General features: G+C 67.3%; 56 protein-coding genes, 1 tRNA gene and 1 pseudogene (1 of these 58 only partly in view). 32 read left to right on the top strand and 26 right to left on the bottom strand.

The window, feature by feature from the left end:
- Positions 1-857 carry the 3' portion of an aminotransferase class III-fold pyridoxal phosphate-dependent enzyme gene (locus tag ABWP84_RS01315; protein WP_353210181.1) on the top strand. 358 nt of this gene lie to the left of the window's left edge, so the window shows 857 of its 1,215 coding nt (coding positions 359-1,215); its start codon lies beyond the left edge, outside the window; its stop codon occupies positions 855-857.
- A 98-nt stretch (positions 858-955) separates the two neighbouring features.
- Here ABWP84_RS01315 and ABWP84_RS01310 read toward each other — a convergent pair whose 3' ends face one another.
- Entirely contained in the window at positions 956-1,714 is a 759-nt protein-coding gene (locus ABWP84_RS01310; RefSeq protein WP_353210180.1) for a hypothetical protein, read from the bottom strand.
- A gap of 82 nt (positions 1,715-1,796) precedes the next feature.
- On the opposite strand from ABWP84_RS01310, the gene pip reads away from it, so the two are divergent.
- From pip to ABWP84_RS01285, 5 genes are all read left to right on the top strand, one after another.
- Entirely contained in the window at positions 1,797-2,744 is a 948-nt protein-coding gene (gene pip, locus ABWP84_RS01305) for a prolyl aminopeptidase (protein ID WP_353210179.1), read from the top strand.
- A gap of 29 nt (positions 2,745-2,773) precedes the next feature.
- Entirely contained in the window at positions 2,774-3,238 is a 465-nt protein-coding gene (locus ABWP84_RS01300) for a prolyl-tRNA synthetase associated domain-containing protein (protein WP_353210178.1), read from the top strand.
- A complete protein-coding gene (locus ABWP84_RS01295; RefSeq protein ID WP_353210177.1) occupies positions 3,235-3,741 on the top strand; it encodes a YaiI/YqxD family protein in 507 nt (168 codons plus the stop codon). The genes ABWP84_RS01300 and ABWP84_RS01295 overlap by 4 nt, the downstream gene beginning before the upstream one ends.
- Before the next feature lie 29 nt (positions 3,742-3,770).
- Positions 3,771-4,391 carry a hypothetical protein gene (locus ABWP84_RS01290; protein WP_353210176.1) on the top strand — a complete coding sequence of 207 codons (621 nt, stop codon included), beginning with the start codon at positions 3,771-3,773 and terminating at the stop codon, positions 4,389-4,391.
- A gap of 76 nt (positions 4,392-4,467) precedes the next feature.
- Positions 4,468-5,031: a hypothetical protein gene (locus tag ABWP84_RS01285; protein ID WP_353210175.1), complete on the top strand. Its 564-nt coding sequence runs from the start codon at positions 4,468-4,470 to the stop codon at positions 5,029-5,031.
- A gap of 110 nt (positions 5,032-5,141) precedes the next feature.
- On the opposite strand, the gene ABWP84_RS01280 is transcribed toward ABWP84_RS01285, so the two are convergent.
- On the bottom strand, positions 5,142-5,930 hold the full coding sequence (locus ABWP84_RS01280) for a GNAT family protein (protein WP_353210174.1): 789 nt from the start codon (positions 5,928-5,930) through the stop codon (positions 5,142-5,144).
- Positions 5,931-5,940: 10 nt separating this feature from the next.
- Here ABWP84_RS01280 and ABWP84_RS01275 point away from each other — a divergent pair, with 10 nt between their 5' ends.
- Positions 5,941-6,741, top strand: coding sequence for a ferredoxin--NADP reductase (locus ABWP84_RS01275; RefSeq protein WP_353210173.1), 801 nt, complete (start codon positions 5,941-5,943; stop codon positions 6,739-6,741).
- On the opposite strand, the gene ptsP is transcribed toward ABWP84_RS01275, so the two are convergent.
- The 5 genes from ptsP to ABWP84_RS01250 are packed head-to-tail and all read right to left on the bottom strand — an operon-like array spanning position 6,731 to position 10,720.
- On the bottom strand, positions 6,731-8,545 hold the full coding sequence (ptsP, locus tag ABWP84_RS01270; RefSeq protein ID WP_353210172.1) for a phosphoenolpyruvate--protein phosphotransferase: 1,815 nt from the start codon (positions 8,543-8,545) through the stop codon (positions 6,731-6,733). The genes ABWP84_RS01275 and ptsP overlap by 11 nt on opposite strands.
- Positions 8,535-8,876: an HPr family phosphocarrier protein gene (locus tag ABWP84_RS01265; protein ID WP_353210171.1), complete on the bottom strand. Its 342-nt coding sequence runs from the start codon at positions 8,874-8,876 to the stop codon at positions 8,535-8,537. Before ABWP84_RS01265 ends, ptsP begins: the two co-directional genes overlap by 11 nt.
- Entirely contained in the window at positions 8,876-9,289 is a 414-nt protein-coding gene (locus ABWP84_RS01260) for a PTS sugar transporter subunit IIA (RefSeq protein ID WP_353210170.1), read from the bottom strand. The genes ABWP84_RS01265 and ABWP84_RS01260 overlap by 1 nt, the downstream gene beginning before the upstream one ends.
- A 22-nt stretch (positions 9,290-9,311) precedes the next feature.
- Positions 9,312-10,277, bottom strand: a complete 966-nt coding sequence (gene rapZ, locus ABWP84_RS01255) for an RNase adapter RapZ (protein WP_353210169.1) — start codon at positions 10,275-10,277, stop codon at positions 9,312-9,314.
- The gene (locus ABWP84_RS01250; protein WP_353210168.1) at positions 10,274-10,720 is read right to left on the bottom strand and encodes an HPr kinase/phosphatase C-terminal domain-containing protein; all 447 of its coding nucleotides are present in this window, start codon (positions 10,718-10,720) and stop codon (positions 10,274-10,276) included. Before ABWP84_RS01250 ends, rapZ begins: the two co-directional genes overlap by 4 nt.
- 118 nt (positions 10,721-10,838) lie before the next feature.
- Here ABWP84_RS01250 and ABWP84_RS01245 point away from each other — a divergent pair, with 118 nt between their 5' ends.
- Complete coding sequence (locus tag ABWP84_RS01245) at positions 10,839-11,750, top strand: serine/threonine dehydratase (RefSeq protein WP_353210167.1); 912 nt, start codon at positions 10,839-10,841, stop codon at positions 11,748-11,750.
- Between the two features lie 71 nt (positions 11,751-11,821).
- A complete protein-coding gene (locus ABWP84_RS01240) occupies positions 11,822-12,898 on the top strand; it encodes an MFS transporter (protein WP_353210166.1) in 1,077 nt (358 codons plus the stop codon).
- Here ABWP84_RS01240 and ABWP84_RS01235 read toward each other — a convergent pair.
- Positions 12,867-13,487: a TIGR04282 family arsenosugar biosynthesis glycosyltransferase gene (locus ABWP84_RS01235; RefSeq protein WP_353210165.1), complete on the bottom strand. Its 621-nt coding sequence runs from the start codon at positions 13,485-13,487 to the stop codon at positions 12,867-12,869. The genes ABWP84_RS01240 and ABWP84_RS01235 overlap by 32 nt on opposite strands.
- Before the next feature lie 45 nt (positions 13,488-13,532).
- On the opposite strand from ABWP84_RS01235, the gene ABWP84_RS01230 reads away from it, so the two are divergent.
- Both ABWP84_RS01230 and ABWP84_RS01225 read left to right on the top strand, forming a co-directional pair.
- Positions 13,533-14,945 (top strand): FAD-dependent oxidoreductase, encoded by a 1,413-nt coding sequence (locus ABWP84_RS01230; RefSeq protein ID WP_353210164.1) that lies wholly within the window; start codon positions 13,533-13,535, stop codon positions 14,943-14,945.
- A complete protein-coding gene (locus ABWP84_RS01225; protein ID WP_353210163.1) occupies positions 14,942-15,631 on the top strand; it encodes a VTT domain-containing protein in 690 nt (229 codons plus the stop codon). The genes ABWP84_RS01230 and ABWP84_RS01225 overlap by 4 nt, the downstream gene beginning before the upstream one ends.
- Here the strand turns inward: ABWP84_RS01225 and ABWP84_RS01220 are convergent.
- Complete coding sequence (locus tag ABWP84_RS01220) at positions 15,615-16,361, bottom strand: enoyl-CoA hydratase (RefSeq protein ID WP_353210162.1); 747 nt, start codon at positions 16,359-16,361, stop codon at positions 15,615-15,617. The genes ABWP84_RS01225 and ABWP84_RS01220 overlap by 17 nt on opposite strands.
- 60 nt (positions 16,362-16,421) lie before the next feature.
- Positions 16,422-17,762 (bottom strand): formimidoylglutamate deiminase, encoded by a 1,341-nt coding sequence (locus ABWP84_RS01215; RefSeq protein ID WP_353210260.1) that lies wholly within the window; start codon positions 17,760-17,762, stop codon positions 16,422-16,424.
- Between the two features lie 131 nt (positions 17,763-17,893).
- On the opposite strand from ABWP84_RS01215, the gene ABWP84_RS01210 reads away from it, so the two are divergent.
- Both ABWP84_RS01210 and ABWP84_RS01205 read left to right on the top strand, forming a co-directional pair.
- Entirely contained in the window at positions 17,894-18,637 is a 744-nt protein-coding gene (locus ABWP84_RS01210) for a hypothetical protein (protein ID WP_353210161.1), read from the top strand.
- 127 nt (positions 18,638-18,764) lie between these two features.
- The gene (locus ABWP84_RS01205) at positions 18,765-19,718 is read left to right on the top strand and encodes a Gfo/Idh/MocA family oxidoreductase (protein ID WP_353210160.1); all 954 of its coding nucleotides are present in this window, start codon (positions 18,765-18,767) and stop codon (positions 19,716-19,718) included.
- 48 nt (positions 19,719-19,766) lie between these two features.
- Here the strand turns inward: ABWP84_RS01205 and ABWP84_RS01200 are convergent, their stop codons facing one another.
- Genes ABWP84_RS01200 through ABWP84_RS01185 form a run of 4 tightly spaced genes read right to left on the bottom strand, consistent with a single transcriptional unit; the run spans position 19,767 to position 22,595 of the window.
- Positions 19,767-20,501: an amino acid ABC transporter ATP-binding protein gene (locus ABWP84_RS01200; protein ID WP_353210159.1), complete on the bottom strand. Its 735-nt coding sequence runs from the start codon at positions 20,499-20,501 to the stop codon at positions 19,767-19,769.
- Positions 20,498-21,151: an amino acid ABC transporter permease gene (locus tag ABWP84_RS01195; protein ID WP_353210158.1), complete on the bottom strand. Its 654-nt coding sequence runs from the start codon at positions 21,149-21,151 to the stop codon at positions 20,498-20,500. The genes ABWP84_RS01200 and ABWP84_RS01195 overlap by 4 nt, the downstream gene beginning before the upstream one ends.
- The gene (locus ABWP84_RS01190) at positions 21,148-21,732 is read right to left on the bottom strand and encodes an amino acid ABC transporter permease (RefSeq protein WP_353210157.1); all 585 of its coding nucleotides are present in this window, start codon (positions 21,730-21,732) and stop codon (positions 21,148-21,150) included. The genes ABWP84_RS01195 and ABWP84_RS01190 overlap by 4 nt, the downstream gene beginning before the upstream one ends.
- 32 nt (positions 21,733-21,764) lie before the next feature.
- Positions 21,765-22,595 carry a transporter substrate-binding domain-containing protein gene (locus ABWP84_RS01185; RefSeq protein ID WP_353210156.1) on the bottom strand — a complete coding sequence of 277 codons (831 nt, stop codon included), beginning with the start codon at positions 22,593-22,595 and terminating at the stop codon, positions 21,765-21,767.
- An 81-nt stretch (positions 22,596-22,676) separates the two neighbouring features.
- Between ABWP84_RS01185 and ABWP84_RS01180 the strand changes: the two genes are divergently transcribed.
- From ABWP84_RS01180 to ABWP84_RS01155, 6 genes are all read left to right on the top strand, one after another.
- Positions 22,677-23,621, top strand: a complete 945-nt coding sequence (locus tag ABWP84_RS01180) for a 2-oxoglutarate and iron-dependent oxygenase domain-containing protein (protein WP_353210155.1) — start codon at positions 22,677-22,679, stop codon at positions 23,619-23,621.
- A complete protein-coding gene (gene hutU, locus ABWP84_RS01175; RefSeq protein WP_353210154.1) occupies positions 23,621-25,276 on the top strand; it encodes a urocanate hydratase in 1,656 nt (551 codons plus the stop codon). Before ABWP84_RS01180 ends, hutU begins: the two co-directional genes overlap by 1 nt.
- A gap of 117 nt (positions 25,277-25,393) precedes the next feature.
- The gene (gene hutH, locus ABWP84_RS01170) at positions 25,394-26,899 is read left to right on the top strand and encodes a histidine ammonia-lyase (protein ID WP_353210153.1); all 1,506 of its coding nucleotides are present in this window, start codon (positions 25,394-25,396) and stop codon (positions 26,897-26,899) included.
- Entirely contained in the window at positions 26,900-28,096 is a 1,197-nt protein-coding gene (gene hutI, locus ABWP84_RS01165; RefSeq protein ID WP_353210152.1) for an imidazolonepropionase, read from the top strand. It begins immediately after the preceding gene.
- Positions 28,093-28,500 carry a PaaI family thioesterase gene (locus ABWP84_RS01160; protein WP_353210151.1) on the top strand — a complete coding sequence of 136 codons (408 nt, stop codon included), beginning with the start codon at positions 28,093-28,095 and terminating at the stop codon, positions 28,498-28,500. The genes hutI and ABWP84_RS01160 overlap by 4 nt, the downstream gene beginning before the upstream one ends.
- A 71-nt stretch (positions 28,501-28,571) precedes the next feature.
- Entirely contained in the window at positions 28,572-29,492 is a 921-nt protein-coding gene (locus ABWP84_RS01155; protein WP_353210150.1) for a class I fructose-bisphosphate aldolase, read from the top strand.
- Between the two features lie 22 nt (positions 29,493-29,514).
- On the opposite strand, the gene ABWP84_RS01150 is transcribed toward ABWP84_RS01155, so the two are convergent.
- From ABWP84_RS01150 to msrA, 5 genes are read right to left on the bottom strand one after another with little or no spacing between them, the layout of a single operon-like run.
- Complete coding sequence (locus ABWP84_RS01150; RefSeq protein WP_353210149.1) at positions 29,515-30,492, bottom strand: sterol desaturase family protein; 978 nt, start codon at positions 30,490-30,492, stop codon at positions 29,515-29,517.
- Positions 30,492-31,226 carry a polysaccharide deacetylase family protein gene (locus ABWP84_RS01145; RefSeq protein ID WP_353210148.1) on the bottom strand — a complete coding sequence of 245 codons (735 nt, stop codon included), beginning with the start codon at positions 31,224-31,226 and terminating at the stop codon, positions 30,492-30,494. Before ABWP84_RS01145 ends, ABWP84_RS01150 begins: the two co-directional genes overlap by 1 nt.
- Positions 31,226-32,413: a beta-propeller fold lactonase family protein gene (locus tag ABWP84_RS01140; RefSeq protein ID WP_353210147.1), complete on the bottom strand. Its 1,188-nt coding sequence runs from the start codon at positions 32,411-32,413 to the stop codon at positions 31,226-31,228. The genes ABWP84_RS01145 and ABWP84_RS01140 overlap by 1 nt, the downstream gene beginning before the upstream one ends.
- A 55-nt stretch (positions 32,414-32,468) precedes the next feature.
- Positions 32,469-32,888 carry a peptide-methionine (R)-S-oxide reductase MsrB gene (gene msrB / locus ABWP84_RS01135; RefSeq protein WP_353210146.1) on the bottom strand — a complete coding sequence of 140 codons (420 nt, stop codon included), beginning with the start codon at positions 32,886-32,888 and terminating at the stop codon, positions 32,469-32,471.
- Positions 32,888-33,436: a peptide-methionine (S)-S-oxide reductase MsrA gene (gene msrA / locus ABWP84_RS01130; RefSeq protein WP_353210145.1), complete on the bottom strand. Its 549-nt coding sequence runs from the start codon at positions 33,434-33,436 to the stop codon at positions 32,888-32,890. The genes msrB and msrA overlap by 1 nt, the downstream gene beginning before the upstream one ends.
- A gap of 129 nt (positions 33,437-33,565) precedes the next feature.
- On the opposite strand from msrA, the gene glpD reads away from it, so the two are divergent.
- The 4 genes from glpD to ABWP84_RS01110 all read left to right on the top strand — a co-directional run bounded on the left by glpD (position 33,566) and on the right by ABWP84_RS01110 (position 37,946).
- Entirely contained in the window at positions 33,566-35,032 is a 1,467-nt protein-coding gene (gene glpD, locus ABWP84_RS01125) for a glycerol-3-phosphate dehydrogenase (RefSeq protein WP_353210144.1), read from the top strand.
- Between the two features lie 106 nt (positions 35,033-35,138).
- Entirely contained in the window at positions 35,139-35,558 is a 420-nt protein-coding gene (locus tag ABWP84_RS01120) for a hypothetical protein (RefSeq protein ID WP_353210143.1), read from the top strand.
- Positions 35,559-35,632: 74 nt separating this feature from the next.
- On the top strand, positions 35,633-36,418 hold the full coding sequence (locus ABWP84_RS01115; RefSeq protein WP_353210142.1) for an enoyl-CoA hydratase/isomerase family protein: 786 nt from the start codon (positions 35,633-35,635) through the stop codon (positions 36,416-36,418).
- Positions 36,419-36,491: 73 nt separating this feature from the next.
- Positions 36,492-37,946, top strand: coding sequence for a M81 family metallopeptidase (locus ABWP84_RS01110; protein ID WP_353210141.1), 1,455 nt, complete (start codon positions 36,492-36,494; stop codon positions 37,944-37,946).
- A gap of 1 nt (position 37,947) precedes the next feature.
- Here the strand turns inward: ABWP84_RS01110 and mutL are convergent, their stop codons facing one another.
- The gene (gene mutL / locus ABWP84_RS01105) at positions 37,948-39,687 is read right to left on the bottom strand and encodes a DNA mismatch repair endonuclease MutL (protein ID WP_353210140.1); all 1,740 of its coding nucleotides are present in this window, start codon (positions 39,685-39,687) and stop codon (positions 37,948-37,950) included.
- 38 nt (positions 39,688-39,725) lie between these two features.
- Entirely contained in the window at positions 39,726-40,304 is a 579-nt protein-coding gene (gene phaR, locus ABWP84_RS01100; RefSeq protein ID WP_353210139.1) for a polyhydroxyalkanoate synthesis repressor PhaR, read from the bottom strand.
- Between the two features lie 117 nt (positions 40,305-40,421).
- Here phaR and ABWP84_RS01095 point away from each other — a divergent pair, with 117 nt between their 5' ends.
- From ABWP84_RS01095 to ABWP84_RS01085, 3 genes are read left to right on the top strand one after another with little or no spacing between them, the layout of a single operon-like run.
- Entirely contained in the window at positions 40,422-40,856 is a 435-nt protein-coding gene (locus tag ABWP84_RS01095) for a hypothetical protein (protein ID WP_353210138.1), read from the top strand.
- Positions 40,857-40,905: 49 nt separating this feature from the next.
- The gene (locus ABWP84_RS01090; RefSeq protein WP_353210259.1) at positions 40,906-41,868 is read left to right on the top strand and encodes an alpha/beta fold hydrolase; all 963 of its coding nucleotides are present in this window, start codon (positions 40,906-40,908) and stop codon (positions 41,866-41,868) included.
- Between the two features lie 38 nt (positions 41,869-41,906).
- Positions 41,907-43,082, top strand: coding sequence for an acetyl-CoA C-acetyltransferase (locus ABWP84_RS01085; RefSeq protein ID WP_353210137.1), 1,176 nt, complete (start codon positions 41,907-41,909; stop codon positions 43,080-43,082).
- Positions 43,083-43,140: 58 nt separating this feature from the next.
- Here the strand turns inward: ABWP84_RS01085 and ABWP84_RS01080 are convergent, their stop codons facing one another.
- Positions 43,141-43,902, bottom strand: coding sequence for an SDR family NAD(P)-dependent oxidoreductase (locus tag ABWP84_RS01080; protein WP_353210136.1), 762 nt, complete (start codon positions 43,900-43,902; stop codon positions 43,141-43,143).
- Positions 43,903-43,988: 86 nt separating this feature from the next.
- Here ABWP84_RS01080 and ABWP84_RS01075 point away from each other — a divergent pair, with 86 nt between their 5' ends.
- Positions 43,989-45,482: an AMP-binding protein gene (locus ABWP84_RS01075; RefSeq protein ID WP_353210135.1), complete on the top strand. Its 1,494-nt coding sequence runs from the start codon at positions 43,989-43,991 to the stop codon at positions 45,480-45,482.
- 89 nt (positions 45,483-45,571) lie between these two features.
- Positions 45,572-45,647 (top strand) — tRNA-Phe (locus ABWP84_RS01070).
- A gap of 199 nt (positions 45,648-45,846) precedes the next feature.
- Here ABWP84_RS01070 and ABWP84_RS01065 read toward each other — a convergent pair.
- A pseudogene (locus ABWP84_RS01065) lies at positions 45,847-46,317 on the bottom strand (tyrosine-type recombinase/integrase); the annotation flags it as partial.
- Between the two features lie 585 nt (positions 46,318-46,902).
- On the opposite strand from ABWP84_RS01065, the gene ABWP84_RS01060 reads away from it, so the two are divergent.
- Positions 46,903-48,984: a molybdopterin oxidoreductase family protein gene (locus ABWP84_RS01060; protein ID WP_353210134.1), complete on the top strand. Its 2,082-nt coding sequence runs from the start codon at positions 46,903-46,905 to the stop codon at positions 48,982-48,984.
- A gap of 112 nt (positions 48,985-49,096) precedes the next feature.
- Here ABWP84_RS01060 and ABWP84_RS01055 read toward each other — a convergent pair whose 3' ends face one another.
- Together ABWP84_RS01055 and ABWP84_RS01050 are read right to left on the bottom strand one after the other, a co-directional pair.
- Positions 49,097-49,870 carry an inositol monophosphatase family protein gene (locus ABWP84_RS01055; RefSeq protein WP_353210258.1) on the bottom strand — a complete coding sequence of 258 codons (774 nt, stop codon included), beginning with the start codon at positions 49,868-49,870 and terminating at the stop codon, positions 49,097-49,099.
- Positions 49,870-50,412, bottom strand: coding sequence for a cytochrome c family protein (locus ABWP84_RS01050; RefSeq protein WP_353210133.1), 543 nt, complete (start codon positions 50,410-50,412; stop codon positions 49,870-49,872). The genes ABWP84_RS01055 and ABWP84_RS01050 overlap by 1 nt, the downstream gene beginning before the upstream one ends.
- Before the next feature lie 134 nt (positions 50,413-50,546).
- Here ABWP84_RS01050 and ABWP84_RS01045 point away from each other — a divergent pair, with 134 nt between their 5' ends.
- The 3 genes from ABWP84_RS01045 to ABWP84_RS01035 are packed head-to-tail and all read left to right on the top strand — an operon-like array spanning position 50,547 to position 52,986.
- Entirely contained in the window at positions 50,547-51,278 is a 732-nt protein-coding gene (locus tag ABWP84_RS01045; RefSeq protein ID WP_353210132.1) for a 3-deoxy-manno-octulosonate cytidylyltransferase, read from the top strand.
- 5 nt (positions 51,279-51,283) lie between these two features.
- Positions 51,284-52,126 carry a prephenate dehydratase gene (locus ABWP84_RS01040; RefSeq protein WP_353210131.1) on the top strand — a complete coding sequence of 281 codons (843 nt, stop codon included), beginning with the start codon at positions 51,284-51,286 and terminating at the stop codon, positions 52,124-52,126.
- 50 nt (positions 52,127-52,176) lie between these two features.
- A complete protein-coding gene (locus tag ABWP84_RS01035) occupies positions 52,177-52,986 on the top strand; it encodes an SH3 domain-containing protein (RefSeq protein ID WP_353210130.1) in 810 nt (269 codons plus the stop codon).
- 10 nt (positions 52,987-52,996) lie between these two features.
- On the opposite strand, the gene ABWP84_RS01030 is transcribed toward ABWP84_RS01035, so the two are convergent.
- On the bottom strand, positions 52,997-54,573 hold a 1,577-nt coding region (locus ABWP84_RS01030; protein ID WP_353210129.1), incomplete at its 5' end, for a molybdopterin-binding/glycosyltransferase family 2 protein.

Genomic DNA, 54,573 nt, shown 5'->3' with positions numbered 1-54,573 from the left:
ATGCCACCACCGCCTGCGTCACCATCGCCCGCGCCGCCACCGGGCGGAACACGGTGCTGATCGCCCAGGGCTCCTATCATGGTGCCCTGCCCTGGTGCACGCCGGTGCCCGCCGGCACCACGGCGGAGGACCGCGCAAATCAGGGCCGCTTTGTCTATAATAATCTGGCCAGCCTGCAGGCCGCCGCCGATGCCGCAGGCGGCGATCTGGCGGCGGTGATCATCACCGGCTTCCGGCACGACAATGTGCTGGATCAGGAAATGCCCTCACTGGCCTTTGCCCAGGGGGCGCGGGCGCTATGCGACAGGTCGGGTGCGGCGCTGATCATTGATGACGTGCGCGCGGGCTTCAGGCTGCATCGCGGTTGTTCGTGGGAGCGGCTGGGGGTGCAGCCGGACCTCTCAGCCTGGAGCAAGGCCATTGCCAATGGCCATCCGCTGGCCGCGGTGCTGGGGCGCGATTCCCTGCGCAACGCTGCGGCGAAAATCTTCATCACGGGCAGTTTCTGGTGCGGTGCCGTGCCCATGGCCGCCGCGGTGGCGACGCTGGGCGAGATGGATCGCATCGGCCTGCCGGAATACCTCGAAGGCCTCGGCACCTATCTGCGCCAGGGTATGGCCAATCTCGCCCAGCACCATGGCGTGGGGCTGCGGCAATCTGGGCCGGTGGCGATGCCGCTGTGGCTGTTTGATGATGATGCAGGCTTCGAAAAGGGCGGCGCATTTTGCCGGGCGGCGCTGGAGCATGGGGCCTATCTGCACCCCAAGCACAATATGTTTCTCAATGCCGCGCATACACGGGCGGATATGGATGCGGTTCTGGCAGCGGCGGAGGCGGGGTTTGCGGCGCTCGGCTAGCGCCATGTCACCCGAAGCGAAGCCGATGAGGCGGCCCCAGCCCCTGTTTTAACGCATATTCCGATTCACCTTGCGAAGCGGCAAGGCTTGAAACTGCTTCATCGCCGCCCGAATAACCGCCTGAACCAACCAAACAGGCTGCTCCGCCCCGCCAGCTTTTGATGCGCCACATGCGGGCGGCGGGCGGGCGGCGGCAGGGCGCTGGCCACGGTGTGGCGCCTGGCATCGGAACTCTCCACCAGCCGCGATTCCAGCGCCAGCACCTGGCGCACCGCCTCGGGCGGCTGGTCGCGCAGCATGGCGGCGATGGCATCAGCCGCACCATCCCAGGCCTCGGCCCGGCGCAGCGCATCGACCACGCGCACCTGCTGCTCGGCATCCAGCCCGGGGCCGGAGCGCCACAGCGCCACCGCCTCCAGCCGCCAATTGCGGGCAAGGTCCTGCCGGTTCAGGTCATCGGCGGTCCAGGCCGCCTGCAGCATGGCCTCGGCGGCCTCATGCATGGCGCCGGTCTCCTCCAGCACATGCGCCCAGGCGAGAAAGCGGCGCGACAAGGGCGGGTGCGCCACCTCGCTCACCAGACTGCGGAAGGGGGCGGCGCCAACGACTCGGGCCGCCGAGGGCCGGGCCTGGCTGATATCAGGCGCGGCATAACCACAGCGCGGGCATTGCTGCAGCCAATGGCCCATGGTGGAACGCAGCGGCTCGCCTGGGCGCAGGTCCAGATCGGGCGCCTGTTCGGGCGCGCCGGCGCGAAACATCACCTGCCGGCTTTCGCTGCCGCATACGGCGCATGTCACCTCTCCGGGGGGGGAGCGATGCGTCGTGCTGCGGGGCTGGGGGGCGGGAATGACCATGATCGTGACAAAGTTAGTCCCTGATGCGCGAAAGCCAAAGGGGGATGTTGAATTACAACGGCCGGCAGCGGATAAACACTTTATGCCCCGTGGCGACCTCTTTCCCGATATTGCCCCCTTCGAGACCGGTTTTTTGCCGCTCTCGGATGGCCACGTCATGTATTGGGAGCAGGTGGGCAACCCCATGGGTGAGCCCGTGCTCTTTCTGCATGGCGGCCCCGGTGCTGGCGCGGGCGCGGTCCATCGGCGGTTTTTTGACCCCGCGCATTGGCGCCTCATCATTTTTGATCAGCGTGGCGCTGGCCGTTCCCGCCCGCTGGGTGAATTGACGGCGAATACGACACCGCATCTGGTGGCCGATATTGAGGTGCTGCGCCATTTTCTGGGCATTCCGAAATGGCTGCTCTTCGGCGGCTCCTGGGGGTCCACATTGGCGCTGGCCTATGCCCAGGCGCATCCCAACCGGGTGGTGGGCTGCGTGCTGCGCGGCGTCTTTCTCGGCCGTGATGCCGAGGTGGATTGGTTTCTCTATGGCCTCAAGCGGGTCTTCCCTGATGCCTGGGCGCATTTCGCCGAACACATTCCCACGCCCGAGCGCGGCGACCTGCTGGCGGCCTATCTCAAGCGCCTGACCGACCCCGAGCCTTCAGTGCATCTACCAGCCGCCCGGGCCTGGAGCGCCTTTGAGGGGTCATGCTCCACCTTGCTACCCAGCCCGGACACGGTGGCGAGCTTCGCGCAGGACCGCACGGCGCTCGGCCTCGCCCGGATCGAGGCGCATTACTTCGCCCATAAGCTCTTCCTGCGCGAGGGTGGGCTGCTCGCCGGCATGGCGGCGGTGGCGCATATCCCGGCCGAGATCATCCAGGGCCGCTATGACATGGTCTGCCCGGCCGAGACCGCCTTTGACCTCTCCGCCGCCTGGCCGCGGGCGCGGCTGACGGTGGTGCCCGATGCGGGGCATTCGGCGCTGGAGCCGGGCATTCGCACCGCGCTGGTGGCGGCGGTGGAGCGGTTCCGCCGGCGTTGACCAAAGCGGCTTCAAACAAGGCGCTGGCGATGCTGGCACAGGCGGGCATCGCGGCGCGCGTGGTGGAGCATCATGCCGTCTTCACCGTGGCCGAATCGGCAGTGCTGCGGGGCGATCTGCCCGGGCTGCATTGCAAGAATCTGTTTTTGCGCGCGGCAAAGGGCGAGGGGTTTTTCCTCGCCACGCTGAAGGAGGACCGGGTGGTCTCGGTCAATGCCCTGGCGCGGGCGGCGGGTTGGCCCAAGGTGACCATGGCCTCGGCCGAGGAACTGGTCGCGGTGCTGGGCGTGACCCCAGGTTCGGTCACGCCGCTGGGCCTGGTGAATGCGGCGCCGGGGCAGGTGCAATTCGCCCTCGATGCCGCCATCGCCGAGGGGCCGGAGCCGCTATGGTGCCACCCGCTGCGCAATACCGCCTCCGTCGCGGTGGCGCCGCGGGCGCTGCGGGGCTTTTTGGAGTCACTCGGCCATACGGTCACGGTGGTGGGGCTGTGACGCGGATTTTGGTTGATGCCGATGCCTGCCCGGTGCGCGAGGAGATCATCCGGGTGGCTGCCCGGCTGGGCTGTGAGGTGGTGCTGGTCTCCAATGGCTCCCGCCCCATTCGGCCGCCGGAGGAGCGCTTTGTTCGCCAGGTCATCGTCGCCGAGGGGGCCGATGCCGCCGATGACTGGATCGTGGAGCAAGCGAGCCCCACCGATGTGATCACCACCGCCGATATCCCCCTCGCCGCCCGCGCCTTGGAAAAGGGCGCCCGGGCCCTCTCCTTCAAGGGCCATGACTGGACGGCGCAAAACATTGGCAGCGCGCTGGCCGGGCGTGAGATCGCCCGCCATATGCGCGAAACCGAACTCGCCCGCGGCGGCCCCACCCATGGCCCCAGCGCCATGGCACTGGCAGATCGATCACGTTTTCTGGATGCGCTGGACCGTGCGATCCAAGCCGCCCGCCGGGGGCCGGAAAAACCGATATTCCGCATTCCACCGGGCGGGTTCTGAAACCCGTTCCAGGCTGCTAGAAAGGCCTCATGAAACGTCGCCATTTTCTGCTGCTGCCGCCGCTGGGTGTTCTGGCCGGCTGCGCCGCAAGCCCACCCCCGGCACCTGAAGGGCCGGAGATCAGCTATTCCTACCTGCCCAAGCTGCGGCTGAATGTGGCCAGCATCGATATCGACGAGACCCGCCCCAATGCCGGGCCCACCGATGTGGGGCGCAGCCTGCGGCCCAGTGCGGCGGAGGCGGTGCAGATCATGGGCCGGGACCGTCTTGCCGCCTTTGGCACCCAGCACAGCGCGCGTTTCATCACCCTGCGCGCCGCCATTCTGCGCGAGCGCCTGCCGAGCCAGAGCGGGATTTTCGCCTCCGACCCGGGCGAGCGGCTGAACTGCACCCTGACCTGCCGGCTCGAAATCCGTGGTGCAAATGACCTGCGCCTGGGCTTCGCCGAGGCAACGGTAAGCCGCACCGCGCCCAGCGAAAGCAACCTCGCCGCCCGCGAGCGCACCGCCACGAGCCTGCTGCGCCGCGCCACCTTCGACCTCAACACCGAATTTGAATTCCAGCTGCGCCGCGCCCTGCGTGACTGGCTGGTGGAGGGCGAGCGCGCCGCCCCTCCCCCGCCGGGCGGGGTGACGCGGGAGAGCCTCTGAGCCACGGGGCATTGACCCCGATCAAGGCAGGCCAGCCCCCCGGCACCTAGCGTGGGAGCGGAATGGAGGGCCGGCGATGAATATCTTGGAACAAAGGCGGATAGCGCTCGAGGAGGAATTCTTCCTGCGTTACAACGAGGCATTGCGGCAGCGTCTGATCGCCGCCGATGCCACCGCCATGGCGCATGCAGCCCTGGCTGAAGCCTCCGGTATCAATGATGCAGGCAAGCTTGCGCTGCTGGATACGCTCGGGCTGAGCGCCGGGACGCTGGCGGCGCTGACGCTGGCCCCTCTTGTGATGGTGGCCTGGGCCGATGGTGTGGTCAGCGACGCCGAGCGGGAGGCGGTGCTGCGCCAAGGCGCAAAGGCCGGACTAGGCCCGGGCGGTGCTGGCATGGCCATGTTGGAATCCTGGCTGCAGGCGGCGCCGCTACCGGCGCTGGAGGCCGCCTGGCTGGCCTATGCAGGCGCATTGGCGGCGCATATGGCGCCCGAGGCCAGGACAGCGCTGGGCCATCACCTGCTGGAGGAGGCTCGGGCGGTGGCGCGGATCTCGGGCGGCTTTCTGGGCCTGGGCGCGCGTATTTCACATGGCGAGCAGGCGGTGCTGGACCGGCTGGAGAGCGCGTTTAGGGGTTAGAGCATCATCCGTTCAAACGGACTCGTTTGAGCGGATAAAGATGCTCGACAAACAAAAGCTTAGAGCCTGTGCAGTGAGCCGAGGCGAGCGGAACAGGCTGCTCAGTCATTTCAGCCGCCAAGACGGGTCTTTGCCGTCCCGTCGGGGGTAAAATTGGAATCCGCCAGCCAGGCCTCGATTCGCGCCTGCAGTGCGGGCCATTCCGCCGCCAGGATGCTGAACCAGGCGGTGGAGCGGCTGCGTCCCTTGACCACCAGCAGGTCACGCAGCGTGCCCTCATAGGTGAAGCCCAGCCGGCCAGCGGCGCGGATGCTCGGCGCGTTCAGCGCATTGCATTTCCAGGTCAGGCGGCGGTAGCCCAAATCTTCCATGGCGTGGCGCATGAGAAGGAACATCGCCTCCGTCGCCGCGCGGCTGCGCTGCATGCGCGGGCTGAACCAGATATTGCCAATCTCGATATGGGCGTGGGCGGGGTGGATTTCCATCAGGGTCAGCCAGCCATCGGCGGTGCCGCTGCGATGGGGGCGGATGGCCCAGGCCAGCGGGTCATGGGTCGCGGCAAAATTGCCCACAAAGGCGCGCATGGCGGCGGCATCGGCGAAGGGGCCATAGCCGAGATAGGGCCAGGAACTGCCATCACGATCCGATTGCGCGGCAGCGAAGAGCTCCGCGGCGTGGCGGACATGCAGCGGCTCCAGGTCCACGCTGCGGCCCTTATGGGGCACGCGGGCGGGGATGGGGCGCGGCGTGGTGTCCGCCAGCGGGCCCACAGGGGGATTGGTATTGGGGTCTGACGGGGGCGGGTAATGCAGCATGGCATGATGGTGCGGCGCGCCCCGCCGGCGCACAACCCTGCCCTGACGGATGACAAACTTGCGCACCGCAGCGCGCCGCAGCATACCCGGTGGCATGAGCGACACAGCCTCCGCCAAAGCCCTCGCTGCCTTCTATCAGGAAGACGTGACCTGGGTGCATCATTGGAACAACACCCTGTTCAGCTTTCGCTGCACGCGCGACCCAGCGCTGCGCTTCGTGGCCGGGCAATTCGCCATGATCGGCCTGATGGTCGAGGGCAAGCCGCTCACGCGGGCCTATTCCATGGTCTCGCCCCCCTGGGATGAGGGTTTGGAATTCCTCTCCATCAAGGTGCAGAACGGCCCGCTGACCTCGCGGCTGCAGCATATTCAGGTGGGTGAGAAGGTGTTGATCGGCCGCAAGCCGGTGGGCACGCTGGTGGTGGAAAACCTGCTGCCCGGCCGCAACCTGTGGATGCTGGCCACCGGCACCGGCCTCGCCCCTTTCATGAGCCTGATCCGCGACCCCGATACCTACGAAAAATTCGACCGTGTGGTGGTGGCACATACCGTACGCCAGGTCAGTGAATTGGCCTATCGGCAATATATCACCGAGGATTTGCCCGCCCATGAATTGCTGGGCGAATGGGCGAGCGAAAAGCTGATCTATGCCCCTTCGGTGACGCGCGAGCCCTTCCCCGTGCAAGGCCGCATCACCACCCGCATCGAGACCGGCGCAGCCTATGCTCAAACCGGTCTGGCCGCGCTCGACCCGGCACTGGACCGGGTGATGATGTGCGGCTCAGAGGCCTTCAACGCCGATACCGAGGCGCTGGTGCAAAAACTGGGTTTTGTCGAAGGCACCAACAACCAGCCCGGCAGCTATGTGCTGGAGAAGGCATTCGTCACGAAATAGGCTTGGCCTTATCGTTACCGAAGGCGGCCACCAACTCGCGAATCCGCGCCGGGTCGGATTGCTCCATCACCCGGCGGGCGAAACGGGCGCAATCGTCGATATCGAGCACCCGGATCGCCTGCTTCACCCGGGGTATCGCGCTGGCATTCATCGACAGGCTGCGCAGGCCCAAACCCAGCAGCAGCGGCACCAAACGCGGATTGCCCGCCATCTCGCCGCAGACGCTGACCTGCATGCGCATCCGCAGCGCCGCTTCGGTGGCAAATTGCACCAGGCGCAGCACGGCGGGGTGCAGCGGGTCATAGAGATGGGCCACATCGGTCTCCGCCCGATCCACCGCCAGGGTGTACATGGCGAGGTCATTGGTGCCGATGGCGAAGAAATCCGCCTCGAGCGCAATGGCGTCCGCGGTCAGGGCGGCGCCGGGGGTTTCGATCATCGCACCCAGCGGCGGTAGTTTTTCCGGCAGCGCCTCGCCGCGCCGGCGCAGCCTTCGGGCCACGCGCTCATAGATTTCCCGCGCCTGGGCGACTTCCTCGGGAATGGTGATCATCGGCAGCATCACCCGCACCGGCCCGCGGGCTGAAACCCGCAGGATTGCGGCGAATTGCTCCTCCAGCAGTTCTGGCCGCTTAAGCAGCAAGCGGATGCCGCGCAGGCCCAGCGCCGGGTTGGGGCCGGTATGCGCGGGCACGCCCTGCCCCAGCGCCTCCATATCCTTCTCGCCGCCCCAATCCAACACGCGGATGGTGACGGCATCGCCGGCCATGGCCTCGACAATGCTGCGATAGGCGTCGAATTGCGCATCCTCATCGGGCAATTCGGGCCGGTTCATGAAAAGGAATTCCGAGCGCAGCAGGCCAATGCCCTGGGCGCCGGCCTGGGCGATCAGCGGCAATTCGGCAGGAATTTCCAGATTGGCCTGCAATTCCACCACTTCGCCATCGGTGGTCTCGGCCGGCAGGCGGCGCAGCTTGCCCAGCTTGGTGCGCTCCCGCGCATAGCCGGCCAGGCCCTCGCGGGCGGCCACCAGCGCGGCTTCGCCAGGGTGCAGCACCACCTTCCCGGTGCCGCCATCCAGCACCGCCTGGTCACCCCGGCTGGCCGCCTCAGTCAAGCCATGGCAGCCGAGCACGGCGGGAATGCCCAGCGCGCGCAGCATGATGGCGGTATGGCCATCCGCCCCGCCCTCCTCCGTCGCCACACCGGCGATCCGCGCCGGGTCGAGCAGGGCGGCATCGGCGGGGGTGATTTCCTCGGCGATCAGGATCGCCCCCTGCGGCACGTCCTTCAGCGAGCGAAAGGGCGTGGCGGTGAGGGTGCGGATCAGCCGGCGTCCGATCTCGCGCACCTCGCCAGCGCGGCGCAGCAGGCCGGCCTTGTCGTCATCCTTTGTCGCCAGGATGAGGGCGGCGATCTCCTCCGCCTCGTCCAGCACCGCCGTTTCAGCGCCCAAGCCGGCATCGCCGATGCGTTTGCGCGCGCCCCGCAGCAGGCGGGAATTGCCCAGCATGAGGATATAGGCATCGAGCAACGGCGCGAGTTCCTCCTGCGCCTCCTCAGGCAGAATATTCAGCCTGGTCTTGAGCTTGGTGACCTGTTTGCGCGCGGTGGCGGCGGCCTGGTTCAGCTTTTCGCGCTCAGCCTCGACCTCGGCCGGCGTGATGACGCGCCGAGGCACATCGGTTGCCACCTCGCTGGTGTCATGGATCGGCCCGATGGCGATGCCCGGCGAGACGGCGATGCCGCGAAAAACCGCTTCCTTGGTGGGTTTCTTGCTGCGCGGCTTAGGCTCAGTCTTCATTGAAGCCGGCCTCGACTAGGCCGGCCACGGCTTCGAGCGCCTCTTTCGCGTCCCAGCCCTCGGCGGTGATCTCGATGGAACTGCCCTGGCCCGCGCCCAGCATCATCAGCCCCATAATGGAACAGGCCGGCACCACCTGGCCATCACGCAGCACATGCATGCAGGCGGAGTAGCGCTCAGCCACCGCCACGAGCTTGGCGGCGGCACGAGCATGCAGGCCGCGGGAATTGCTGATCAGCAATTGGCGGCGCAACACATGGGCGCCATTGCCCGGCTCCGGGCAGCCACAATCCGGGTCCTGGGTCGGGGCGATCGCCGGCGGCTGGTCCATCAACGCGTTCCCTTCTGAGCTTGGCCCGGCGGGTCATTGCCCGCGGTGATATATTTCCGCCCCGCCTGGGCAGCGTGGTCCACCGCCTCCATCAGCGGCTCGCTGCCACGTATCTTCGCAAGCTTCACCAGCATAGGCAGATTGACACCGGCAATCACCTTCACCTTTCCGTTGGATAAGGAGAGGGCGAGGTTGGAGGGCGTGCCGCCCAGAATATCGGTCAGCAGCACCACGCCATCACCCTGGTCGACCGCACCGATACTCTCACGAATATCGCTCCGCCGGCCTTCCATATCGTCCTCCGGGCCAATGCACACGGTGGCGACGGCACGCTGCGGGCCCACCACATGCTCCATGGCCAGGCGCAGCTCCTCAGCCAAGCGGCCATGGGTGACAAGGACAAGGCCGATCATCGGGGGATTCTGGCGTTATGGGTCATTCAACAGTCGTCATATGGGTGTCACGGGGGGCGATATCAGGAAGCAAGTCGGGGTGGCCGTTTTCAGCGTGCGGCGTGTTAGACCCGCGCGCGATCTCGGGCAATTCCCGGTGCGCCAACTCCACCCGCCAGCCATGCATCGAGGAGGTCTCGGCCAGATGGGCTGCGAGCTTCTCCGCCACGAAAACCGAGCGATGCCGCCCACCGGTGCAGCCCACCGCGATGGTGAGATATTTCTTTCCCTCGGCCACGTAGCGCGGCAGCAACGGGTCCAGCAGCGCCGTCAAATTCTGCCAGAAGGCGGGGAAGGCAGCATCCTCAGCGACATATTCAGCCACCCCGGCGTCGCGACCGGTGAGTGGCTTGAGTGCCGGCACATAATGCGGGTTGCGCAGGAAGCGCATGTCGAACACCAGATCAGCCTCGCGCGGCAGGCCCTTGGGAAAGCCAAAGCTCTGCACCGTGATGGACAGGCCCGGCGCGCCCTCGGGGCGAAAACCCGCCTCCATTCGGCGGCGCAATTCGGGCAGCGGCACATCGGTGGTATCGACCAAAAGATCCGCTGCCTCGCGCAGCGGCGCCATCAGCAGCGTCTCGCGCGCAATGCCATCCTGCACCCTGGTGCCGAAGGGCCCGCCAGGGGCGAGGGGGTGGCGGCGGCGGGTCTCGGTGTAGCGGCGCAGCAGCACCGCATCCTCGGCGGTGGCAAAGAGCAGCGTGGGCGCGAGATCGGGCCGCAGGCGCAGCCTTTCCAGAATTTTCAGCAGCGCCGGCGGGTCGAACCCGCGCGAGCGTGTATCCACCCCCACGGCAATCGGCAGGTCGCCATCGCCCAGCAGCGCCTCCAGCACCGCGAGCGGGGGGTTGTCCACCGTCTCGAAGGAGAGGTCTTCCAGCATATTGAGGATGGAGGCGCGCCCCGCGCCCGACAGTCCGGTGATGATCACCACCGGGCGGGTCATGGCGCGAAGGCACCCGCGCGCTGGCGCAACCCACCCTGCGCCGCGCGCAGCGCCCAGGAGAGTTTTTCCGGCGCAGCGACATCGGCGGCATCAAGCGGAAATTCAGGCACATCGCGGCCCAGCGCCTGCCAGCGCGAGGGCTGCGGCAGCCGGGCAATGCTCGAGGCCGGGCGCAGCCGCGCAGCCAAGGCCAGACGGGCGGGTGCCGCGGCCAGGCCTTCAAAGATACCCAGGCCGCGGATTTCCAGCATACCGGATAATTCCGCCGGCGCTGCCGCCATCAGGCCATCCTCCGTGGCGGCGAGGTCCACCTGATCATCGGCAACAAGGCCCCAGCCGCGCTCCATCATGCGAAGCGCCAGGGAGGATTTGCCCGATCCGGGCACACCCAGGAGAAGAACGCCCGCGCCCCCGAAGGAGATGCAGGACGCATGGAGACGCATGGGTTGAATTCCGGACGGGGGGTCATTCCGAAAAGCTTTATGCCGGAAATGTGCTCAAGGCGAAAGTGTGGCCCGCCGGCCTTGGCGAGAGACGCCTGTGCGGGCATGCAGCAATGCCATGAGCATCACCCAAACCACCATCGCCGCCGCCCATGCCCGGATCGCCGGCGATATACGTCGCACCCCCATTCTGCGGCTGGAGGATGGGCTCTGCCTGAAGCTCGAACAATTGCAGCGCGGCGGCAGTTTCAAGGCGCGTGGCGCCTTCAACCGGCTGCGCCAGGCGGGCGATCTCTCGGCCGGCGTGGTCGCCGCCTCGGGCGGCAATCACGGGGTGGCGGTGGCTTTGGCAGCCCGCGCGCTGGGGGTGCAGGCCACGATCTTCGTCCCCGAGGTCAGCAGCCCGGCCAAACAGGCGCGCATTGCGGCGCTCGGCGCGCGGCTGGTGGTGGGCGGTGCCGGCTATGCCGATGCGCTGGCGGCCTCGCAGGCTCATGTGGCGCAGACCGGCGCGCTTGCCGTGCATGCCTATGACCAGCCAGAGATTCTGGCCGGCCAGGGCACGGTGGCGCTGGAATGGCAGGAGCAGGCGCCCGAACTGACCCATGTGCTGGTCGCGGTGGGCGGCGGCGGGCTGATCGGCGGCATGGCCGCCTGGTATGCCGGCAGCACAACGCAAGTCGTGGCGGTGGAGCCGCAGACCAGTTGCGCGCTGCATACGGCGCTGGCCGCCGGGCGGCCGGTGGATGTGCCGGTCAGCGGCCTCGCGGCCGATAGCCTGGGGGCGCGCCAGGTGGGCGGGCTGATGTTCCCCATCGCTCAAACCCATGTCGCGCAATCCGTGCTGGTCAGTGACGCCGCGATCAGCGAGGCGCAGCGCTGGCTCTGGGCGGAATGCGCGGTGCTGGCCGAACCGGGCGGTGCCGCGGCCCTGGCCGCCTTGCGCAGCGGCGCCTTTGTGCCGCCACCCGGTGCGCGGGTGGGCGTGCTGGTCTGCGGCAGCAATACCGCACCGGGCAGCGTGGCCTGAGCGCGCCCCCCATCCGCTTCGCCGCCGCCACCTTCATCGCGGCGGCCACCCTGGCCTTTGCCGGGGTGTGGATGAGCACGCCGCTGGCGGCGGTGCTATTGACCGAGGCTGGAGCCTCGCCGGCGCTGGTTGGGCTTTATGCCGCCTCGGTCTGGGTGGCGGCGCTGCTCACAGCGCCGGGCACGCCCTGGTTTGCCGGGCGCATTGGTGGCGCGCTGCGGCTGCATCAGGCGGCGGGGCTGGTCTGCGGCCTTGCGCTGCTGGCGCTGGCGCTGGACCCGCCCTTATGGCTTTGGTTCGTCATCGGACCAGTGCTGGGTGCAGCCTCCTGCCTGACCTGGACCACCGCCGATGCCATGGCCGGTGCCATGGCGAAGCCAGGCCAGGAGGGGCGGTTCCTGGGCCTCTATCAAACCTTCGTCTCGGCCGCGATTGGCGGTGGGCCGGCCATGCTGTGGCTGACCGGCGTGCAGGCCAGTGCCTTTGCCGGCTGCGCCGCGCTGATGGGGCTGGGCCTGCTGCTGACACTGCGCCTGCGCGAGGTGGTGGGCGCGGTGCCGCGTCGCATGCGCATCAGCATCCCACGCCTGCGGCCGGTGGCGCTTATGATGCTCGCCCCCGCCGGCGCTGCCTTGCTCTGCGGCGCGCTGGAGAGCACGGCGGGTGCCGTCTTCCCGGTGCAGGGGCTGGCCATGGGGCTGGGGGCAACGGCGGCGGCGTCGATCGTGGTGGCCACGGGCTTTGGCAATATGCTGGCGCAATACCCGGTGGGGCGGGCGGCGGATCGCTTTGGCTCGCATCGCGCATTGCTGGGCTGTGCGGTGGTGGTGGCGCTGGGTTCGCTCCTTTGGCCCTGGCTGGCGCCGGGCTGGGGAATTTGGCCGGTGCTGGCGGTCTGGGGTGGCGCGGCGGGCTCGATTTATACGCTGGGCATGGTGCGGGCGGTGCAGCGTTTTGCCGGCCCGGCGCGCGCCTTGGGCATGGCGGGGCTGAACACCGCCTATCTTCTGGGCGGCGCGGTGGGGGCGCCGCTGGGCGGGCTCTTGCTGGAGGCCGTGCCGGGCTGGGGCCTGCCGCTGGCGCTGGCCGTGCTGGCCTTGGGCGGCGGGCTGGTGCTCAGCCTGGCGGCGCTGCGACGCGGCGGGTGAAGGGGGCAGCGGCGAGGTGGAGTTTTTCCAGGTCCTCGGCCTCGTCAATATCGTGCCATGGGGCGGTGAGGTGGATGCGAAGCTCCCCCGCTGCCGCCAGGGTGGCGGTGAGCGTCTCAGCGCAACTCCAGGGAATACCCTGGAACAGATGGGGTGCCGGGGCGCGCAGGGCCACCGCGCAATAGCCGCCATCATGCGCGGGGATGAAAGCGGCATCATGGTCGGCCAGCGCGGCAAATGCCTCCTCGATCAGGGCGGGCGGCAGGTCCGGGCTATCGGTGCCCATCAGCAAGGCCGGGCTGCCCTCGGCGAAGAGGGCCGCGAAGGCCGCGATCATCCGCATGCCCAGATCACCCGGCACCTGCGGGCGCAGGCGCATGGCCGGCGGCAGCAGGCGGGCCACCTCCGCCCCGCCATCATCGGGGGCGAAAAACGCTGTGGCCGCCCCCAGCGCGCTGGCCAGCACCGCGCTATCGGCCAGGAAGGCTTCGGCATATTCGGCCGCCCGGGCCGCGCCCAAACTGGCGGCCAGCCGGGTTTTGGCATAGCCAGGGCGCGGCGCCTTGCACATCAGCCCGACCACGCGCATCCAAACCACCCCACCTGACCGCGACCTCCAAACCGAAGGCCACGCATGTCCCGCAAACCTCACCTGAAGAATGGCATTCTGCAAGCCGATCTCTGCGTTATCGGCGCCGGCTCCGGCGGGCTGAGTGTGGCTGCGGGGGCAGCCCAGATGGGTGCGGCGGTGGTGCTGATCGAAAAACACCTCATGGGCGGCGATTGCCTCAACACCGGCTGCGTGCCGAGCAAGGCGCTGCTCGCCGCTGCCCATGCCGCACAGGCGCAGCGCAGTGGCGGTCGTTTCGGCGTGGCCCCGGTGGAGCCGCGGGTCGATTTCACCCAGGTGATGGCGCATGTCCATGGCGTGATCGGCGCCATCGCGCCGCATGACAGTGTGGCGCGCTTTGAGGGGCTGGGCTGCACCATCATTCAGGCCCCGGCGCGCTTCACTGGCCCTGGCGAGGTGGAGGCGGGCGGCCAGCGCATTGCAGCACGGCGCTTTATCATCGCCACTGGCTCGCGCGCGGCTTTGCCACCCATTCCCGGCCTGGCGGCGACGCCCCATCTCACCAATGAGACGCTGTTCGGCTTGCGCGAATTGCCACGCCATCTCGCGGTGATCGGTGGCGGGCCGATCGGCCTGGAAATGGCCCAGGCGTTTCGCCGGCTCGGCAGCCAGGTGACCGTGCTGGAACGCGCCACGATCCTGCCCAAAGACGAGCCCGAGGCTGTGGCCGTACTTCGCGCAGCCCTGGCGGCCGAGGGTGTGCGGATCATCGCAGGGGCGGCGATCACCCGCGTCGATCCAGGCCGCATCACCCTGGCGGATGGAATGGTAGAGCCCAGCCATATCCTGGTCGCCGCCGGGCGGCAGGCCGTAGTGGATGGGCTGGGGCTGGACGCCGCAGGCATTGCCTTCACGCCACAGGGCATCACGGTGGATGCGGCGCTGCGCACCACCAACCCACGCGCTTTCGCCATTGGCGACTGCGCGGGTGGGCCACAATTCACCCATATCGCCGGGGCCCATGCCGGGGTGGTGATCCGCCGCGCGCTGTTCGGCCTTCCGGCGAAGATGGATTATCGTGCCCTGCCCTGGGTGACCTATACCGACCCGGAACTGGCCCATGCCGGCCTGACCGAGGCACAGGCGCCGGGCTGCAAAACCCTTCTCCAGCCTTTCTCGGGTAATGACCGTGCGCAGGCCGAGGGCGTGAGCGAAGGGCTGATCAAGCTGGTGCTCAGCCCCAAGGGGCTCATCCTGGGCGCCACCATCATCGGCCCGGGTGCCGGCGAGATGATCAGCCTCTGGGGCCTGGCCATCCAGCAGCGGATGAAGATTGGCGCCATCGCGGGTGTAACCTTCCCCTACCCCACCTTGGCCGAAATCGGCCGAAGGGCGGCAGGGGCATGGTTCACCCCCACGCTTTATGGCGCGAAGACGCGATTTTTCGTCGGCCTCACGCAAAGGTTCCTGCCGTGAAAAAGCTCTGGATCGCTCTCGCCCTTGTGGCGCTGTTGCTGCCGCTACGGTTTTCTGGCCTGGGGGAATGGCTGTCCTTCGATACGCTGGCGCGGCACCGGGTGACGCTTTCGGCATGGGTTTCGGGCCATCCGTTGCTCTCGGCGGGGGGGTTCGTGGCCATCTACACGGTGGTGGCGGCCCTCGCTTTGCCGGGTGCGGTGTGGCTGACGCTGGGCGGGGGGTTTCTATTCGGCGCGGTGCTGGGCACGGCGCTGACCGTGTTAGGTGCCACCATGGGCGCCACGCTGCTCTTCCTCTTCGCCCAGCGTGTCTTCGGCGCCGATGCGCTGCAAAAACTGGGCCCGAAGGCCGAGGGCCTGGCGCGCGGCATCCAGGCCAATGCCTGGTCCTATCTGCTGGTACTGCGCCTGGTGCCGCTATTTCCCTTCTTCCTGGTGAATCTGGTGCCGGCATTTTGTGGCGTGCGGCCTGTGGTGTTCATCGTGACCACTGCCTTGGGGATTATTCCCGGCACCGCGGTCTTCGCGCTCAGCGGGGCGGGGCTGGGCCGGGTGCTGGATGCAGGCGGCACGCCCAGCCTCTCGGGCATTCTCACGCCCGAGATCATTGCCGCCCTTTGCGGTTTGGCGGCGCTGGCGCTGCTGGCGATCCCGCTGAAGAAGCGGTTCAGCGCTTCCGGTTGACGAAGGCCGCCATCATCTCGCGCGGTTCATCGGTGTGCCAACTGGCGGCGAAGGCGGGGATGCCGGCGGCAATCGCCTCGCAGAGCGGCAGATCCTCCCATTGACGGATCAGCGCCTTCTGATTGCGGATCGCCACCGGCCCGGCATGGGCGATCAACTCGCACCATTCGCCACAGGCGGCCTCCAGCGCATCGGGCGCCACCACGCGCTCACAAAAACCCCATTCCGCCATGGTGGCCGCGGAAAAGGTCTCGCCCAGCAGCAGCAGACGGCGGGTGCGGCCCCAGCCGATCAGGCCTGGCAGCAGGGCGGCCTCGACCACCGAAGGGATGCCAACCCGCACCTCCGGCATGCCGAATTGCGCGGTATCGGCGGCGATGCGCAGGTCGCAAGCGGCGGCAATCTCCAGCCCGGCACCCAGGCACCAGCCATTGATCCGGGCGATCACCGGCACAGGGCAATCGCGGATGGCAGCACAGGCGGCGTGCACCCGCTCGATGAAGCCCTGGCCTTGGGCTGGGGTTTCCACCCGCGCCATTTCGGTGATGTCAGCACCGCCGATGAAGGCACGCGCACCCTCGCCGGTCAGCACCACCGCGCGGGCAGAGGCCGGGACGGCTGCAAAGGCCTCGGCCAGCGCCAGCAGCAGCCCGCTACCCAGCGTATTCAGCTTGCGGTCATTCGCCACGGTGACGCGGGCGAAGGGGCCAGAGAAATCGGTGGTGATCAATGGATCACAGCCCCGCCATGGCGCGAGAGCGCGGCGCCGCCCATTCTCTCTCGGTTTGGCTCATGCCCAGATCTCCCTCATGGCCTTGATATATTCCTCACGAATCTGCCGAGCATGGATGTGCTGGCCGCTTTCCACCAGCACCTGGCCCGCCACCGCCACGCTCTTCACCACGCCCCGGCCGGGACCAAAAACCCATCCATCCAGCGCCGCATCCCCCGCAAGGCCCAGCAGGTCGGGGTTGGTGGTGTCCAACTCCACCCAGTCGCAGCGCAGGCCCGGCGCGAGGCCGCCAATCGCCGCGCCCGCGGCCTGAGCGCCACCGGCGAGGGCAGCATCGAAAAGCTGCCGCGCAGGGTGGGGCGAGGCCTCGGAGGTTGCCACGGCGCGCAGTTGCAGCTTCAGCCGCTGGCTGGTCTCGAGCTGACGCAACTCCTGCGCCGGATCGAGGCAAACCTGGCTGTCGCTGCCAATGCCCAGCCGGCCCCGCCATTGCGGCAGCCGAAAAATGCCATCGCCCAGCGAGGCCTCAGTCTGCGGACAAAGCCCGGCCACCGCGCCGCTCGCGGCCAGCCCCGCCACCTCGGCATCATCAAGATGGGTGGAATGAATGAAGACCCAGCGCGGGCCGGCAAAGCCATGGGCCAGCATCCAGGCGGCGGGCCGCAGGCCGGTCACGGCCTCGCATTCCGCCACTTCGCGCTGCTGCTCGGCCAGATGCATGTGGATGGGCAGCGCGGGTTCGGCGGCGATGGCGGCGAGCATCTCCGGTGTTACGGCGCGCAGCGAATGCGGGGCGAAACCCAGCGCCAGCAGCGGGGAGGTGTGGCGGCGCAAATCGGCCATCATGGCCATGTAGGTATCCAGATCATGCAGAAAGGGCCGCTGCCCGGGCAGCGGATCGGCCGCAAAAATCCCGCCATGGCGGTAGAGGCTGGGCAAGAGCGTCAGCCCGATGCCGGTGCGGGCGCTGGCGGCAATCTGGCGCAGACCCATTTCCTCACGCGTGGCGTAGGGCGTGCCGTCAGCGCTGTGATGCAGGTAATGGAATTCGCAAAGATGGGTATAGCCGCGCTCCAGGCATTCCATCTGCATCTGCGCCGCCACCGCCTCGGCGCGGTCCGGGTTCATCCGGGCGACAACGGCGTACATCGCCTCCCGCCAGGTCCAGAAATTATCGGCCGTGGCGCTGCGCCGCTCGGCCCGGCCGGCCATGGCGCGCTGGAAGCTGTGGCTGTGCAGATTGGGCATGCCGGGCAATATGAGGCCGAGGCGCCGGGCCGCCCCGGGCGGCGCGCCAGGCTGCAATGCGGTGATGCTGCCGGCGGCATCGGCCTCGATCAGCACATCGCTGGCCCAGCCCGATGGCAACAGCGCCTGTTTTGCCCAGAATACGACCATGCGCACCTCCGATCCCTTATCTAGCCGGCTTGCGCCCGCCGCGCGATGCATGGCAGGGGCGGTTTTCCCGATCGCCCGGGGGCGTGGCACGATGATAGTGTCAGCCGGCACGGCCACACCGAGGAGCAACCATGTCTATCGCCACCCCCTTCCCTGCCGGCGGCTTCCGCTTTCTGCCGGGCGGACAATTTTCCAACGCCATCGCCGCCGAGCCAGGCTTTGCGCTGCGCCGCGTGCGCTTCCTCGCCCCCATGCCGCTGGCCCAGGGGCTGGCCGCGGCCGCGCGCATCATCACCGCGGCGGGGCGGCCGTTGGAGGCGCTGGCGCTGTGCGAGTTACGCTCCCCCCTGCCGCTGCCGCGCGATGAATTCCTGGCCTTCAATGAGCGCTATCTGGCGGCGCTGCGCGACAATGGCTTCGCTGCGGCAAAACCCTACCCGATCGGCCGCAGCAACCTCGCCCCCATCCTCTCCCCCCCGGCCGAGGTGGCGCTCTATGCAGTGACCTTCACCGTGGAGGTCTCCGGCGGCGGCGAGGATTTCTTCATCTCCGGCAAGCCCGAAAGCCGCCAGGGTGTGCCCTGGGAGCAGGGGATCGTCGGCGGCGATGATGTCTCGGAGGCCGGTCTTTTGGTGAAGGCCGAATATGTGATGGCCGAGTTGCAGGCACGGATGAGCGAGATCGGCGCCGAGCCTGCGCGCATCAGCGGCGCACAGGCCTATACCATCCATCCGCTGGCACCGGTGCTGCAGACCGTGCTGGGGGCCGCACCGCTGAACCTGGGCGGGGTGACGCTGGTGCCGGCGCATCCGCCTGTCACCGGCCTCGCCTTCGAGGTTGATCTGCGCTCGATCAGCGAGGAGTGCCTCGCCTGATCCCACGGCACCCTGCGCCATGTGGGCGCTCTGGGCCTTGGGGAGGCAGCGGAACGCATCCGATGTCACCCGCATGGCGGCTCGCCCGCTTCACGGCTAGCTTTGCTGGGTTTCAGAGAGGCATTGCATGACCACCCCCATCCGCCTGGGTATCATCGGTTTTGGCATCATGGGCGAGCGCCTGCTGCGTGCCGCACTCGAACACGCCGGGGAATTCGTCACGCCCAGTGGCGTGTGGGACCCATCATCGGCCGCTGCGGCACGGCTCGCGGCTGTGGCCGGGGCGCCGGCCATGCTGGGCTCGACCGAGGCGGTGATCGCGGGGTGCGACTGCCTCTATGTCGCAGCCCCGCCTGCGGCGCATGTGCCCCTGGCCGAGGCGGCGCTGGCCGCCGGCAAAGCGGTGTTTCTGGAGAAGCCACTGGCCACCGACCTTGCCGCCGCCCGGGCCTTGGTGGCCGCCTCTGCCGGCGCGCGGGCGGCGGTGAATTTCCCCATGGCCTCATCCCCGGCGGTGGCACAGCTTGTCGCCTGGAAGGAGGGGCTCACGCCGCAATCCCTCGCCATCGAGGTCGCCTTCGCCACCTGGCCACGCCCCTGGCAGCAGGATGCCGCGGGCTGGCTGGCGCGCCGCGCCGAGGGCGGCTTCACCCGCGAGGTGGTCTCGCATTTTCTGTTCCTGACGCGACGCATGCTGGGGCCGCTGGCACTGCAAGATGCCAGCGCAAACTACCCCGAAGGCGATGGCGCGGAGAGCGCAATCACCGCACGCCTGACGGCGGGTGGCCTGCCGGTCAGCCTCACCGGCGGTGTCGGCATCACCACCAAGGACGACCATAATTGCTGGACCCTGAATGGCGCCATCCGCCTGCGCGACTGGTCCTTCGCCGAGCGGGCGGGAGCTGACGGGCTTTGGGCCCAGGCGGCCGATGCGCTGCCCAATGAAAAAATGCGCCCCATGGTGCTGCGCGGCCAATTGCAGGCGGTGGCGGCGATGACGCGCGGCGAGGCGCATCACCTCGCCACGCTGAGCGAGGCGCTGGAGGTTCAGGAAATCGTCGAGGCGATACTCAGAGCCTGAGCAAAAACCGGCAGCGCGCGAAGGGGGGGCGCTTTTTGGGTCTGGCGCTCAGCCCTGCACCCAGGCCACGCGGCTGAGATAGGTCTGCAGAAAGCTGCGAATGCGCGGCTCCGCCGCCTCGGAAAATATCACTTGCGGCGTGCCAGTCTGCACCATCTGACCATGGTCGAGAAACACCACGCGATGCGCCAGCCCAGCCACAAAGCCCATCTCATGGCTCACCACCAGCATGGTGGTGCCACTCGCCGCGAGGTTGCGGATCACATCGAGCACCTCGGTGGTGAGTTCGGGATCCAGCGCGGCGGTGGGTTCATCAAAGAGCAGCACCCGCGGCTCCATCGCCAGGCTGCGGGCAATCGCCACGCGCTGCTGCTGCCCGCCGGACAGCGCCGCAGGCTTGCGCGCCGCCAGCGCGCCCAGCCCCACCTGGGCCAGTGCCGCCTCGGCCTTTTCTGCCGCCGCCGCCGCCGGCATTTTGCGCACCAGGCGCAGCGCGAGGGAGACATTGTCGCGGGCGGAGAGATGCGGCCAAAGATTGAACTGCTGGAACACCATGCCAATGGCGCCATCGCCGGGCTGGGTGGCGCGGCCCTCCACCTGCACGCTGCCGCCGACAATCTCGTCCAGCCCGGCAATGCAGCGCAGCAATGAGGATTTGCCGGAACCCGAAGGGCCGATCACGCCGATCACCTCGCCGGGCATCACGTCGAGGTCGATGCCGCGCAGGATCTCGGTGCTACCCACGCGGCGTTGCAGGCCGCGCAGTTGAAGTATCGGGCTCATGCCGCGAGCGCCCTCTCAATCCGCCGCTCCGCCGCGCGTGCGCCCCAGGCGGTGAGTTCCGCCAGCGCCCAATAGACCAGTGCCAGCACCAGCATGGTCTCGGCGAAGGCGAAGGTGGCGGTGCCCACGCCCTGCACCCGGAAGGTCAACTCGGGCACGGTGATGATCGACAGCACGGCGGTTTCCTTGATGAGGATGACGCAGAGATTGGCCAGTGAGGGCAGCACGCCCAGCGCAATCACCGGCAGCATGATGCGCAGCACCGCCTGAAAACGGGAGAGCCCCAGCATGCGCGCCACCTCCAACTGCCCCGGCGGCACCGCCATGAAGCCCGCGCGAAACACCTCGGAGAAATAGGCAGCGCCATAAACCGAGAGCGCCAGCAGCCCCGCCGTCAGCGGTGCCAGATCAATGCCGATGAAGGGCCCACCAAAATAGAGCAAAAAGCACTGCACCAAAAACGGCGTGCCGCGCACCGCCTCCACCGCCACGCTCAGCGGCAGGGCCAAGGGCCATGGCGAGAAGAAGCGCAAGGCGCCAACCACAAACCCTCCGGCCATGCCCAGCAGCACCGCGGCAATCCAGATCGCCAGCGTCACCGGCAGGCCCTGTGCGGTGGCGACCAGGCTATCCTGCAAGGCCTGCATCATACCGCGCGCCCCCTGGCGAGCAGGGAGAGCGAGACATTGATGATGAGATAGATCGCCCCGCACAGCGCATAGGAGGGCAGAGGCTCGAAGGTGCTCGACGCCAAGGCCTGGGCGCTGCGGGTGAGTTCCAAAATCCCCACCACCGAGATCAGCGAGGAGGCTTTCACGATCAGGATCGCCTCATTGATAATGGCCGGGCGCATGGCCTCCACGGCAATGGGCAGTTGAATGCGCAGCAATATCTGCCGGGGCGAAAGCCCCAGCAGCCGCGCCGCCTCCACCCCGCCCTTGGGCACCAGGGCAAAGCCGCCGCGCAGAATTTCACCCATATAGGCGGCACAGCACAGCCCCACCGTGCCCACGGCGGCCACAATGGCCGGCAGGTCTATGCCGATGAAGGGCAGCGCGTAATAGGCGAGCAGCAATTGTACCAGCATTGGTACGCCGCGGAAAAAGCTGATGTAAACCGCCGCCCAAGCGCGCCCGCGCAGGCTCGCCACAGCAATCGGCACCCCCAGCGAGAAGCCGATGGCGATGCCAAGCGCGGAGATCCATATGGTCGCCCAGGTCGCTGCCATCATCGATGGCAGCGCCTCGGCCAGAAAATCCCAGCTCAGGCGTTGGCTTCCACCACCCGGGCCGGAACCTCAAAGCTCTGGCCGAACCATTTGGTCTGCAGCGCGGCCAGCCGGCCATCGCTGCGCATGGTGTCGATCACACCATCGATCGCATCGATCAGCGGCGCGGTTTCGGCATCCTTGCGGCCCAGATAGCCGAAATACAGCGATGCACCGAAGGGCGGGCTCACCACCGAAAAGGCGCCGCGACGCTGCTGCGCCACATAGGCGAGATTGGGCAGCGAATTGGCGACGGCGACGACGCGCCCGGCGGCGAGGTCCGCATAGGCCTCGCTGAAGGACTGGTATTCGCGCACCTGGGTGTTGAAGTTCATCCGCGCGATGTAAGCCTGCAACTGCGCGAGTTGGGCAGTTGCCTGGGCGGAGGCGACGGTCTTGCCGTTGATGTCCTCAGGCTTGCCGATCGTGCTGTCATTGCTGCGCTTGAGCAGCGCGACCGTGGCGTTCGCGATGGGGGCGGTGAAGCGGTAGCGCTCCATCCGCGCACGGGTAATGGTGGCGGGGCCGGCCACAAGGTCAAAACGCCCTGCCTCCAGGCCCGGGAGAACACCCGGCCAGGGCAGGTCCTGGAAGCGAATGCGAAAGCCCAGCACCTGACCTACCACGGCGAAGAGTTCGCTGTTCATGCCCACCTGGCGGCCGCCCTCGGTGAAATCAAAGGGGGCGAAATGGAGTTCGGTGGCGATCAGCAACTCGCCAGCGCGGCGCGCCTTGTCCAGGTTATTGGCGCGCGCGCCGGCCAGCGGCGCGAGCACGGCGGCTGCGGCGAGGCCGGCGGCGCGGCGGGTGAGAAGGGGCTTTGTCATCATGCTCTCCGGATGTCGGTCCTGGCGGTTGACCTGTCAGGCCACGGGCATAGTTTGAACCTAATTGTCCAAGGATGCACCATGCCCCACCCAGTCGTCCAGAATACCCTGCCGGTGATCGACATGACCGGAGCGGATTTGCCTTCGGTGGCGGCAGAAATCCGGGCGGCCTGCACAGGGCCTGGGTTTTTCTATCTGCGCGGGCATGGTGTTGCTCCTCAGGTGATCGCGCAGGCCGCAGCGGCGGCCAGGCACTTCTTCCACCAGCCGCCGGAGGTCAAGCAATTGACCCGGGCCAATCTCGTCCATCGCGGCTGGCATGCCGCCGGCGGCGCGGTGATGGAGGGCGCAACCAAGCCCGATCTCAAGGAATTCTTCTCCATCGGCCTGGACCTGGCGGAGGAGCACCCGGCGGTACTGGCCGGTGAAAAACTGCGCGGCCCCAATCAATGGCCGGCGGCGGTGCCCGAATTGCGCCCGGCCATGGAGGCCTATTTCGCCGCCATGGCGCGCTGCGGTGCCAGGCTGCTGGAGGCGGTGGCGCTGAGCCTGGACCTGCCGCAGAATTTCTTCGCACCGCATTATACCCTGCCCCTGCAGCGCACCCAGGCGATTTTCTACCCGCCGCAGCCCCCCGATGACCATGATGGCTTCGGCGTCGCACCGCATACCGATTTCGGCTGCATCACCCTGCTCTGGCAGGATGATAGCGGGGGGTTGGAGGTGCGCGAGCGCAGCACGGGTGAATGGATCCCCGCCCCTCCCCTGCCCGGCACGCTGGTGGTCAATGTGGGGGATTTGCTGGGCCGCTGGAGCAATGACCGCTTCGCCAGCACACCGCACCGGGTGGTCAACCGCTCGGGGCATGAGCGGTTTTCCATCGCCACCTTCTATGACCCGAATTTCGCCGCCCCCATCGACCCGCGGGCGCTGGGTGCCACCGAGCCGCGCTATGAGGCCACCACCTGCGGCGCGCATATTCTGGGCCGCTTCGCACAGGCTTTTTCCTATCGAAAGGGTGCCTGATGAACCCCCGTCTGCGCAACGCGCCATCCATCCGCAGCCCGCGCGGCCTCACGCTGAACGCGAAGCATTGGTCCACCGAGGCGCCGCTGCGCATGCTTATGAACAACCTCGATGATGAGGTGGCCGAAAGGCCGGGCGAGCTTGTGGTCTATGGTGGCATCGGCCGCGCGGCGCGGGACTGGAATTCCTATGACCGCATCGTGGAGACGCTGAAGCGGCTGGAGGAAAACCAGACCTTGCTGGTGCAATCCGGCAAGCCGGTGGGTGTTTTCGAAACCCATGCCGATGCGCCGCGTGTGCTGATCGCCAATTCCAACCTCGTCCCCGCCTGGGCCAATTGGGAACATTTTTCCAAGCTCGATCGCCTCGGCCTGATGATGTATGGCCAGATGACCGCCGGCTCGTGGATCTATATCGGCACCCAGGGCATCGTGCAGGGCACCTATGAGACCTTTGTCGAGGCCGGGCGCCAGCATTTTGGCGGCAATTTGCGCGGCCGATGGATTCTTACTGGCGGTTTGGGCGGCATGGGTGGCGCCCAGCCCTTGGCCGGGGTGTTCGCCGGCGCCTCGGTGCTGGCGGTGGAGTGCCAGGCCAGCCGCATCGAGAAGCGGCTGGAAACCCGCTACCTTGATTATAAGGCCGATGATCTCGACACCGCGCTGGCGATGATCCGCGGCACCGACCGCCCGATTTCCGTCGGCCTGCTCGGCAATGCCGCAGAGGTCTTCCCCGAACTGGTGCGCCGCGGCGTGGTGCCCGATATCGTCACCGACCAGACCTCAGCGCATGACCCGGTGAATGGCTATCTGCCCGCCGGCTGGTCCGTGGGCGAATGGGAGGCCAAGCGCGAAAGCGACCCCGCCGCCGTGGCCGCCGCCGCCAAAAAATCCATGGTCGTGCATGTCCAGGCCATGCTCGATTTCCAGAAAATGGGCAGCGCCGTGCTCGATTACGGCAATAATATCCGCCAGGTCGCCCGCGATGAGGGGCTGGCCCGCGCCTTCGACTTTCCGGGCTTCGTGCCGGCCTATATCCGCCCGCTTTTCTGCCGCGGCATCGGCCCCTTCCGCTGGGCCGCGCTTTCCGGCGACCCGGATGACATTCGCAAAACCGATGACAAGGTGCGCGAATTGATCCCCGATGATGCGCATCTGCACCAATGGCTGGACATGGCCCGCGCGCGCATCGCCTTTCAGGGCCTGCCGGCGCGGATCTGCTGGGTGGGGCTGGGGCAGCGGCACCGGCTGGGCCTCGCCTTCAATGAGATGGTGGCGCGGGGCGAAATAGGCCCCGTGGTGATCGGCCGCGACCATCTCGATAGTGGCTCCGTCGCCTCGCCCAACCGCGAGACCGAGGCGATGATGGATGGCTCGGATGCGGTATCCGATTGGCCGCTGCTCAATGCCCTGCTGAATTGCGCATCGGGCGCCACCTGGGTCAGCCTGCATCACGGCGGGGGCGTCGGCATGGGCTATTCGCAGCATTCTGGCATGGTGATTCTGGCCGATGGCACGGCAGATGCCGCAAGGCGGCTCAAACGCGTGCTGTGGAATGACCCCGCCACCGGCGTGATGCGCCATGCCGATGCCGGCTATGACATTGCCCGCGATTGCGCCCGGGAATTTGGCCTCGACCTACCATCTCTGCCCTGAGGCCGCGCGGCCGTCTTTGTTTGCCTAAGGCCGCGAGGCCGTCTTTGTTTAGCGGTTGCAAAGCCGGCGCGGGGCTGCAAGCTGGCCCTATGATGCAGCAACCAGAGGTCACAACGCATGCGTGACGCCATCACCCCGGGCCGGGCCAGCCTCGACACCCTGCGAGCGGTGGGCGAGGGCAATAGGCTCGAACTCGCGCCAGGCTGGCAGCACGCCGTCCAGGCCAGCCATGCCAGCCTGGCCACGGCGCTGGCCAGCGGCGCGCCGCTCTATGGCGTCAACACCGGCTTCGGCAAGCTGGCGCAGACCTCCATCGCGCCTGAGGCCCTGGCCGCGCTGCAACTCAACCTGCTGCGCAGCCATGCTGCGGGGGTGGGCAAGAAACTCGCGCCGCGCATCGTCCGCCTTGTGCTGGCCCTCAAGGCTCTGAGCCTGGCGCGTGGCGCCTCCGGCGTGCGGCCGGAGGTGGTGGAGGCGCTGATCCTGCTGCTGAACGAGGATGTCCTGCCCATCATCCCCTCGCGCGGCTCGGTTGGCGCCTCGGGCGATCTGGCGCCGCTGGCCCATCTCGCGCTGGTGCTGGTGGGCGAGGGCCGCGCCCTGCTGCGCGGCGTGGAGGTGCCTGCGGCCGAGGCGCTGCGCCAGATCGGCCTGCCACCGCTGGTGCTGGGGCCAAAGGAGGGGCTGGCGCTGCTCAATGGCACCCAGGTCTCCACCGCCATCGCACTTGATGCGCTGTTTCGCGGCCGGCGGCTCTTTGCCACCGCGCTGGTCGCCGCCGCACTCGCCACTGAGGGGCTGCGCGGCTCCGACACGCCCTTCGACCCACGCATCCATGCATTGCGCGGCCAGCCAGGGCAAATTCGCGTGGCCGCAGCTTTGCGCGGGCTGATGGCCGGCAGCGCGATCCGCGAAAGCCACCGGGTGGATGACCCGCGGGTGCAGGACCCCTATTCCATCCGCTGCACGCCCCAGGTGCTGGGCGCCTGCCTCGATGCCTTCGACCATGCTGCCGCCATCCTGGAGCGCGAGGCGAATGCGGTGACCGACAACCCGCTGGTGGTGGACGGCGAAGTGCTCTCCGGCGGCAATTTCCATGCCGAGCCGGTGGGCTTCGCGGCTGACCACATGGCCCTCGCCCTGGCCGAAACCGGCGCGATCTCCGAGCGGCGGGTGGCGCTGCTGATCGACCCCGCCCTCTCCGGCCTTCCCGCCTTCCTGGTGCGCGAGGGCGGGGTGAATTCGGGCTTCATGATTGCCCAGGTCACTGCCGCCGCCCTGGCGGCGGAAAATCGCCACCTCGCCAACCCCAGAGTGACCGACAGCCTGCCCACCTCGGCCAATCAGGAGGATCATGTGAGCATGGCCACCGGCGCGGCGCTGCGGCTGCGGCCCATGTACCGCAACCTGGCCGATATGCTGGCGATCGAGCTGCTGGCGGCAGCCCAGGCGGTGGATTTCTGCCGGCCGCTGCGCAGTTCGGCCAGGCTGGAGGCGGCGCATGCGCTGGTGCGCGGCGTGGCGGGCTTCTGGGAGAGGGACCGGCTGATGGCCCCCGATATCGCCGCCGTCTCCGCCCTGGTGCGCGCCGGGCGCTTCTCAGCCTTGAGCGGAGAATTCTGAATGTATGATGCAGTCTGGCTGAACTGCCACGCCGCCACCATGGCCGATGACGCGCTGGGGGTGATCGAAAATGCCGCGGTGGCGGTCAATGATGGCCGCATCGCCTGGGTGGGAAAGCTGGCCGCGCTGCCGCAATCGGCGGCGCAGGAATTCGACTGCGCCGGCGCCTGGCTGCTCCCGGGGCTGATCGATTGCCACACCCATCTGGTCTTCGGCGGCGACCGCGCGGCGGAATTCGAGCAGCGCCTGGGCGGGGCCAGCTATGAGGAAATTGCCCGCGCCGGCGGGGGCATTCTCTCCACCCTGCGCGCCACCCGCGCGGCCAGCGAGGCCGCGCTGATGGCATCCGCCCTGCCCCGCCTAGACGGCCTGCTGGCCGAGGGGGTGACCACCATCGAGATCAAATCCGGCTATGGTCTCGATGCCGCCAATGAGATGAAGCAACTGCGCGTCGCCCGCGCGCTGGCGACCAAGCGCCGGGTGGATGTGCGAACCACCCTGCTGGCCGCCCATGCCACACCGCCGGAATATGCCGGCCGCCGGGCAGAATATGCCAAGGCCGTCGCCGAGCAGATCATTCCACTGGCCGCCGCCGAGGGGCTGGCCGATGCGGTGGATGCCTTCGCCGATTCCATCGGTTTCACCAATGAGGAAACCGCCTGGGTCTTCGCCGCCGCGAAAGCCGCCGGCCTGCCGGTGAAACTGCATGCCGACCAATTGACCGACCAGGGTGGCGCCGCCTTCGCCGCCGCCCATGGCGCGCTGAGCGCCGACCATCTCGAACGCGCCAACGTGCAGGGTCTGGCCGCCATGGCGGCAGCCGGCACGGTGGCCGTGCTGCTGCCCGGTGCCGCCTTCACCCTGCGCGAGACCGCCCATCCGGATGTGGCGGCGATGCGCCGGCTGGGGGTGCGCATGGCGCTCTCCACCGACATGAACCCCGGCTCCTCCCCGGCGCGCTCGCTGCTGCTGATGCTCAACCTCGGCTGCACCCTCTTCCGCATGACCGTGCCCGAGGCACTGCTGGGCGTCACCCGCCACGCGGCGGCAGCCCTGGGCTTGGCCGACCGTGGCGTACTGGCGCCCGGACTGCGGGCGGATTTTTCCCTATTTGCCATCAATCGCCCGGCGGATCTTTGCTACTGGATGGGGGCCAACCCTTGCCTTGGCCGGGCTATCGCAGGAGAGCCGGCATGAACGACATCAAAATTTTGCAGGCCTTCATGCATGAGCATCTACCCCTCACCCGGATTTGGGGGGTGGAATTGCTGGCAGCCGAGGGCGGCCAGGCCTCCCTGCGCCTGCCTGCCCATGCTGATCTGCTGCGGCCGGGCAATACCATCTCAGGCCCCGTGCTGATGGGCCTGGCGGATATGGCGTTCTGGGCCGCGCTGCTCTCCACCAATGCCGGGCGCGACAACAGCGTGACCAGCAGCATGAATGTGAATTTTCTGGCCCCCGCCGGCCCAGGCCCACTGGTGGCACAGGCCCGGGTGGTGAAGGCAGGCAAGCGGATGATCTATGGCGATATCTTGATCTTCGCCGAGGGCGCCGAAAAACCGGCCGCGCATATGACGACCCATTGGGTGGTGATTGCCTGACCTGCGTGCATGGGCTTCCAGCACGCCCGAGGCTTTGCTAAAGCCCGGCCAGCCGTAAAGGAACGTAGGTCATGAAACTCACCCGCAAGGTCAAGGAAATCCTCTCCTGGTATGAGAGCGACAATCCCGGCACCAAGGCCAACCTCGCCCGCATTCTGATGACCGGCAAGCTCGGTGGCACGGGCCGCATGGTCATCCTGCCGGTGGATCAGGGTTTCGAGCATGGCCCGGCGCGCAGCTTCGCCCCTAACCCCGCGGCCTATGACCCGCATTACCATTTCGAATTGGCGATCGAGGCAGGGCTGAATGCCTATGCCGCCCCGCTTGGGCCGATCGAGGCCGGCGCCGCCAGCTTTGCCGGCTGCATCCCGACCATCCTGAAGGTGAACAGCTCCAACAGCCTCTCCACCACCAAGGACCAGGCGGTGACGGCGACCGTGGCGGATGCCCTGCGCCTGGGCTGCTCGGCCATCGGCTTCACCATCTATCCCGGCAGCGAATACCAGTTCGAGATGATGGAAGAGCTGCGCGAGATGGCCGAGGAGGCCAAGAGCGTGGGCCTCGCCGTGGTGGTGTGGAGCTATCCGCGCGGCCCGATGCTGGACAAGGTGGGCGAAACCGCCCTCGATATCGCAGCCTATGCCGCCCATATGGCCGCCCTGATGGGTGCGCATATCATCAAGGTGAAGCCGCCCACCGAGGCCATCTTCCTCGATGCCGCGAAGAAGACCTACCAGTCCCACCCCGTGGAAGTGAAGGACGCCGCCGCCCGCATCGCCCATATCGTCAAGGCCTGCTTCAATGGTCGGCGTTTGGTGGTGTTCTCGGGCGGTGAGGCCAAGGGCGCTGATGCGCTGCTGGGCGAGGTGCGCGCCATCCATGCCGGCGGCGGCAATGGCTCCATCGTCGGCCGCAACGCCTTCCAGCGGCCGAAGGAAGAGGCGCTGAAGCTGCTCGCCGACATTATCGACGTCTATAAGACCAAGGCCTAATCCAGAGCGCCGGCGGGGTAGACTACTCCGCCGGCACTCTTGGTGCCTGGGGCTTTTCGCCCCGGCCGCGCAGCACCCGGGCCAATTGCCGCACGCCCTCGATCTGCTGGCGCAGCCACCCGCCGCGACTATAGGCCTCAGGCGTTCCGGGGGCGCCCGTGTGGGGGAAGGCATCACGGCGGAAATCCGCCGTGCCGAACACCCAGTCCCAGATCGGCAGCAACACCGCATAGTTCTTGCCTGAAGCGCCGATGCTGAGCACGCCATGATGCAGCCGGTGGAAGCGCGGGCTCACCAACAGCCTCTCCCCCAGCCATCCGAAATGAATGCGCGCATTGGCATGCGAGACGCTCTCCGCCAGGCGCAGCACCATCAAAATGATGGGAAATTGTCCCGGCGGCACGCCAAGGAGCACCGCGAGGCCGGCAAGCCAGGCCGCCGCCAGCACCTCATCGAGCACATGGTTCCGGTCATCGGTCCAGAATGTCATATGCACCTGGGCGTGATGAATCGCATGCAACGACCACCACCAGCGCCATTCATGCTGAAAGCGATGGCGCCAATATTCAAAGAAATCCAGCACCACGACATAAACCGCAAAGGCCAGCAGGGGCGTCTCCCGCAGGCTGGGGAAGACGCCTTCCAGCGTCGGCGGAATCCAGCCGCTATCGGCCAGCAGCGCCTCCAGCCGCACCTGGGTGGCGGCAAAAAGCACAAAGCCCAGCAGCGGCAGCAGCCCCAGACGGGCCAGCAGCGTATAGACCACATCGGTGCGCACGGCCCGGGCAGATTGGCCGCGCTCCACCGGCCGCCAGGCCTCCAGCGGCCGGCAAATCACATAGACCACCCCCACCTGCAGCAGGCCGAAGAGGAAAAAATCGAGCCAGTCATAGCCATCCTCAGCCCATTCCATCAGGCCCAGATGATAGAGTGCCGGCTGCACCGCCCCCTCGAAGAGGAAGGTGACAAGGCGCAGGTAATGATCCTCAAAGAATTCCATCACACGCCATGTGGCGGCAGGGGCCTGAAACAAAAGCCCCGGGCCTGCAATCCGCCGATCAGCGCATCAAAAATCCCGGCAAAGGGCTCCCGCCGGCTGCGCACGCCCCAATGCATCACCAGCACCTCTCCATCACGGATTTTGTCCAGATTGCGCTGCAGCAGCGCAGCATTGGGGTGGGTTTCGCTGGCGAGTTCGTCGCCCAGAAAACCATTCGCCGTCCAACCCTGATGGCGCAGGCCGCAGGCGGTGGCCATGCGCCGGGCCTCTGGGGTCACGATGCCACCGGGTGCGCGCCAGAGCGGCAGCACGGTGGCGTCGGGCACCATGGCGCGCAAGGCCTCTATCGGGCGGGCTAGTTCAGCGCAGAGCGCGGCCTGGTCCAGCAGTTCAGCCCCTTCCTGGCGGCGGGAGGCATAGCGGGTGCGCCCTGGCCCGGCATCGCCGGCGAAATACCAGTGCCGCCAGGTGTGGCTGGCGAATACATGCCCCTCGGCCGCCCGGGCGCGCCAGAAGGGTGCCCAACTGGCATCGAGCGTGCGGTCCCCCCGGAAGCTCGGTTCCTGCGCCAGGAACAGGGTCGCACGCACTTCACGGCGGCGCAGCACCTCCGCGATCTGCTCGGCCTCACGCGACCAGCCGGTATCGATGGTGAGGTACAAGGTGCCGCGGCGGCAGGTCTGCGACAGCGCCGGTGATGCCAAAAGCCCGCCCAATAGGGCGCGGCGCAGCATCAGCGGAACGTCTCCACCCGAACCGGGGTGACGGTCAGGATCGGCATATCCAGCCCCGCGCGGCGGCTGTTGCGGGTTGGCTGGACGCTGGGCCCCGGGGCCAGGCTGGGGGCCGCACTCATCACCGGCGGCACCGGCCGGTCGGCCGGGATTTCACCCTGGCGTGCCTGCAGAGGGCGCGGCAGCGGGCGGCTGCCCGAGACCGCGCCGGGCATGATCGCGGCAAAATCCGCCCGCATGCCATCACGCCTCGGCATGACGAAGATGCCATGGGGGCTGCGGCCAACCCGAATTTGCTCCAGCGTGCCGGTGCGCGGGTCAAGCACGCCAACCCGGCCGAGCCAGCGCAGCGTCATCCAAAGCCGCCCATCGGGGTCAAAGGAAATACAATCCGGCCCGCCGGGCACGTCAAAGCGGCGCTTGACCTCCAGCGTCTCGGCATCGACCTCCCAGAGCCCCGATTCCACCCGGGCGGTGGCATAGAGGCTGCGCCCATCGGGCGAGGGGACCACCACATGGGCGCCACGGCCAACAGAAAAGGCGCGCGAGACCGCCTTGGTCGTCGGGTCAAGCTGAACGAAGTCGGTGGAGCCCATCAGGCCGATGATCAGCCGGCCGCGATGCCAGATGATGCCGGCAGGCTCGGGCCCCACAGCGACGGTCCAGGCCGCCGCACGGGTGGATAAATCGATTGCCACAACCTCCCCAGTGCCCTGCAAAGTGACATAGACGAAGCGGCTATCGGGGCTGAAGGCGATATGGCTCGGCTTATCGGGCTGTTGCAGACGCCCGAGCAGCGCCATGGTCCCGGCATCGTAGATATCCACCTGGTCCCGGCGGAGGCTGGCGACGACAAGGTATTTGCCGTCCGGACTGTATTCCAGGTGATAGGGGTTGGAAACCCGCACACGGTTGCGCAGCTCGCCGGTGCTCGGATCCAGGAAAATTAACTCATTGCCGCCGCTATCGCCCACCACCAGCGTGCTGCCATCGGGGGTGAGCACGGCATGATGCACCTCCCGCAGGGCCGGCATACGGCGCAGTTCAGATCGCTCCCGCGCATCCAGAACGGAGATCGAGGCATCGCCCGAATTCAGCACAAAAACCATATCGGCATTGGCCGGAACGGCCAGCGCCAGACAGAGCAGCATTGGATAGAAGGCGCGCCACATGAAGCTGAGACTCATCGAAGGGGGGACCTCCACAAACTACAGAGCGGCGGCCATGGCAAGACGGAGGGATTTAGTCGGCAGGCATGAAGCCGAGAGACACGCCATTCATGCAATAGCGCTGGCCGGTGGGCGGCGGCCCATCGGGGAAGACATGGCCGAGATGGCCACCACAATGCGCACAATGCACCTCGGTGCGGGTCATAAAGAAGCTGCGATCAGTGGTGGTGGCCACCGCGCCATCGATGGGCGCGAAGAAGCTGGGCCAGCCGGTGCCGCTCTCAAATTTGGTATCGGCCTGAAACAGCGCCGTGCCGCACCCCGCACAGGTGAAGGTGCCGGCGCGCTTTTCATTGTTGAGCGGGCTGGTGCCGGCCCGCTCGGTGCCGTGCTCGCGCAGCACCCGGTAAGCATCGGGGCGGAGAATGGCACGCCATTCGGCCTCGGTCTTGCTGACCGGGAAGCTCTGCGGGGCGGGTTTGGCGCCGAACATCAAACGCTCTCCTTCAGGCGGGCCATGAAATTCTTGCGGAATTTGGCGACCTTGGGGCCCACCACCGCGCGGCAATAGCCCGACCAGGGGTTGAGGCGATAGTAATCCTGGTGTTCGGCCTCGCCCGGCCAATAGGTCTGCGGGCCGACCAATTCGGTCACCAGCGCGCCGCCCCAGAGTTTCAGCCCTTCAATTTCGGCCATCACCTCGCGCGCGATGGCCATCTGGGCATCATCCTGGGCGATGATGATGGAGCGGTATTGCGGGCCGACATCAGCACCCTGGCGGTCCTTCGTGGTCGGGTCGTGGATGGTGAAGAAAATCCGCAGAATATCAGTGTAGCTGACGACGGAGGGGTCGAAGACCACGCGCACCACCTCAGCATGGCCGGTGCGCTTGGCGCAGACCTGCTCATAGGTAGGATTCGCCTGATGGCCGCCGGCATAGCCGCTCTCCACCTCGATCACGCCTTGCAGCTCACGATAAACGGCATCGAGGCACCAGAAGCATCCGCCTCCCAGAATGGCGGTTTCGCGGGTGATGGTCATGGGCCTCTCCTTATCTACGCTGAACATGGGGGCGATATACCATATTGGCCAGATGGTGACGCCTCAAGGGATTTGCCGATAAGCCCGACTTGCCCATATGAAACCTGCAGGGCGTGGACAGGAGGGCGCGTGGATCATCCCGGTTCAGACTGCGACATGCTGGTGGTGGGCGGGGGCGTGAACGGCGCGGGCATCGCCCGCGATGCGGCCGGGCGCGGCCATAAGGTGCTTCTGGTCGAGCGGGGAGATTTGGCACAGGCCACCTCCTCGGCCTCCTCCAAGCTGATCCATGGCGGGCTGCGCTATTTGGAGAATTACCAGTTCCGCCTGGTGCGCGAGGCGCTGGCCGAGCGTGAGGTGCTGCTGCGCATGGCGCCGCATATCATCTGGCCGCTGCGCTTCGTGCTGCCGCACCGGCCCCAGATGCGGCCGCGCTGGATGATCCGCGCCGGACTGTTTCTTTATGATCATCTGGCCCGCCGCGCCACGCTGCCGGGGGCACAGGCGTTTCGCACCCAGGGCCATGCCTTTGGCCAACCGCTCTGCCAGGCCCTCACCCACGCCTTCGCCTATTCCGATGCCTGGGTGGAGGATAGCCGGCTGGTGCTGCTCAATGCGCGTGATGCAGCGCAACGCGGCGCCGAGATCGCCACCCATACCAGCTTCACCAATGCCGCCCGTCAGCCCGGCTATTGGGAGGTAACCTTGAGCAATGGCCGCGCATTGCGGGCGCGGGCGGTGATCAATGCCGCCGGCCCCTGGGTGGCCCAGGCGCTGGCCGCGGCCCATGCCAAGCCCGAGGGCGGCGTGCGGCTCATCCGTGGCAGCCATATTGTCGTGCCCCGGCTTTATGCCGGTGAGCAGGCCTATATCCTGCAGAATGACGACCGCCGGGTGGTCTTTGTCATTCCCTATGAGCGCGATTTCTCGCTGATCGGCACGACCGATATGCCCCATACGGGCGATGCCGCCACCGCCACCTGCACGGCGGAGGAGGCCGCCTATCTTTGCGCCGCCGTCTCAGGGCAATTCCGCCGGCCGGTGAGCCCGGCCGATATCATCTGGCGCTATTCCGGCGTGCGGCCGCTCTTCGATGATGGTGCTGAGAATCCATCGGCGGTGACGCGCGACTATGTGCTGAAGCTCGACCTGGCCGGGGCGCCGCTGCTCAATATCTATGGCGGGAAAATCACCACCTATCGCCGCCTGGCCGAGGAGGCGGTGGGGCTGGTGGGCGCGGCGCTGGGCCGCAAGGGCATGGCCTGGACGGGGGGGGCCATGCTGCCAGGCGGCGATCTGGGAGGCCTCAGCCTGGCCGGCTTCGAGGCTCAGATGGCCCGGCGCTACCCTTGGCTCCAAGGCCTGCCGCGCCTGGTGCGGACCCATGGCAGCGAGTTGGAGGCCATGCTGGGCGGCGCGCGTGGCCCGGCCGATATGGGCGAGAATTTTGGCGCGGGGCTGACATCACGCGAGATATCCTGGATGCGCGACCATGAATGGGCCCGCAACGCCGATGATGTGCTGTGGCGGCGCAGCAAGCTGGGCCTGCGTCTCGATGCCAAGGCACAGCAGAGGGTAGCCGCGGCCTTAGGCTGATGCCTGACAAGGTAGGAGCAAATTTCCATCACCACCTGCGCCGCGATTAACCGAACGGCAATTCCTCCATGCGTAAGTTCCCTCATGGATCGAAAGGAATTTGACCATGACGCAGGAAGCGTTGGCGCATGGGCTTGCCCCGCAATCTCCTCTGGGCGGCCATGCCGCCTTGGTAGCGATGAGGTTCCGGCTGGAGAATGAAGGGGCGTTCTGCCAGATCACCCCCACAGCCACGCACCACTCCCTCCCCGATAGCTGGTCGGTCTCGCCCCTCTTCTGCAGCCGCTCCAAAACCGATAGCCTCAACGCGGCCTATGGCGCGGTGCTGGTGGGCATGGCCCATCAGCACAATGTCCATGTCTGGATCGGCATTGCCGATGATGCGCAGCCCTTCCCGGCCGATGTGCAACCTGGCCTCGCGAAAACATCCGAGGGGGCGCTTTGGCTGGCGCCCGGCACCGGTCTTGATGGTCTGGCCGTTTGGACACGCGGCCTCCAAGGCAGCACCGATATTTTCATGAGCTGAAGCGACGAGATCTGGGGCAGGCTTCCGCTCAGCCCCCTTTGCACTATCCTGACCACAACAAAGGTCCAGGATTAATGACGGAAGAAGCCACCACCCCCATCCTCACCCGCCAGGGCGCCATCGCCACCTTGCGGCTGAACCGGCCGCGCCATCTGAACCGGATCGAACCCGATGATCTGCTGGCGCTGGGCAAGTTGCTGGCCGAGGTGGAGGCCGACCAGAGCCTTCGCGTGCTGGTCTTCACCGGCACCGGCCGCGCCTTTTCGGCCGGCTACCACCTGGGCGATCTTGCCAATCGGCCGGATGCCGCCGTCACCACCGGGGGGCCGCAACTCAGCTTCGAGGATGTGGCGAGTCTGCTGGAAAATCTCCGCGTGCCGGTGATCTGCCGGCTCAATGGCGGCGTCTATGGCGGCAGCACCGATCTCGCGCTGTGCTGCGATTTCCGCATCGGCGTGGACAGCATGGAAATGTTCATGCCCGCCGCCCGGCTCGGTATTCACTATTACCCCTCGGGCATGCTCCGTTACGCATCCCGCCTGGGGCTGAACAACGCCAAGCGCCTGTTCCTGACCGCCGAGAAGCTCCAGGCGCCGGAACTCCTGGCCATTGGCTATATCACCCAGATGGTCCCGGCTGAGGGGCTGGACGCCGCGGTGGATGCGCTCGCCACGCGCATCGCCGCCATGGCGCCGCTGGCCGTGCAGGGCATGAAACGCGGCCTGAACGAGATCGCCCGCGGTGAATTCGACGCGGCAGGCTGCGCCGCCCGCGCCAAGGCCAGCCAGCAAAGCGAGGATGTGAAAGAGGGCCTGGCCGCCTTCCGCGAAAAGCGCGACCCTGTCTTCCAGGGCCGCTGAGCAGCCCGCCCCTTGTAGCGCCGCAGCCGCATCGGCCATGCTCTCCAGGCACAATGAGGGGCATGGATCACCGATGAAACTGTTCATGGCGGCGCTGCTGACCGAGACCAATACCTTCTCGCCCATCCCCACCGGCCATGGCGGCTTTCACGAGGCCAGCTATCGCCGCACCGGCGCCAGCCTGGAGGCGCCTGCCTGGGGCAATATCCCACTCATCGCCTGGCGCCGGCTCGCTGCCGAACACGGCATCGAGGTGATCGAAAGCCTGACCGCCAATGCCCAGCCCTCAGGCACCACCATCCGTGCGGTGTATGAGGGGCTGCGCGACCTCATCCTGGCCGATCTCAAAGCCGCAGGGCCGGTCGAGATGGTGCTGCTCAACCTGCATGGCGCCATGGTGGCCGAGGGCTATGATGATTGCGAAAGCGACCTCGTCGCCCGGGCGCGGGCCATTGTCGGGCCTGACACCATCATCGGCGTCGAACTCGACCTGCATTGCCATCTCGATGAAACGCTGCGCAGCCAGGCCAATATTGTCATCACCTATAAGGAATACCCGCATATCGACATGACAGAGCGCGCCGAGGAGGTCTTCTCGCTCGCCCTGCGCGCCGCGCGGGGGGAGATCCGCCCGGTCATGGCCTATCACCGCCTGCGCATGATCAATATGTGGCACACGCCCATTGAGCCGATGAAATCCATCATCGCCGACATGCAGGCCGAGGAAAAATCAGGCCAAATCCTCTCCCTCTCCTTCGCCCATGGCTTCCCCTGGGGCGATGTGCCCCATGTCGGCGCCGTGGTGCTGGCCGTGGCCGATGGCGATGCCGCCCATGCCCAGGCCACCGCCGAGCGCTGGGCAGGGCGCATTTGGGAGCTGCGCGAGACCACCCGCAAACGCTTCGACACCCCCGACCAGGCCATCGACATCGCGCTGGTCGGCCCCGGCCTGACGGTGGTCGCCGAAACCTCGGACAATGCCGGCGGCGGCGCGCCATCGGATTGCACGGCCATGCTGGCCGCCATGCTGCGCCGTGGCGTCCAAAACGCCGCCATTGGCGTCTTCTGGGACCCCGTGGCGGTCGCCTTCTGCCAGGAGGCCGGCGAGGGCGCGCGCTTCCCACTGCGCCTGGGCGGCAAATGCGGCGTGATGTCGGGCGATCCGCTGGACCTGATGGTGCGCGTGCACCGCGTGCTGGACAGCCATGTGCAGACCGCACTCTCCGGCGGCGTGCGGCAATTGGGCCCGGCCGCCTGGGTGGAGGCTGAGGGCATTCACATCATCATCGGCTCAGAGCGCAATCAGGTCTTCAACCCAGATGCCTTCACCGGGCTGGGCTGCGTGCTGGCCGATAAACGCATGGTGGTGGTGAAGTCGAGCCAACATTTCTACGCCGCCTTCGCCCCCATCGCCGCCCGGGTGCGCTATTGCGCGGCCGAGGCCGGCATCCTGCGCGACTTCGCCGCCATCCCCTATGAGCGATTCACCGAACCCTATTGGCCGAAGGTGGAAAACCCCTTCGCCTGATTCAGCCCCGGCCGAACATCTTAGCAAAATCACCCGAGCCCAACCGCAGGAAGGTGGGCCGGCCATGCGAACAGGTGGCAGCGCGCGGCGTGGCCTCCATGGCGCGCAGCAGCGCATCCATCTCGGGCAGCGTCAGCCTGCGGCCGGCGCGCACGCTGCCATGGCAGGCCAGCCGTGCCACTGCCGCATCCAGCCGGCGGCCCAGCGCCGTCTCCTCGCCCCATTCCGCCAATTCCGCCGCCATATCCGCCAGCAGGCCTTGCGGCTCGGGGTTGCCCAGCAGCGCCGGCAGGCTGCGCACCAGCAGCGCGCCACCGCCAAACCCCTCAATTTCCAGCCCCAGACGGGACAGAGCATCGGCGGCCTCCAGCAGGCGGGCGGCGTCGGCGGCGGGCAATTCCACCACCGCCGGGATCAGCAGCGCCTGGGCGCGAACCTGGCCCTGGGTCAATTGCGCCGAAAGCCGCTCATGCGTCAGCCGCTCATGCGCGGCGTGCTGGTCCACCAGCACCAAGGCACCATCCGGCGCCTCGGCCAGAATGTAGCATTCCATCACCTGGGCTATGGCACGGCCAAGTGGCCCGGCGGGCAGCGGGGCAGCAGCGAAGCCCATGGGCAAAGGCTGCGGCACCGCAGCCGGTGCCGGCGGCAGCAACTCCAGCCCCACCTCGGCAAAGCCGCGCGGCGCATAGCTGGCCGGCAGCGCAGCGGGGTGGGATTTCGCCTGCCATTGGAAGACCGGGCGCGCCCCCGCCTCCCCCGCACCCACGCCCAAGGCGCCCCGCAACGCCGAGATCAGCGCCCCACGCACCCCGGCAGCATCGCGGAAGCGCAATTCGGTCTTCATCGGGTGGACATTCACATCCACCACCTCCGGCGGCACATCCAGATACAGCGCCGCCACAGGGTGGCGCCCCTGCTCCATCACATCACGAAAGGCCACCCTGAGCGCCGCGCGCAGCATCGGGTCCCGCACCGGGCGGCGATTGACCACCAGATGCTGCTCGGAAGCGGTGGCGCGGGAATGCGCGGGCTGGCCGATCAGGCCATAGATCGCAGGGTCCGCCGCGCGGGCCACCGGCAGGGCGGCGGCGGCGAAGCCATTGCCCAGCACCGCCTTGATCCGCGCCTCGCGCTCTGCCACTGGCAGTTCCAGCATCGTCCTTCCATCGATGCTGGCGCGAAAAGCCACCTCCGGCCAGGCCAGCGCCAGGCGACGGATCACCTCAATGGAATGCTCGGCCTCGCTGCGCGGGCTGCGCAGAAATTTGCGCCGGGCGGGGGTGGCGAAGAACAAATCCGCCACCTCCACCCGGGTGCCAGGTGGGCCGGCAGCAGGCGAGACGGCGCCCACCCGCCCGCCCTCCACCATAATGGCATGGGCATCCGCCCCCGCCTGGCGCGCGGTGATGGCCAGCCGGGCCACGGCGCCAATGCTGGGCAGGGCCTCGCCGCGGAAACCCAGCGTGGCGATGGCAAACAGCGTCGCCTCATTGGGCAGCTTGGAGGTGGCATGGCGTTGCACCGCGAGCGCAAGATCGGCCGCACTCATGCCGCGCCCGTCATCCTCGACGAGGATGCGACCCATGCCGCCGCCCTCCAGCGTGACGGAGATTCGCCGCGCGCCGGCATCCAGCGCATTCTCCACCAACTCCTTCACCACGGCGGCCGGGCGCTCGACCACCTCGCCGGCGGCGATACGGTTGGCGGTGGTCTCGGGCAGGATGCGGATAGGGTTCATGCAGGGCGCGATTCGGCGCCTATCATAGCCTGGAATGCTTATTTGGTCCGCAGCTTTGCAATCTCGGCCTTCAGCGCCTCATTTTCGGCCCTGAGCGTATCCACCTCATTCACCGGCCGGCCCTGAAACGGGGTGAAGAGGCTCATCGCCCGCTCCATCATCGCCACATTGCGTTGGCCCAGCTCGGTCAGGTCAAAGGGCATATCGAAGGGTTTGAAGCCGCCAATGGCCTGCTGCATGCTTGCCCGCCACTGCTCCTGCTGCTTGGCGAAGCCGCTCATGGCGAATTCCAAGTAGCCCGGCACCAGCTGGCCCATATTATTGCCGTAAAACCCTATCATCTGCCGCAGGAAGCTCTCGGGTAGCAGATTTTTCCCCTTCGCCTCCTCCTCGACAATGATCTGGGTGAGGACGGAGCGGGTGATGTCATCGCCGCTCTTGGCGTCATAGACCACGAAATCCCGCCCGGCACGGATCATCGCCGCCAGATCCTCGAGCGTGACGTAACTGCTGCTTTCCGTGTTGTAGAGCCTGCGATTGGCGTATTTCTTCACCACCACCGGCTGGGCATTGGCCTGCGCATCCGGTGCGGTCTCAACCTTCTTGTTCTGTGACATCGATAGCCTTCCTCACACCCTCTGCGATCTGAGGATAGCACGCCTTTATCGTCCAGTGTCATGCTTTAGAAACTCCGGCTATATGAAAACCCGTTGTGCACCGAATGTCTGGAATGAATGAAACCGCCCGCGGACCTGGACAAGCTGGCCGAGGATTGGATCACCCTCTGGCAGAGCGAGTTGGCAGCCATGGCCGCCGACCCCGAATTGGCCGAGGCCTGGGCCGCCTCTGTGGCATTGGGCGCGGCCTGGTGGCGGGCGCAGGCGGCAGGGCTTGGCCGCATGCCGGGATGGCCGCCTGGCGGGGCGATGCCAGGCTTTCCCTTCGGCGGGCCTGCTGATGCCAACCCCTGGCCCCATGATGCGCCGGGGCCCTCGCCCGCTGGGGATGCATATGCTGGCCAGCAGCCTGCGGGCCATGGCGGCAATGACGCAGCCGCTCTCCTCCAGCGCCTGGCCGAATTGGAGCGGCGCCTGGCCGAGGTCGAGCACAGCCCAGGCCCAGGCAAGCCGGATCGCCCACGAACTCGCCGCCCTAAAAGCAAGCCCTGAGGCCTTCCGCGCCGCCATCCTGCAACGGCTCATCGCCCAGGACAGGGCGATGCTGGCCGGCATCGCCGCCTATCGCCGCCACCCACATACTCGCCAATTGGCCGAGGCCCCCATCCTGTGGCGTGAGGGCGCGGCCCGGCTGCTGGATTACGGCCATCCTCGTGACCCGGCGGTGCTCTTCGTCCCCAGCCTGGTCAACCGCGCCCATGTGCTGGACCTCGATGAGGGCGCCAGCCTGATGCGCTGGCTGGCCGGCCAGGGTTTTCGCCCGCTTCTGCTCGATTGGGGCTGGCCCGGCCCCACCGAGCGGCGCTTCACCCTGACCGACCATGTGGCCGGCCGGCTGGATAGGGCCATGTCCGCGGTGCCGGGGCCGCTGGCGCTGGTGGGCTACTGCATGGGGGGGTTGCTGGCGCTGGCGGCCGCGCAGCGCCGGCCGGAAAAACTGCGCGGCCTGGGGCTGCTGGCCACGCCGTGGGATTTCCACGCCGCTGGCACGCATCAGCCGCGCGCCCTATCCGCCGCCCTGGTCGGCTTCGAGCCGATGCTGGACGCCCATGGCGCACTCAGCGTGGATGCGCTGCAAAGCCTCTTCGCCATGCTGGACCCTTTCGGCATCGCCGAAAAATTCCGCGCCTTCGCCCGGCTGGACCAGGCGGGCGCGCGGGCACACCGCTTCGTGGTGCTGGAGGATTGGCTGAATGATGGCGTGCCGCTGGCCGCCCCCGTGGCCCGCGAAACCCTGGCCGGCTGGTATGGCCGCAATGACACAGCGCGCGGCGAATGGCTGGTGGCAGGGCTCGCGGTACGGCCGCAAGCCTATACCGGGCCGGCCTTCATCGCCGTGCCCCAGCGCGACAGGATCGTGCCCCCCGCCGCCTCCCTGCCGCTGGCCACCATGCCGGGAGCCCGGGTGCATGTGGCTCAGGCAGGACATATTGGCATGGTGGCGGGCGAGAATGCCGAGAGCGCAATGTGGCGCCCTTTACGAGACTGGTTGCGCGGGCTTTGAGCCGGGGCCACATTGGCCCCAATTTTCGGGAGAATTCCATGTCAGACATCGTCATCGCCTCGGCCGCCCGCACCCCGGTCGGCAGTTTCAACGGCGCCTTTGCCTCGCTCTCGGCGCATGCGCTGGGCACGGTGGCCATCCAGGCCGCCCTCGCCCGCGCGGGCGTGAAGGGCGAGGAGGTGGATGAGGTCATCATAGGCCAGATCCTCGCCGCCGGTGCGGGGCAGAACCCGGCCCGCCAGGCCAGTGTGAATGCCGGCATCCCGGTTGAACACACCGCCTTTGGCATCAACCAGCTTTGCGGCTCTGGCCTGCGCGCCGTGGCGCTGGCGGCGCAGCAAATCGCCAGCGGCGATGCCCGCATTATGGTCGCCGGCGGCCAGGAGAGCATGACCCAGGCCCCGCATGCCCAGCAGCTGCGCGCCGGCCAGAAGATGGGCGATCTCGCCCTGATCGACACCATGCTGAAGGACGGGCTGATGGATGCCTTCCACGGCTATCACATGGGCACCACGGCCGAGAATGTGGCCGAGAAATTCCAGATCACCCGCGAGGAGCAGGATCACTTCGCCGCCCATAGCCAGCAAAAGGCGGGCGAGGCGATGAAGGCCGGCCGCTTCCGCGACGAGATCGCCCCCGTCACGGTGAAGACCCGCAAGGGCGACATCATCATCAGCGAGGATGAATATCCCCGCCCCGAGACCAGCTTCGAGACGCTGCAAAAACTCCGCCCCGCCTTCTCCAAGACCGGCACGGTCACCGCCGGCAATGCCTCGGGCATCAATGATGGCGCTGCCGTGGCGGTGCTGATGAGCATGGCCGAGGCGGAAAAGCGCGGCATCACGCCGATGGCGCGCATCGTCTCCTGGGCGACGGCGGGGGTTGATCCCTCGATCATGGGCACGGGCCCGATCCCGGCCAGCCGCAAGGCGCTGGCCAAGGCCGGCTGGTCGATCGACAGCCTGGATCTGATCGAGGCCAATGAGGCCTTCGCCGCCCAGGCCATCGCGGTGAACAAGGATCTGGGCTGGGATACCACCCGGGTGAACGTCAATGGCGGCGCCATTGCCATCGGCCACCCCATCGGCGCCTCGGGTGCGCGGGTGCTGAACACCCTGCTGTTCGAAATGGCGCGGCGCGGTGCCAAGCGCGGCCTGGCCACGCTGTGCATTGGCGGGGGCATGGGCGTGGCGCTCTGCGTGGAGCGCGGCTGATCGCCAGTATATGATTACAATCCAAGGGCCTTACGGCCCTTGGAAAGCCATCGCCCCGCTACCGCGGCGCCATCCGCAAAGCGCCATCGATGCGAATGGTCTCGCCATTGAGATAGGCGTTTTCCACGATATGCATGGCCAGCGCCGCATATTCCTCCGGCCGCCCCAGCCGGGCCGGATTGGGCACTGAGGCGCCGAGCGACTGCTTCACATTATCCGGCAGCCTCGCCAGCATCGGCGTATCCATGATGCCCGGCGCAATGGTGCAAACCCGGATGAGTTTCGACGCCAGATCCCGCGCCGCCACCAGCGCCATGCCGATCACCCCCGCCTTGGACGATGCATAGGGAATCTGGCCGATCTGCCCCTCATAGCCGGCGATGGAGGCGGTGAGCACCACAACGCCCCGCTCCCCACTCTCCAGCGGCTCCGTCCGCGCCATGGCGGCGGCGGCGAGGCGCAGGGCATTGAAGCTGCCGGTCAGGTTCACCTTGATGATCGCCTCATAATGCGCGAGCGAACCCGGGCTGCCGTCCTTTTCCAAAATGCGCAGCGCCCCGCCGCGCCCAGCGCAATGCACCAGCACGCGCACCGGCCCCATGCTCTCGGCCAAATCCACCGCCGCCTTCATGCTGACCTCATCGGTCACATCGGCCACGGCAAAGGCGCCGCCCAATTCGGCCGCCATCTCAGCCCCCGGGCTGCTGGCCAGATCCACGATCACCACCCGCGCCCCCGCCGCCGCCAGCTTGCGGGCCGAGGCGAGGCCCAGCCCCGAGGCACCACCGGTGACGATCGCCACCGCATTTCGCACGTCCATGTGTCTCTCCCTTATGTCAGGCAAAGCTAGGACGGCTTGACCGGCACGACCACCCTGGCAGGCTGGCCTGAAGAAAAGGAAACGCCATGCCATTGCTGGGCCAATGGGCCGCGCGCCAACCCGAAAAGCCGGCCGCCATCTTCGCCGATAGCGGCGAGATAATCAGCTTCGCCAGCCTCGATGCCGTCGCCCACCAGGCCGCGCTATGGTTCGTGGCCGAGGGCTATGCCCCCGGCGAGGGCATTGCCCTGCTGCTGGAGAATGAGCCCGATTTCCTCGCCCTCTCCTATGGCGCCAAGCGCGCCGGGCTGATGGTGACGCCGTTATCGATCCATCTCCGCCCGCATGAGGTGGCCTATGTGCTGGAAGATAGCGGCGCGCGGCTGCTGATCTACGCCCCCCGGCTGGAAGCGCTCGCCGCACAGCTCCCCGCCACCATGCCGCGCATGACCACCGAGGCCGCGCGCCGCGCCATGGCCAGCGCGGCCGGCACCCTGCCGGAGAGGCCCATCGGCCGCGAATTCCTGTATTCCTCCGGCACCACCGGCCTGCCCAAGGGCATCCGCCGCCCGCTCATCGCGCATGAAAACCGCTTCAACCCGGAATTCGACATGAGCTGGAAGGGTTTTTATGGCTTTGACGACAATACGGTCTACCTCTCGCCCGCGCCGCTCTACCACGCCGCCCCCAATCGCTATGTCCAGCGCACCATCGAGCATGGCGGCACCGCGGTCATCACCCGCAAATTCTTGGCCGAGCAATGCCTGGGCCTGATCGAGGCGCATCGCGTCACCCATAGCCAATGGGTGCCCACCATGTTCGTGCGCCTGTTGGCGCTGCCTGCGGAGGCACGCGCCGCGCATGACCTCTCCAGCCACCGCTGCGCCATCCATGCCGCCGCCCCCTGCCCCATCCCGGTGAAGCGGGCGATGATCGATTGGTGGGGCCCGATCCTGCGTGAGTATTATGCCGGCAGCGAAGGCATCGGCACCTGCTTCATCGACAGCGCCGCCTGGCTGCAAAAACCCGGCAGCGTCGGCCGCCCGGCCTATGGCCGGGTGCATATTCTCGATGATGCCGGCGGCCCCCTGCCGCCGGGCGAGCTTGGCCGCATCTGGTTCGAGGGTGGTGCGCGCTTCGCCTACCACAATGCGCCCGAGAAGACCGCCGAGGCCTATAACCAACAAGGCTGGGCCACGCTGCATGATCTGGGCCATCTCGATGATGATGGTTTTCTTTTCCTCTCCGACCGAAGGGCCGACCTCATCCTCTCCGGCGGGGTGAATATCTATCCGGCCGAAATCGAAACCGCTTTGGCCGAGCACCCGATGGTGGCCGATGTGGGGGTGATCGGCGTGGCCGATGCCGATTTCGGCGAGCGCCCCTGGGCCGTGGTGGTGCCCCGCCCGGGCCATAGCCCAGATGCCCAGGCGCTGCTGGCCCATGCCAAGGCCCGGCTCGCCGGCCCCAAGCAGCCACGCGGCGTGGAATTCGTCGATGAACTGCCACGCAGCGAGGCCGGCAAGCTGCTGCGCCGCATGCTAAAGGAACGCTATCGCGGCCTCACGCCTCCTGGTTGATATGATGCTATGCACCCCATAAATGTTTTTCGCCGATCAGCAGGGTCCGGGTGGACAGCCCCCCTGCCTTGGGCTATCCGATCTCTCGCGCCCAGATAGCTCAGTTGGTAGAGCATGCGACTGAAAATCGCAGTGTCGCTGGTTCGATTCCGGCTCTGGGCACCATGCATTTGACTAAGCCTTTCGTATCAATGGTTTGTGTCTCGATTTCGTCCCACTCCGGCGTTGCACCGCTGGGTGGGACTTTTTCGTTCTGCGGCACGGCTGGCCTAAGCCTCGCCATACCGCTCTCTGCCAGGCGTTCCTGGCTTGCCGCCCGGGTGTAGCGGTCCACCTCCTTCAATGTGCGGTGCCCGGTCACCGCCATTATTTCGTGCGCCGTGGCGCCGCCCTCGGCCAGCCGCGTGGCCGCCGTCTTCCGCAGCCCATGGGCAGAGCATTGCGGTAGGCCCGCCTGCCGGCACCAATGGCGAAAGCGGTTGCCGAAGGCGTCAGGCGAGAATGGCTTGCCGTGGTCATTCAGCAGGAATGTCAGCCCTGCCGGTCCAGGCGTTGCGGCGATGATGGCCTGCAACTCGGCATCAAACGGCAACACCAGCCGCACAGGCCGGCGCTTGGCGTTTTTCTTCTGGGTGAACACCAGCTTGTCGCCATCGCGCACATGCTGCCGCCCCAACACAATGATGTCGCTGCGCCGCTGGCCAGTGTGCAGCAGCAGCGCCAGCGCCAGGCGGGCCTTGCTGCCGATGGGGTGCCGCTCCTCGAACTGTTCCACCTCTTCTTGCGTCCAGGTGTGGAAGCCGTCGCCATCGGCCTTCAGATAGGCGACGTTCATGGCGGGGTCGCCGGTCACCAGCCCAGCGGCGATGCCGTGCTTGAAGACAGCCCGCAGCGCCTTCACCAAGCTATTGGCAGCCTCCGGCGTCTCGGCCCGGTCATCGCGCAATTTCAGGATGTGGCGAGGCTCCAGGCCATGCTGCGGGGTAATGGCAGACGAAGTTCTTGATACCGACACCGCCCGCTCGGTGCGACCCGGGAAGTTGCTTTGCCCGCGGCCCCCATGTGCAGAACCTGTCTGCCGCGCCATCGCTCCCTGTCGCTGGGTTGCTTGGTGTCTTTGTCGCCTTGTCAGCCCCGGGCCTGTCCCGCATCTGCCAAGCCACACATAGCGCGGCTTGAGCCAGCCCAGTCAGGGTGATGGCGAGAGGCAAATTGATCCCGACAGGCATTGTTCTGGCCCTCCGAATCAAGGGCGGCGACAGCTGTGGATCGAGCATTTCTTTCAAAACATCTCGCCAAATCAGAGTCTCCCGGTAAGTCCCAAGCCATATTATGGGCCTGAGCCACTTGACTGTTCGTCGCCCGCCTTCGGGCAGCATCCCCCTCCTTTGCTTATGGTTCTGTGTGCCTATGATGGCGAATGGCCTTTGCATCCTCCGTCTGCCCGCATGATTGCCCCAGCACCTGCGCCCTGGAGGTGGAGCTGCTCTCCCCCAGCCAGATCGGCCGGGTGCGTGGCGCCGCCGATAACAGCTACACCGCCGGCGTCATCTGCGCCAAAGTCGCGCGCTACGCCGAGCGGGTGCATCACCCTGAACGCCTGACCCAGCCGCTGCTGCGCAACGGGCCGCGCGGCTCGGGCCAATTCCGCGCCATCACCTGGGATGAGGCGCTGGACCGCCTGGCCGGCGCCTTCACCGATGCCACCGCCAAACATGGCAGCGAATCGGTCTGGCCCTATTACTTCGCCGGCACCATGGGTCTGCTGCAGCGCGATGGCATCCACCGGCTGCGCCACGCCATGCGCTATTCCAGGCAGCAGAACACCATCTGCACCTCGATCATGGAATCGGCCACCATGGCCGCGCTGGGCAGCATTCGCGGCCCCGATGCGCGCGAAATGGCCGAGGCTGACCTGATCGTGATGTGGGGCGGCAACCCCGTCGCCACCCAGGTCAATGTCATGACCCATATCAGCCGGGCGCGGAAAGAGCGCGGCGCCAAGCTGGTGGTGATCGACCCCTATCGCAGTGGCACCGCCGTGGTGGCCGATATGCACCTCGCCCTCCGCCCGGGCACCGATGCGGCGCTGGCCTGCGCCGTGCTGCATATCGCCCTGCGCGATGGCCATGCCGACCACGCCTATATGGCCGAATTCACCGATTTCGGCCCCGATGTCGCAGCCCATCTCGCCAGCCGTGGCCCGGAATGGGCGGCGGCCATCACCGGCCTCACCACGGCGCAAATTGAGGAATTCGCAGCACTCTATTGCCGGACCGAGCGCGCCTTCCTGCGCGTGGGCTATGGCTTCGCCCGCTCACGCGGTGGCGCGGCCGCGCTGCATGCCGTGCTCTGCCTGCCCAGCATCACCGGCAAATGGCGGCACAAGGGCGGCGGGGCACTCTGGAACCAGCGCGCCATCTACCATTGGAACAAGACCCTGATCGAGGGGCTGGACGTCCTAGACCGCACGACCCGGGTGATGGATATGTCGCGCATCGGTGCCGTGCTTTGTGGCGACGAGGCGGAGTTGCAGGGCGGCCCGCCGGTCACCGCCATGCTGATCCAGAACGTCAACCCGCTCGATGTGGCGCCCGACACCAACAAGGTGCGCCGTGGTTTCGCCCGCGAGGATCTCTTCGTCTGCGTCCATGAGCAATTCATGACGCCCACCGCCCTGCAGGCCGATCTGGTGCTGCCCGCCACCATGTTTCTCGAACATGATGACGTCTACCAAGCCGGCGGCCATAGCCATATCCAGATCGGCCGCAAGCTGATCGCCCCGCCGGGCGAGGCACGCTCCAACCACAGCCTGATCTGCGACCTCGCCCATCGCCTGGGCGCCAGCCATCGCGGCTTTGGCATGAGCGAGATGGAGATGATCGACGAAACCCTGCGCGCCTCCGGCTGGCCCGAAGCGCGCGAGGTGATCGACCGCCGCTGGGTCGATGCCCAGCCCAGCTTCGAGGAGAGCCATTTCCTCAACGGCTTCGGCCACCCCGATAAGCGCTTCCGCTTCAAGCCGGATTGGGCCGGCATCGGCCGCCTCGGCCATGTCATGACGCCCATGCCCGATCACCTCGACCGCATCGAGAACCCGACCGAGGCGCATCCCTTCCGCCTCATCACCTCACCCGCGCGGCAATTCCTCAATACGAGCTTTACCGAGACCCCGGGCTCGCGCAAACGCGAAGGCCGGCCCACCGCCCTGCTCAATGCTGAGGATGCCGCCCGCCTCGGTGCCACACCGGGCGCCCGCCTGCGCCTGTTCAACACCCGCGGCGCGGTGGTGGTGCATGCCGAGATCGCCCAGGGCCAATTGCCGGGCACCGTGGTCGTCGAAGGCATCTGGCCGAGCGAATATTTCGAAACCGGCATTGGCATCAACGCCCTGACCAGCGACGAGCCAGCCCCCCCGCTTGGCGGCGCGGTGTTTCACGACACCGCCATCGCGCTTGAGGTGCTGGAAGCCAGCGCGCAAATGCCGCTGGCCGCCGAATAGGGCGGCTCGGCTTAGCCGGACGGCGGCGCCGGGGTCAGCGGAGCCTCAGCGCTGGGGGCGGGGCAGCCCGCCGTCTGCGCCGGGCCAGTGCTTTACGCCAGCAGCCAGCGCTTCACGCCAGCAGGGAGACAACCTCAGGCAGCAGCGCCGGATTGCCCAGCGCCACCACATCACCGCCACTCTCAAAGCCGAGTTCGCGGCCGGCCCAATCCGTCAGGCAACCGCCAGCGCCGGCCACCACCGGCTGCAACGCCGCCCAGTCCCAGGGCTTGAGCGTGCCCTCGCACACCACATCGAGGCTGCCGAGCGCCACCAGACCATAGCCATAGGCATCGCCGCCCCAGGTCGCCCGCTTGCAGGCGCCGCGCAGCCGCTCAAACCCCGCCAATTGCTCGGCGGCGAAAATATCAGGCGCTGTGCAACCCAGTTCCGCCTCGGCCAGCGCGGCGCAGGGCCGCGCACCCACCACACCACCAAAGGGGCCAGAAAATCGCGTCCGCTGCCCGGCCACACCCACCCAGCGCTCGCGCGTGGCGGGCTGGTCGATAATACCCAGCACAGGGCGGCCGCGATGCATCAGCGATATCAACGTGGTGAAGAGCGGCCGGCCGGTGATGAAGGCCCGGGTGCCATCGATGGGATCGAGCAACCAGACCCATTCCGCATCGGCGCGATCAGCGCCGAATTCCTCGCCCCAAATGCCATGTTCGGGGAAGCGAGCGGCCAAAAACTCGCGCAGTTTGATTTCCGCGCCGCGATCAGCCTCAGTCACCGGCGAGGCATCAGCCTTACCATCCACCACGAGGCCCGAGCGGAAAAACGGCATGATAAAGCGCCCGGCAATATCCGCCGCCTCCTCCGCCGCCGCGACAAGCTCGGGCGCGATCAGGGCAGCGGCACCGGGTTGGCGGCCAGGCTGCGAAGATAGGCAATGACATCGGCGCGTTGCTGGGGGTTGGCGAGGCCAGCAAAGGCCATGCGCGTGCCGGGCATGGCGCGGGCCGGAGCATTGATGAAGGCGTTCAGCTCTTCATAGCCCCATGGCTTGCCGGCCCGGGCAATATTGGCGGCGGAGTAGTTGAAGCCGGCCGCCTGAGCATGGTTCTTGCCCACAATGCCATAAAGGTTGGGGCCCACGCCGGACCGGCCGCCATCGTTGAAGGAATGGCAGGAGGAGCAGTTGCGGCTCGCAAGCTGGCGGCCATTATCGACATTGGCGGCTGCCAGCATCGGGCCAATCGGCTCCAGCGCCGGGGCTGCCGCGGCGGCCGGTGCCGCGGCCGGCGCCGCCACCTGGCCAATCTGGATCGCGCTGCGCTCGAGCTTATGCGGGTGAACAATAAGCTCGCCCAGCAGGCCAGCCCCCATAAAGGCCACGCCCGCCACCAGGGGCGCAGCGAAGAGCTTGTTCATTTCAAGATCGGCCATTGGGAAGCATCAACCTCATGTTTATTATGCCACCTAAGCCCCGGCACGGTTTGCGCCTGGGCAATGGGCGGCTTATGACGCGGCGCACCATATAGGCGCCGCCGCGCGCCTTCAACCGCCAGGGGCCGGCCTTCGTGAATCCAATTATCATCATTCCCGCGCGCATGGGCAGCACCCGCCTTCCGGGCAAGCCACTGGCGCTGATCCATGGCCGGCCCATGGTCGTGCATGTGATGGACCGCGCGCGCGAGGCCGGTATCGGCCCCGTGGCGGTCGCCGCCGCCGAGCCCGAGATCCTCGCCGCCGTGCGCGAGGCCGGCGGCACCGCGGTGCTGGTGGCCGATGACGTCGCCTCAGGCACCGATCGGGTAAAACTCGCCCTCGACCAACTGGACCCGGCGGGCCGCCATGATGTGGTGGTCAATCTGCAAGGCGATTTCCCCACCCTGGCGCCCGGGTTGCTGCGCGCCGTGCTGCTGCCGCTCGCGGATCACAGCGTGGATATCGGCTCGCTCGTCACCCCCATCGCCGATGCGCATGAGGCGGCGACGGAAAGCTTCGTGAAATGCGCCTGTGCCTTCCTGGGCGAGGCGGAGGTCGCCCCCGCGCTGTATTTCTCCCGCACCGCTATCCCCTGGGGTGCGGGGCCGCTTTGGCATCATATCGGCGTCTATGCCTATCGCCGTGCGGCACTGGCCCGCTTCGTGGCCCTCCCCCCAAGCCAATTGGAACTGCGGGAGAAGCTGGAACAGTTGCGCGCGCTGGAGGATGGCATGCGCATTGCCGTCGCCCGCGTTCCACACGGCCCCTTCGGCGTTGATACGCCCGAGGACCTTGCCCGCGCCCGTGACATTCTGAAAGACTGATTCCCATGCCGATCATCGCCTTCCAGGGCTTCCTGGGCGCCTATTCCGACCTGGCCTGCCGCCATGCCTTCCCGGGCTGGACCACCCTGCCCTGCGCCAGCTTCGAAGCCGCCATGCAGGCGGTGCGCGAAAACCGCGCCGAACTCGCCATGCTGCCCTGCGAGAATTCGCTGGCCGGGCGGGTGCCGGATATCCATCGCCTGCTGCCCGATTCGGGCCTGCATGTGGTGGGCGAGCATTTCGAGCGGGTGGAGCATTGCCTTCTGGCCCCGCATGGCACCACCGAAGCCACCCTCAAGCGCGCCCATTCCCACCCCATGGCGCTGGGCCAGGTGCTGAACATCCTCAAGGAGCTGAACCTGGAGGGCGTGATCGAGGCTGATACCGCCGGCGCCGCCGCCCTGATCGCCGAGCGCGGTGGGGTGGAGGATGCGGCCATCGCCAGTTCGCTCGCCGCCGAGGTCTATGGCCTGAAAATCCTGCGCCACAATGTCGAGGATGCGGAACACAATACCACCCGCTTCTACGTCATGGCGCGCGAGCCGCGGCTGCCACCGGTGGATGCGAAACACTGCGTCACCAGCTTCGTCTTCCGCGTGCGCTCCATCCCCGCCGCGCTCTACAAGGCTCTGGGGGGCTTTGCGACCAATGGCGTGAACCTCACCAAGCTCGAATCCTACATGATGGATGGCCGCTTCACCGCCACCCAATTCCTCTGCGACGCCGATGGCCATCCTGATGAACCCGGCATGGCACGCGCGCTGGAGGAGCTGCGCTTCTTTGCCGAGCTGCGGATACTCGGCACTTATGTGGCGCATCCCTATCGAATCCAGAACGAAAGCAATTGAACGGCTTGACCCGAAGCCGTTGCGCTTGGCAATTCTATGCCATGGGCGGAATGGCGACGGTTTTTTCGGTGATGGTGGCGCTGGCGATGCCGGTTGCAGCGCTCGCACAATCCGCGCTCGGTCAGTCGGTGACCGTGCCGCCGCCACGCCCCGCCGCCACACCGCCGGCCACCGCGGCAGCCCCAACAACCGCCGCTGGCACGGCCCCGGCCACCCAGCCCCGCAGCGCTCCGGCAGAAAACCGCCCACGCGCCGCCACAACACCCGCAAGACCACCCAATACCCAGGCCAAGCCCAACACAGCCCAACGTCCGCCAGCACCGCGCCGCGCGACCCCAACCCCGGTGGTAGCCCCGGCCGCGCCAGCCGCCGCCGCACCCGCCCCCACGCCGGAACCGCCAGCACCCGAACCCACCCAAGGCTCGGCCACCGGCCTGCCCTTGCCGCGCTTCGTGCCGCTGCGCTCGGACAGGGTGAATCTACGCGTCGGCCCCGACACCCGCTTCCCCATCGAATGGCGCTATGAGCGGCGCGACCTGCCAGTGCAGATCATCCGCGAGCATGAACAATGGCGCCGCATCCGCGATATCGATGGCACCGAGGGCTGGGTGCACCAATCCAACCTCACCCCCAATCGCCGCACATTTCTGGTGCGCAGCAACCCTTCGGGCGAAGTGCTGATGCGCCGCCGCCCAGAGGCCGAGGCCCAGCCGGTGGCCCGCCTGCGCGCCGGCGTCATCGGCCGCCTGCGCACCTGCGAGCAGAACAGCCCATGGTGCGAGGTGCAGGCCCAGGACAGCCGTGGCTTTGTCATGCGCAGCGATATTTTCGGCGTGATGCCCACCGAAAAGGTGGAATAGGCCGCCCCAGTCAGCCCTTGTTGAATTCTGGCGCAGTCTTCAGCGCCTCGGTCGTGTCGAAATCGCGCAGCACAGCATCATCGGGCATTTCAACCTCCACGAGGCGGTCAGCATGCAGGGCCGCGATGTGACGAGCCCCCACATCGCCAATCACACCCATCATGGCCGGGACGAATTCCCGCGCCCAGAGCATCGGATTGCCCTGCTTGCCGCGAAAGCTGGGCTGCACAATGGCGCGGCCCTCCTCAGGGTCGAAGGCGGCCAATAGCCGGTCCATCATCGCCCCCGAAACCAGCGGCATATCGCCCAGGCAGACCAAAACCCCATCGCTCTCCGCTGGCAGCGCAGCTAGGCCGGATTTGAGGCTGGCAGATAGGCCTTGGGCAAAATCCTCGGCATGGGCGAAAATCACCCCTCGCCCGGCCAGCGCCTCCTCCACCCTCTCCCGTTCATGCCCGGTCACCACAATCACCGGCCGGGCCTGGCTGGCCAGCGCCTGATCCACCACCCGCGCGACCATGGTGATGCCCTTATTGTCATTCACCAGCAGCTTGTTCAGCGGCGCCATGCGGCGTGAGCGCCCGGCAGCCAGCACCAAGGCCGCCACCTGGCGGGCCCGGCGCGGCGCATGCGTGGGCGGCGGCGTCAGCGGCGCTTTTTCCCGCGGCAGCGGCCTCACCTCGATTTCCTTCAGCAGCCCGCCAACACCCATGCCCATCACGTCACGGGCGGTGACCTGCAGCCCGGCAAAGATGCGCGCCAGCACCCAGTCAAAACCATTGAGCTTGGGGCTGCGGGCACAGCCGGGCAGCACCAGCGCCGGGATATCACCAATGCCGCCCAGGCAGATCAAATTGCCAGGATCCACCGGCATGCCGAAATGGCTGATGGCGCCGCCCGCGCGGATGATCGCCGCCGGCCCCACATCCCGCCGGTCCACCACCGCCGAAGCCCCGGCGATCAACAGCAGCTCCGCCCCCTGCTTGCGCAGCCGCCCCAGCGCATCGGCGATGGCCGGTGTCTCATGCCGCACCCGCTCCACCGGCAGCATGGACCCATTGAGGGCGGCGATACGCGCGCCAGTCACCTCGGCAGCACCCTCCATGGCGCTTTCCTTCACGCCGGGCAATTCGCTGATCACCAGGCCCACACGCAACGGCTTGAGCGGTGCGATCCGCAGCAGCGGCGCGCTCAGCGCTTTCAGCATCGCCTCTGCCAAGGCCAGCACCACCCCGGGCACCGCGAAGGGGATGATCTTGATGGTCGCCAGCATTTCACGCGCCGTGACCAGCGTGTGGTTGGGCAGGGTGGCGATGGTGATGCTCTCATCGAGCGCGTTCAGCCGGTCAATCGCCGCCGTATCCAGCACCAGCAGCCCCGGCGCATCGGCCAGGATATTGACCCGCCCAGTGGCCGCGCGGCTCTTGGCCAGCAGCGGCACCATGAGGGCCTGGGCCAACCGCTCGGCCGCCTCATCCTCCGGCACATCGCCCGGCTGCATGCTGGCGGCGATCACCTCACGGATCTGCGCCGCGCGCAGCGCCTGCAACTCGCCCTCCTGCAGCACGCTGCCCTTCTTGATGACCC

This window comes from Rhodovarius sp. (genome assembly GCF_040399605.1).
Classification (GTDB): domain Bacteria; phylum Pseudomonadota; class Alphaproteobacteria; order Acetobacterales; family Acetobacteraceae; genus Rhodovarius; species Rhodovarius crocodyli_A.
This window is presented reverse-complemented; position numbering and strand designations above follow the sequence as displayed.

What these genes read in the sequence shown, in the direction of transcription:
- ABWP84_RS01310 (WP_353210180.1), bottom strand. Translation starts at nt 1,714, where the DNA reads ATGGTCATTCCCGCCCCCCAGCCCCGCAGCACGACGCATCGCTCCCCC.
- pip (WP_353210179.1), top strand. Translation starts at nt 1,797, where the DNA reads ATGCCCCGTGGCGACCTCTTTCCCGATATTGCCCCCTTCGAGACCGGT.
- ABWP84_RS01300 (WP_353210178.1), top strand. Translation starts at nt 2,774, where the DNA reads ATGCTGGCACAGGCGGGCATCGCGGCGCGCGTGGTGGAGCATCATGCC.
- ABWP84_RS01290 (WP_353210176.1), top strand. Translation starts at nt 3,771, where the DNA reads ATGAAACGTCGCCATTTTCTGCTGCTGCCGCCGCTGGGTGTTCTGGCC.
- ABWP84_RS01285 (WP_353210175.1), top strand. Translation starts at nt 4,468, where the DNA reads ATGAATATCTTGGAACAAAGGCGGATAGCGCTCGAGGAGGAATTCTTC.
- ABWP84_RS01280 (WP_353210174.1), bottom strand. Translation starts at nt 5,930, where the DNA reads ATGCTGCGGCGCGCTGCGGTGCGCAAGTTTGTCATCCGTCAGGGCAGG.
- ABWP84_RS01275 (WP_353210173.1), top strand. Translation starts at nt 5,941, where the DNA reads ATGAGCGACACAGCCTCCGCCAAAGCCCTCGCTGCCTTCTATCAGGAA.
- ptsP (WP_353210172.1), bottom strand. Translation starts at nt 8,545, where the DNA reads ATGAAGACTGAGCCTAAGCCGCGCAGCAAGAAACCCACCAAGGAAGCG.
- ABWP84_RS01265 (WP_353210171.1), bottom strand. Translation starts at nt 8,876, where the DNA reads ATGGACCAGCCGCCGGCGATCGCCCCGACCCAGGACCCGGATTGTGGC.
- ABWP84_RS01260 (WP_353210170.1), bottom strand. Translation starts at nt 9,289, where the DNA reads ATGATCGGCCTTGTCCTTGTCACCCATGGCCGCTTGGCTGAGGAGCTG.
- rapZ (WP_353210169.1), bottom strand. Translation starts at nt 10,277, where the DNA reads ATGACCCGCCCGGTGGTGATCATCACCGGACTGTCGGGCGCGGGGCGC.
- ABWP84_RS01250 (WP_353210168.1), bottom strand. Translation starts at nt 10,720, where the DNA reads ATGCGTCTCCATGCGTCCTGCATCTCCTTCGGGGGCGCGGGCGTTCTT.
- ABWP84_RS01245 (WP_353210167.1), top strand. Translation starts at nt 10,839, where the DNA reads ATGAGCATCACCCAAACCACCATCGCCGCCGCCCATGCCCGGATCGCC.
- ABWP84_RS01240 (WP_353210166.1), top strand. Translation starts at nt 11,822, where the DNA reads ATGAGCACGCCGCTGGCGGCGGTGCTATTGACCGAGGCTGGAGCCTCG.
- ABWP84_RS01235 (WP_353210165.1), bottom strand. Translation starts at nt 13,487, where the DNA reads ATGCGCGTGGTCGGGCTGATGTGCAAGGCGCCGCGCCCTGGCTATGCC.
- ABWP84_RS01230 (WP_353210164.1), top strand. Translation starts at nt 13,533, where the DNA reads ATGTCCCGCAAACCTCACCTGAAGAATGGCATTCTGCAAGCCGATCTC.
- ABWP84_RS01215 (WP_353210260.1), bottom strand. Translation starts at nt 17,762, where the DNA reads ATGGTCGTATTCTGGGCAAAACAGGCGCTGTTGCCATCGGGCTGGGCC.
- ABWP84_RS01210 (WP_353210161.1), top strand. Translation starts at nt 17,894, where the DNA reads ATGTCTATCGCCACCCCCTTCCCTGCCGGCGGCTTCCGCTTTCTGCCG.
- ABWP84_RS01205 (WP_353210160.1), top strand. Translation starts at nt 18,765, where the DNA reads ATGACCACCCCCATCCGCCTGGGTATCATCGGTTTTGGCATCATGGGC.
- ABWP84_RS01200 (WP_353210159.1), bottom strand. Translation starts at nt 20,501, where the DNA reads ATGAGCCCGATACTTCAACTGCGCGGCCTGCAACGCCGCGTGGGTAGC.
- ABWP84_RS01195 (WP_353210158.1), bottom strand. Translation starts at nt 21,151, where the DNA reads ATGATGCAGGCCTTGCAGGATAGCCTGGTCGCCACCGCACAGGGCCTG.
- ABWP84_RS01190 (WP_353210157.1), bottom strand. Translation starts at nt 21,732, where the DNA reads ATGATGGCAGCGACCTGGGCGACCATATGGATCTCCGCGCTTGGCATC.
- ABWP84_RS01185 (WP_353210156.1), bottom strand. Translation starts at nt 22,595, where the DNA reads ATGACAAAGCCCCTTCTCACCCGCCGCGCCGCCGGCCTCGCCGCAGCC.
- ABWP84_RS01180 (WP_353210155.1), top strand. Translation starts at nt 22,677, where the DNA reads ATGCCCCACCCAGTCGTCCAGAATACCCTGCCGGTGATCGACATGACC.
- hutU (WP_353210154.1), top strand. Translation starts at nt 23,621, where the DNA reads ATGAACCCCCGTCTGCGCAACGCGCCATCCATCCGCAGCCCGCGCGGC.
- hutH (WP_353210153.1), top strand. Translation starts at nt 25,394, where the DNA reads ATGCGTGACGCCATCACCCCGGGCCGGGCCAGCCTCGACACCCTGCGA.
- hutI (WP_353210152.1), top strand. Translation starts at nt 26,900, where the DNA reads ATGTATGATGCAGTCTGGCTGAACTGCCACGCCGCCACCATGGCCGAT.
- ABWP84_RS01160 (WP_353210151.1), top strand. Translation starts at nt 28,093, where the DNA reads ATGAACGACATCAAAATTTTGCAGGCCTTCATGCATGAGCATCTACCC.
- ABWP84_RS01155 (WP_353210150.1), top strand. Translation starts at nt 28,572, where the DNA reads ATGAAACTCACCCGCAAGGTCAAGGAAATCCTCTCCTGGTATGAGAGC.
- ABWP84_RS01150 (WP_353210149.1), bottom strand. Translation starts at nt 30,492, where the DNA reads ATGGAATTCTTTGAGGATCATTACCTGCGCCTTGTCACCTTCCTCTTC.
- ABWP84_RS01145 (WP_353210148.1), bottom strand. Translation starts at nt 31,226, where the DNA reads ATGCTGCGCCGCGCCCTATTGGGCGGGCTTTTGGCATCACCGGCGCTG.
- ABWP84_RS01140 (WP_353210147.1), bottom strand. Translation starts at nt 32,413, where the DNA reads ATGAGTCTCAGCTTCATGTGGCGCGCCTTCTATCCAATGCTGCTCTGT.
- msrB (WP_353210146.1), bottom strand. Translation starts at nt 32,888, where the DNA reads ATGTTCGGCGCCAAACCCGCCCCGCAGAGCTTCCCGGTCAGCAAGACC.
- msrA (WP_353210145.1), bottom strand. Translation starts at nt 33,436, where the DNA reads ATGACCATCACCCGCGAAACCGCCATTCTGGGAGGCGGATGCTTCTGG.
- ABWP84_RS01120 (WP_353210143.1), top strand. Translation starts at nt 35,139, where the DNA reads ATGACGCAGGAAGCGTTGGCGCATGGGCTTGCCCCGCAATCTCCTCTG.
- ABWP84_RS01115 (WP_353210142.1), top strand. Translation starts at nt 35,633, where the DNA reads ATGACGGAAGAAGCCACCACCCCCATCCTCACCCGCCAGGGCGCCATC.
- ABWP84_RS01110 (WP_353210141.1), top strand. Translation starts at nt 36,492, where the DNA reads ATGAAACTGTTCATGGCGGCGCTGCTGACCGAGACCAATACCTTCTCG.
- mutL (WP_353210140.1), bottom strand. Translation starts at nt 39,687, where the DNA reads ATGAACCCTATCCGCATCCTGCCCGAGACCACCGCCAACCGTATCGCC.
- phaR (WP_353210139.1), bottom strand. Translation starts at nt 40,304, where the DNA reads ATGTCACAGAACAAGAAGGTTGAGACCGCACCGGATGCGCAGGCCAAT.
- ABWP84_RS01095 (WP_353210138.1), top strand. Translation starts at nt 40,422, where the DNA reads ATGAAACCGCCCGCGGACCTGGACAAGCTGGCCGAGGATTGGATCACC.
- ABWP84_RS01090 (WP_353210259.1), top strand. Translation starts at nt 40,906, where the DNA reads ATGCTGGCCGGCATCGCCGCCTATCGCCGCCACCCACATACTCGCCAA.
- ABWP84_RS01085 (WP_353210137.1), top strand. Translation starts at nt 41,907, where the DNA reads ATGTCAGACATCGTCATCGCCTCGGCCGCCCGCACCCCGGTCGGCAGT.
- ABWP84_RS01080 (WP_353210136.1), bottom strand. Translation starts at nt 43,902, where the DNA reads ATGGACGTGCGAAATGCGGTGGCGATCGTCACCGGTGGTGCCTCGGGG.
- ABWP84_RS01075 (WP_353210135.1), top strand. Translation starts at nt 43,989, where the DNA reads ATGCCATTGCTGGGCCAATGGGCCGCGCGCCAACCCGAAAAGCCGGCC.
- ABWP84_RS01060 (WP_353210134.1), top strand. Translation starts at nt 46,903, where the DNA reads ATGGCCTTTGCATCCTCCGTCTGCCCGCATGATTGCCCCAGCACCTGC.
- ABWP84_RS01050 (WP_353210133.1), bottom strand. Translation starts at nt 50,412, where the DNA reads ATGGCCGATCTTGAAATGAACAAGCTCTTCGCTGCGCCCCTGGTGGCG.
- ABWP84_RS01040 (WP_353210131.1), top strand. Translation starts at nt 51,284, where the DNA reads ATGCCGATCATCGCCTTCCAGGGCTTCCTGGGCGCCTATTCCGACCTG.
- ABWP84_RS01035 (WP_353210130.1), top strand. Translation starts at nt 52,177, where the DNA reads ATGGCGACGGTTTTTTCGGTGATGGTGGCGCTGGCGATGCCGGTTGCA.